We start from the raw sequence: 57,671 nt of genomic DNA, 5'->3' as shown, positions 1-57,671 counted from the left end.
TTCAGAAATACCGACCCGGCCCCGACGAAGGGTTCAATGAGACACTCACCCGGCGGTAAATGTTTTTTAATGTCGTCGAGCAGGGGGTACTTCCCCCCTGCCCATTTCAGAAAAGCGCGATTTTTTTTCATGCTGACTAACTAATGACACCCTTTGCAGCTGGGGCGGAAGCCCGACAGCATTTGCGCTTTACTCATTACTTGAGATCGGCCTGCACCTGATGCAGCGGCTTCGCCCACGGGTTTTTCGCCTGCACGTCGGCTGGCAGCGTAGAGACGGCGCGTTTCGCTTCATCTTTCGAAGCATAGACGCCGCTCACCAGCACATACCACGGCTGACCGTTACGCGAAGTCTGATAAACCACGAAGTTTTTCAGATTCTCTTTCTTCGCCCACGCGTTCAGGTTGTTGTAGTTCGACGAGCTGCTCAGCTGCAGCGTGTAGTGGCTGCCCGGCGCTGACTTCAGAGAACCCACGTTGCCGGTAGAGGCGTTGGCCGTGGCCGCAGGCGCTGCTGCTGCGGCGGCGGCTGGCGCAGGGGTCGTCGTAGCAGGCTTAGCCGACTGGGTCGGTGCCGTTGCCGTGACCGCTGCAGACGGTTTTGCCGCAGGCGCTGCGCTGGCCGTTGCTTTTGGCTGGGTAGCGCTGGCCGCCGGCGCGGTCGTGGCCGCCGTCTCGGTACGCTTCGGCTGGGTAGCCGCTTTCGGCGCACTCTGAGCTGGCTTCGGCTCAATGGTGGTCTGCTGGCGCTCGGTGCGCGGCGCAGCACGATGCTCGGTTGCGGATGCCTGACGCTCAGACGCGGCAGCCTGGCGCGATTCCGCTGCTTTAGCGTTATGCACCGGCGCGACGGTAGCAGGCTCGGTTGGCAGAGTGGAGTTCACCGCCACGCTGTTTATCTGGTTTTGATTCTGCGGCTGCGCCAGCGCGTTGTTTAGATCGCCCTGCACTTCTACGCGCTGCTGCCCTTCCGGCGCGGCAGCTGTCTGCCCCTCGGTTGGGGTGGAAGCGATTGGCGGCAGGGAGACATCCTGCGGATTACCCGCCGTCTGCTCAGCCGAGGTAGCGCCTGGCGCAGGCTGCGTGCCATTGGCCTGATCGGCGGCGTTATCTGACAGGTTGACGCTCTTCTCAGCCGATGCCTGTTCGCTGCCGGAATTATCGGCAGGCGATTTCAATGCGGAGCCAATGCCAACGATCAGCAGCAGCAGAACCAGGATCCCCAGCCCCATCATCAGGTACTGGCGGGAGGCGGGTTTGGCGGCAGGGGCTTTTTTACGCTTGCGGGGACGACGCTCTACGCGCTCCTCATCCACGGCGCTCTCTTCCAGCTCCTCCTCTTCCTCATAGCTTTCGTCTACCTCTTCACGTGCTTTGCGCGTCCGTGAAGGGCGACGATCGTCAGCGTCCAGATCGACATCATCGAAGTTGATCTGCGGATCGCTGTCGCGTTCAGAAGACTGGCGCGTGCGACCAGGGCGACGATCGCTGGGATCGGTTTTCAGCTCGTCTTCTGGTTTGAATTCATCCATTTAACACCCCACTCAAAGGCTAATGCCAACCACTAGTGCGCATTGCCCGAAGTTAAACACCACGACTGGCGTGGCCAGACCTTTCTAGTTTTCACGCCTGCTGGCAATCAGCAATAGCGCCAAGAACAACATCGTGTGGCACTCCGCCACGTACTTCACTCTTCCCTATCGCCAGCGGCAGGACTAAACGCATCTCGCCCGCCAGCACCTTTTTGTCACGCAGCATGTGAGGAATGTAGGCCTCTGCGGACATCTCCTGCGGACCGTTGACCGGTAGGCCAGCGCGCGTGAGTAAGGTAATAATTCGCTGCGTATCGTCCCGGCTAAACTGGCCGAGGCGTTCGGCTGCGCGTGCTGCCATAACCATTCCCGCCGCCACCGCTTCACCGTGCAGCCAGTTACCGTAGCCCATTTCGGCTTCGATAGCGTGACCAAACGTGTGGCCTAAGTTGAGTAAAGCACGTAAGCCTGTCTCACGCTCGTCCGCGGCGACAACTTCAGCTTTCAGTTCACAACAGCGGCGAATGCAGTAGGCCAGGGCCGGGCCGTCGAGACGCAGAAGCGCATCAAGATTCTCTTCGAGCCAGCTAAAGAACGCGGCGTCAAGAATGATGCCGTACTTGATGACTTCAGCCAGACCAGAGGAGAGTTCGCGCGCCGGAAGCGTCGCCAGGCAGTCGAGATCGACGACTACCGAGGCGGGCTGGTAGAACGCGCCGATCATATTTTTGCCGAGAGGGTGATTCACCGCCGTCTTGCCGCCAACGGAAGAATCGACCTGAGAAAGGAGCGTGGTGGGCACCTGAATAAAGCGTACGCCACGTTGATAGCTCGCTGCCGCGAAGCCGGTAAGATCGCCGACCACGCCGCCGCCAAGGGCGATCAGCGTCGTGTCGCGCCCGTGAGGTTTCTGCAACAGCGCGGTGAAGACCGTATCCAGAACCGCCAGGCTTTTGTACTGCTCGCCGTCCGGCAGCACAACGCTGTCTACCCGCACGCCCGCCAGTTCAAGAACATGGCGGATTTTTTCAAGATAGAGCGGAGCCAGCGTTTCGTTAGTGACCAGCATCACCTGGTCGCCTGACTTCAACGGCAAGAAGGAAGCTGGATCGTTAAACAAACCAGCCGCGATGGTGATTGGGTAACTACGTTCCCCAAGAGTGACGGTAATCCTCTCCATGACGCGACATCCACCTTAATTGCGTAAACCTGCAGGCGTTATAGTAAGCCAGAATCAGTTGCTTTCCAGCATATGAATAATCTGGTTTGCGACCACTTTTGCGCTCTGATCGTCGGTGCGGATGGTGACGTCGGCAATCTCTTCGTAGAGAGGGTTCCGTTCGTCAGCCAGCGCTTCGAGAACTTCCCGCGGCGGCGTCTCCACCTGTAACAGTGGGCGTTTTTTATCACGTTGAGTACGAGCCAGCTGCTTTTCAATAGTGGTTTCCAGATACACCACTACGCCACGGGCGGAGAGACGATTACGGGTTTCGCGGGATTTCACAGAGCCGCCGCCTGTCGCCAGCACAATGCCCTGCTTCTCGGTCAGTTCGTTAATGACCTTTTCTTCGCGATCGCGGAAACCTTCTTCACCTTCTACATCGAAGACCCAGCCCACATCAGCTCCGGTTCGTTTCTCAATCTCTTGATCAGAATCGTAAAATTCCATATTGAGTTGTTGAGCTAACTGACGCCCAATAGTGCTTTTGCCGGCACCCATAGGCCCAACCAGAAAGATATTGCGTTTCTCTGCCATTTTTTCGGTACTACTATAAGACTATTCGTTAATGGTAAACCCACTTCGCAGACACCTGGCGGAGCAGGACATGAACTGAAACCTCATATGCGTAAGTTCGAGAATCAGACTGAAAATTATCTCAATACTCGCGCTGTTTTGGCAACTGAATAAATCACCAACCTTGCGAAGAGGCCAATTGAGGTAAGACGGGAGTAGCTGACGCTCAAAATCGGTACTCCTTGTAAGCTAATTCATCCCTCACGTCAAACACCTGAGTTCAGTTCATGGCAAAAATCATCATATTTGAACGGCACCATTAGCGCGTTAATGCAGCGGCATGAGACGTGGTGTGATGAAAACCACCAGCTCGCGGCGCTCGTTATCGTTACCATCGTGGCGAAAAAGGCGACCAAACCAGGGCAGGCTGCCAAGCCCGGGCACGCTCTCGCTGCCGGATTTATTCTGTTGTTGAAAGATGCCGCCCAGCGCCAGCGTATCACCGCTGCCTACTTCCACCTGGGTTTCGATCTCCTGCTTATCGATAGCCAGTACCTCACCGTCCGCCTGCTGGAGCACCTGGCCGGGCATATTCTGGCTGATATGCAGCTTCAGGCGCACCCTGCCGCCCTGCAGCACCGTTGGCGTCACCTCCATCCCCAGTACCGCCTCCTTGAACTCCACCGAGGTCGCGCCGCTTTCGCCGCTGGAGACCTGATAGGGAATTTCACTGCCCTGCTTAATACTGGCAGGCTGCTGATGCGAGGCCAGCAGGCGCGGGCTGGCGATAATCTCCAGCTGCTGCGCCTGCTCAAGGGCCGACAGCTCGACGTCCAGCAGGCGGCCATCGATGCGTCCAATATTGAATCCCACGCGCGTTGTGGCCTCGCTCACCGAAAGATCGCTGCTCAGGGTGGTGATATCGCCGATCTTCCCTGCCGCCTGCGCTTCGGCCAGCGTCCATTTAATTCCCAGTTCGCGCAGGCTCTTTTCATTAATAGTTACAATATGGGCCGCCAGCTCGACCTGGGCGACGGGCAGATCCATCTGTGCGATCCAGTGCTCCATAGCCTGTAGCGCCGCTGCGTTGTCGCGCAGCAGCAGGCGGTTCAACCGTTTATCAACCATTATTGTACCCTGCGGGCTCAGCAGCTTCCCTCCCGCCTTGGCCAGCTCTTCCGCTTCGGCATAGCGTAGCGTAACGCTCTTCCCTACCAGCGGTAGCGTGCTCTGCCGCTGGGTTTTATCAGCCTCACGCCTCTCCTGCTGCTGTTGCCCCCACGCCTGGGTATGCACCTGAAGAATGCTGCCCTCTTTCTGCAGGATCAGCCCAGCGCTGGCGATCACCGTTTGCAGAGCCTGCTTCCACGGAACGTCCACCAGATGCAGGGAGAGCGTGCCGCTGACCTCTGGCGCAACGATAAGGTTGTACCGGCCCAGCTCAGCCAGGGTCTGCAATACTTGCCCCACGGGAACATCATCAACGACCAGCGTCACCGGTACGGGGCTTTTTGCCCACGTCGGCAACGCGCCGAGGATCAGCCCTGCTGCCGTTATCCATTTTTTCATCCTCAACTCCTTGTCGCTGCCACTGCCACTGCGCCGGTTCGCAGCCCGCGGCGGTGGCAATCTGCAACCTCTGCTCTGTGACCGAGACGACGCGCCAGCCGGTCGCCATACTCTCCCCCGCCGACGCTCTGTACCATCTCCCCTCTGGATTACGCAGCACGCCCCGGCGATGGCCGTTAACGTTAATAAAACCCTGGTAGCGCCACTGGGCCAGCGCTGCTGTCTGACAGCGGTCCGGCGGTGGCTGAAAAGGATCGCGCATGCCCAGCAGCAGCGGCAGCGTCAGCAGTAGTACCCGGCGCGTGTCAGGGATCATCAGCACTCTCCAGCTCAAGGCACAGATGCAGTACGCCCTCTTTTAACGTCAATGAAAAGGCGGTGGCCTGCATACGCTGTTCGGCGAGGCGGACAAAGGTCTGGGGTACATCCTGCCACCCGGTTTGCAGCACCAGCTCACCGCCACGCTCGTCTGGATGCCAGCTCAGCAGCCGGGCGCTGCCGGTCTGAAAAGCCAGTGCGGAGAAGGCGTGCTCGGGCTGGCGCGCCGTTATCGTCTGCTCCCCTGCCTGGCGCAGCGGCATGGCGCTTGCCCATAGCTGGCTGCGGCTCTGCTGCTGAGCGTGCAGCTCGACTAACCGCTGCGCCTGTTCGCGCACGCCTGGCCGCACCACCAGCAGCCAGGCCAGCGCGGCGCAGCCCAGGGTGATAATCAGCCAGATGATGCCCCGGCTACGGGCCGAGAACGAAATCCAGCGCTCAGGGTTAAAGGGCATGGGACACGTCCGGACGCAGAGCGTAATGAAATTGCCAGCGCCCCTGCGCATCCCGCGAGGTGGCGCCGGGTTTACCCATACGCAGGCCAGGAAGCGCATTGAGCGCTGTTTCAAGCTGGCCCAGGGCTGCAAAGCTTACCGCATAGCCTGCCAACGACAGCATGCCCTGCTGATAGCGCAGCTCGCTCAGCCACGCCTGCTCCGGCAGCGTTTCAGCAAGGCGAGTTAATATCCGCTGCCACTCTCGCGTGGCCTGTAATCGCAGGTGACGCTGCTGCTGTGCCTGCTGCATCACCTGCTGAGCAAGCAGACGCGCCTGGCGCTCCGCCAGCCCTGCGTGCAACGTGACGCCCGCCTGCTGCACCACGCTTAGCCGCTGGTTCTCCTGAAGGACGCGCATGCGCAGCATCACCGTCAGCAGCACAATCAGCAGCAGGGTGGCAGAGAAGATCGTCAGCCAGACGCGCAGAGTGCGCCGATGCCGCTGGGCGCGCCAGGGGAGAAAATTAACCGCCTGCGCCACTACGCATCTCCCAGCGCCAGGCCAATGGCCACCGCCCAGGCCGCGCCGTTTTTCGGCAGCGGCGCAGAAAGCCGTGCAATGGCGCTCCAGGGATCGAAACCAGCAGGCCCAGCATCACACAGCGCGGCTTCCTCCTGCGGCAGACCCAGCACCTGGGCCAGTTCATCCAGGGTCTTAGCATCTTCACGCGCGCGCCGTCCCCAGCCGTTGCGCGTTGCCCAGAGCCACTGGGCCGCATCGCGCCAGGCCAGCCAGCGCTGTGGTGGGGTGAGCAGCGGGATAAAGCGCTGTAGCGCACAGGCGTCAGGGGTAATGGCCGAGAGGTGGAGGCTAAGGTTATCCGCCAGCGTCAACAGCTCGGCAACGTCACTGCTCTGTGCCGCCGTCACGCTGTAAGCGCGCTGTACGCTGTCGTCGGTATAATCGAAGCGCAGGTCATCCGCGGGCATCCCTAGCTCGCGGGCAAGGCTATTTGCTACCCACTGCAGCTGGGCACTTTCGCCTAGCCTTACGGCGGGACGAGCCAACCTCTTTTGCAGCGTACGCCCGGCGGGAAAGGCGAGGCTAATCTGGTGCCTGCGCGGCAGCGTTTTACTCCACGCCTGCAGCGCCGTGCGGAGGTGTTCAGGTTGCCTAATCTGCCCATCAATAATCGTCCCCGCCTCCAGCGGCAGCAGCCACCAACGGCGCAGCGCTGAGTGTGATTTTTCCTGCGTTAGCGCGATGGCGTAGACGCCATCCTGCTGAATATGAAGGCCAATTTGCCAGCGACTGATTGCCATAAATCGCGATCTCCTTATCGTTCGTCAGGGTGACGGCTATATCAATGCATCTGGCTTGCCTTTATACTACCGCGCGATTGTTTATAAACTGCCCAAAGAAAACTAAATGGGAAATCTCCGGTGAAGTTCGTAAAGTATCTATTTATCCTTGCAGTCTGTTGCATTCTGCTGGGAGCAGGCTCGGTTTATGGCCTCTACAAATTTATTGAGCCACAGCTGCCTGACGTCGCCACGCTGAAAGATGTGCGGCTGCAAATTCCGATGCAGGTTTATACCGCCGACGGCGAGTTAATTGCGCAGTACGGCGAAAAGCGCCGCATTCCGCTGACCCTGGATCAGATCCCGCCTGTTATGGTCAAAGCCTTCATTGCCACCGAAGACAGCCGTTTTTATGAGCATCACGGCGTCGATCCGGTGGGTATTTTCCGCGCCGCCAGCGTCGCGCTCTTCTCCGGCCGCGCTTCCCAGGGGGCAAGTACCATTACGCAGCAGCTGGCGCGTAACTTCTTCCTGAGCCCGGAAAAGACCCTGATGCGTAAGCTGAAAGAGGTTTTCCTCGCCATCCGTATCGAACAGATGATGACCAAGGATGAGATCCTTGAGCTCTATCTGAACAAGATCTACCTCGGCTATCGCGCCTATGGCGTCGGCGCGGCGGCGCAGGTCTATTTTGGCAAGTCTGTCGATCAGCTTACCCTCAGCGAAATTGCGGTGATCGCCGGGCTGCCAAAGGCGCCGTCCACCTTCAACCCGCTCTACTCCCTCGACCGAGCCACCTCGCGGCGTAACGTGGTGCTGGCGCGGATGTTAAGCGAAGGCTATATCAGCCAGTCGCAGTACGACAGCGCCCGCAGTGAAGCCATTGATGCCAACTACCACGCGCCGAAGATCGCCTTCTCCTCCCCTTATCTCTCTGAAATGGTGCGCCAGGATATGGTGTCGCGCTACGGTGAGAAGGCCTATGAAGATGGCTATCGGGTCTACACCACCATCACACGCAAGACCCAGGAGGCGGCCCAGCAGGCGGTGCGCGACAACGTGATGGATTACGATATGCGCCACGGCTATCGCGGACCGGCAAACGTGCTGTGGAAGCTGGGCGAAAGCCCCTGGGATAGCAAAAAAATTACCGACTCTTTAAAAGCGTTGCCGACCTACGGGCCGCTGCTGCCTGCCGTGGTTATGCAGGCCAATGCCCAGGAGGCGACGGCAATGCTGGCCGACGGCACCTCGGTGTCGCTGCGTATGGACGGGGTGCGTTGGGCGCGTCCTTTCCGCTCTGATACTGCCCAGGGTGCGACGCCGCGTAGAGTGACCGATGCGGTGCAGGCTGGACAGCAGATCTGGGTCCGCCAGGTGAACGACGCCTGGTGGCTGGCGCAGGTCCCCGAGGTAAACTCTGCCCTGGTCTCCATCAATCCGCAGAACGGGGCGATCATCGCGCTGGTAGGCGGCTTCGATTTCAACCAGAGCAAGTTTAACCGCGCCACCCAGGCGCTGCGCCAGGTCGGCTCGAACATCAAACCGTTCCTCTATACCGCGGCGATGGACAAAGGGCTAACGCTGGCGAGCATTCTTAACGACGTGCCTATTTCACGCTGGGATGCGGGCGCAGGCTCTGACTGGCGACCGAAAAACTCGCCGCCGGAGTATGCTGGTCCTATCCGTCTACGCCAGGGGTTAGGCCAGTCGAAAAACGTGGTCATGGTGCGGGCCATGCGGGCGATGGGCGTTGACTACGCCGCTGAGTATCTGCAGCGCTTCGGCTTCCCGGCGCAGAACATTGTCCACACTGAATCGCTGGCGCTCGGCTCCGCCTCCTTCACCCCGCTGCAGGTCGCGCGCGGCTATTCGGTAATGGCGAACGGTGGCTTCCTGATCGACCCGTGGTTTATCAGCAAGATCGAAAACGACCAGGGTAAGGTGCTGTTTGAAGCGCAGCCGAAAGTAGCCTGCGCGGAGTGTGATATTCCGGTGATCTACGGTGAGACGCAGAAGTCTAATGTGCTGGAGAACAGCAACGTGGAAGATGTGGCCGTGTCGCAAGAGCAGCAGAACCTTACCGTGCCCATGCCGCAGCTCGAACAGGCCAACCAGGCGCTGGTGGCGCAGACCGGTGCGCCGCAGTATGCGCCGCATGTGATTAACACGCCGCTCTCCTTCCTGATTAAAAGCGCGCTGAACAGCAATATCTTTGGCGAGCCGGGCTGGCAGGGTACCGGCTGGCGTGCCGGTCGCGATCTGAAGCGTAACGATATCGGCGGCAAAACCGGCACCACCAACAGCTCGAAAGATGCCTGGTTCTCCGGCTATGGCCCTGGCGTCGTGACTTCGGTATGGATTGGCTTTGACGATCACCGCCGCGATCTTGGCCGCACCACTGCCTCCGGCGCGATTAAAGATCAGATCTCAGGCTATGAAGGGGGTGCGAAGAGCGCCCAGCCGGCATGGGATGCCTTTATGAAGAGCGTGCTGGACGGCGTACCGGAGGCACCGCTCACGCCGCCGCCGGGTATTGTGACGGTGAATATCGATCGCAGCACCGGGCAGCTGGCCAACGGCGGTAACAGCCGTCAGGAGTATTTCATTGAAGGCACGCAGCCAACCCAGCAGGCGGTGCATGAGGTGGGAACAACGCTTATTGATAATGGCGAGACGCACGAGCTCTTCTAGCGTGTAAAATGCCGGGTGGCGGCTTCGCCTGACCCGGCCTACATTTTGTCGCGGTAGGCCCGGCAAGCGTTAGCGCCGCCGGGCGTTACTGAATTTATAGTCGTCCCTGCCCTTTCAGCCATTCACGTACTAAAAACAGCGCGCTCACGTTGCGGGCCTCGTTAAAATCGGGGTCCTCCAGCAGATCCATCAGATGCGCCAGCGGCCAGCGCACCTGCGGCAGCGGCTCCGGCTCATCCCCCTCCAGCGACTCCGGATAGAGATCTTCCGCGACCACGATATTCATCTTGCTGGAGAAGTAGGAGGGCGCCATGCTGAGCTTCTTCAGGAAAGTCAGCTGGTTAGCACCAAAGCCAATCTCCTCTTTTAGCTCACGGTTCGCCGCCTCATAGACGTTCTCGCCAGCGTCTATGAGCCCTTTCGGGAACCCCAGCTCATAGGATTCAATGCCGACGGCATATTCGCGGATCAGCATCACGTGCTCATCGACAATGGCGACAATCATAACGGCTTCGCGGGTCGAAGGGCGCATACGCTCATATACGCGGCGAACGCCGTTGCTAAATTCCAGATCCACGCTTTCGACGTTAAACAGGCGAGATTTAGCCACCGTCTCTACGTTAAGAATGGTGGGTTTTTGCAATGATTTGCTCATTATGATGGGTCTTTAGAGTGAAAACTTTTGTCATTGTGCGGCAAACCGCACGGTTTCGGCAACGGCAATTGCCTTTTATTTACATTTATGCAACTTAGAGGTAAGGCATTAATCATTTCACTAAAAAAGTCAAGAGATTGAAATAAAACTAAGAATTTGCTGATATGGTCCACGACACGGCTTTGTTACCATCGCGCGCTGCTACTATTCGCTTCGCCAACAAGGTGCACCGACTACACCTCTGTAAGAAAAGTAAGATGGGAAAAGCATGAGCACCATTTTGATTTTTATCGCTGCTATGCTGGCCTGCGCACTCCTTGCAGGGTGGTTCTTCAGACGACGTTCACACCGTCGCTTCCGTCTGCCGTACCTGCCGGATTTTGCCGGCGCGGCGAACCGTAAGCTCACGCCGGAAGAGCGTAGCGCGGTAGAAGCCTATATCGAGACGCTATCCCGTACCCAGCAGGCGCCTGGCCTGACGGGCGCCACCGCGGCGCCGATCTCGCTCTCCCTGAATGCACAAAGCAATACGGTACTCTCCGTTACCCACTCGATCACCCGCTACGGCATTAACAGCGACGATCTGAATAAGTGGCGCTACTTCCTCGACTCGGTCGAAGTCCATTTGCCGCCGTTCTGGGAACAGTATATTACCGACGAGAACGTGGTTGAGCTTATCCGCACCGATACGCTGCCGCTGGTGATCTCTCTTAACGGCCATACGCTAAGCGACTCAATCCAGGAAGCGCGCGGCTATGCGCTGGAGCTGCCCTCGTCCACCCAGACCTCTATCCGTGGGGAAGAGAGCGAACAGATTGAGTTGCTGAATATTCGTCAGGAGACGCGAGAGGAGTATGCTCTCAGTCGCCCGGACGGCCTGCGCGAAGCGCTCTTGATCGTTACCTCATTCCTGCTGTTCTATTTCTGTCTCGCGACGCCGGACGTTTTTGTACCGTGGATGGCTGGCGGTGCGGTCATGCTGCTCGCCGCCGGACTGTGGGGGATCTTCGCCCCGCCGGCTAAAAATACCCTGCGGGAGATCCACTGTCTGCGCGGCACGCCCCGGCGCTGGGGGCTGTTTGGTGAAAACAACCAGGAGCAGATCAATAACATCTCGTTAGGAATTATCGATCTGATCTACCCCCGCCACTGGCAGCCCTATATCACCCAGGATCTGGGCCAGCAGACCGATATTGATATCTATCTCGACCGCCACGTGGTGCGCCAGGGACGGTTTTTATCCCTGCATGATGAAGCAATCAACTTCCCCTTACAGCACTGGCTGCGCAGCGCAATTATCTCTCTCGGCGCGCTGGTGGTGCTGGTGCTGCTGCTGATCTGGGTGCCGCTGGATATGCCGGTTAAATTTACCCTGTCGTGGATGAAAGGCGCACAGACCGTTGAGGCCACCAGCGTCAGCCAGCTGGAGCAGGCCGGGCTGCGGGTAGGCGATACCCTGAGTATCCAGGGGACCGGCATGTGCAATATCCATATGCAGGAGAACTGGCGCGGGCGGCAAAACTCCCCCTTCTCACCGTTCGACTGCTCGCAGATTATCTGGAACGACGCGCCGCCGCTGCCGCTGCCGGAATCCGATATCGTCAATAAAGCGAACGCGCTGATCCAGGCGGTTAACCGCCAGCTGCACCCCTCCAGCGAGGAGGATTCCCACGTCAGCGCCGCGCTGCGCTCGGCGATTCAGAAGTCGGGTATGGTGCTGCTGGATGATTTTGCCGAGATCGTGCTGAAAACCCAGGATCTCTGCTCTGCCGAAGATGAGTGCGTAAGGCTTAAAAATGCGCTGGTAAACCTCGGTAACACCAAAGATTGGGAGACGCTGACCAAACGCGCCAGCGCTGGCAGGCTCAGCGGCGTAAACGTCCTGCTGCGTCCGGTCAGCGCCGAATCCCTCGATAATCTGGTCACTACCTCAACCGCCCCCTTCCTGCTGCGCGAGACGTCCCGTGCCGCCCAGGCGCTGAATAGCCCGGCGCCGGGCGGGTTTGTGATTGCCAGCGATGAAGGCAGCGAGCTGGTGGATCAGCCCTGGCCACCCATCGCGCTCTATGACTATCCGCCACAGGAGCAGTGGAACGAGTTCCAGCGGCTGGCCCAAATGCTGATGCAGACCCCGTTTAGCGCCGAGGGTATCGTCACGAATATCTATACCGATGCCAACGGAACGAAGCATGTCAGCCTGCACCGGATGCCATCCAGCGCCGGGCTGTGGCGCTATATTGGTACCGCGCTGCTGCTGCTGGCGATGATCGTCTGCACCCTCTATAACGCCGTTCAGGCGATTCGCCGCTACCAGCGCCATCGCTCACGTCTTGCCGATATTCAGGAGTATTACGACAGCTGCCTGAACCCGCAGCTGCTGCAGGCCTCCGACAGCCTCATCTGATAGCCTGATCTGATAAAAGCGGTGCGCGTCGGGGTATGCTACCCTGTCGCGCTTAACCGTTCGCAGGAGTTCCTCATGCATATTGATATCAACTGGCAGGACGTGGAGACCGTGCTGCTGGATATGGACGGCACGCTGCTGGATCTGGCGTTCGATAACTACTTCTGGCAGACGCTGGTACCGGAAACCTTTGGTTCCACGCGCGGCCTGACGCCGTCACAAGCGCAGGCGCACATACAGGCGGAGTACCATGCCGTGCAGCATACGCTAAACTGGTACTGTCTGGATTACTGGAGCGAACGTCTCGGCCTCGATATCTGTGCCATGACCACCGCCCAAGGGCCGCGTGCCATCCTGCGTGAGGATACCGTGCCTTTTCTGGACGCGCTGAAAGCCTGCGGCAAGCGTCGGATCCTGCTCACCAATGCGCATCCGCACAACCTGGCGGTGAAGCTTGAGCATACCGGACTTGGCGCACACCTTGATTTATTGCTTTCTACCCACACATTTGGTTATCCGAAAGAGGATGAACGATTGTGGCAGGCCGTCGTTGAGGCTACCGGCCTGAATCCGGAGAAGACGCTGTTTATTGATGACAGCGAGCCGATTCTGGATGCAGCGGCGACATTCGGTATTCGTTACTGCCTCGGCGTCACCAATCCTGACTCCGGGCTGGCGGAGAAGCGTTATCAGCGCCATCCTGGACTCAACGACTATCGCCGCCTGATCCCCTCCCTCAAATGAAGGAGATGCGATGAAAGAGAAGCCCGCGCAAGAAGTCCGCTTAGACAAATGGCTCTGGGCGGCGCGTTTTTACAAAACCCGTGCTCTTGCCCGCGAGATGATTGAGGGCGGTAAAGTGCACTACAACGGGCAACGCAGCAAACCGGGGAAAGCCGTCGAGCTGAATGCCACGCTGACCCTGCGCCAGGGAAACGATGAACGTACGGTGGTGATAAAAGCCATCACCGATCAGCGCCGTCCGGCAAGCGAGGCGGTGGCGCTGTATGAAGAGACGGCGGAGAGTATTGAAAAACGCGAGAAGATGGCGCTAGCCCGCAAGATGAACGCGTTAACGATGCCGCATCCGGAGCGCCGCCCGGATAAAAAAGAGCGCCGCGACCTGATGAAATTTAAATACGGTGATGACGAATAGTCGTCGCCCTCCAGAGAGATAATTATGGCCCAACACGACCAATTACACCGCTATCTGTTTGAAAACTACGCTGTTCGTGGCGAACTGGTAACGGTATCCGAAAGCCTGCGGCAGATCCTTGAAAACCACAGCTACCCGCAGCCGGTGAAAAACATCCTCGCGGAGCTGCTGGTGGCCACCAGCCTGTTGACCGCCACGCTGAAGTTTGCCGGTGATATTACCGTCCAGCTGCAGGGCGATGGCCCGATGAGCCTGGCGGTGATCAACGGCAACAACCAGCAGCAGCTGCGCGGTGTGGCCCGTGTGCAGGGCGAGATCGCGGACGATGCCGATCTGAAAACCCTGGTCGGCAACGGCTATCTGGTGATCACCATTTCCCCGGAAGAGGGCGAACGCTATCAGGGCGTGGTGGGTCTGGAAGGCGATACGCTGGCGGCATGCCTGGAGGACTACTTCATGCGCTCAGAGCAGCTGCCGACGCGCCTCTATATCCGCACCGGCGAGGTCGATGGCCTGCCTGCCGCAGGCGGTATGCTGTTACAGGTGCTGCCAGCCCAGGATACCGACGCTAACGACTTTGAACATCTGGCGACGCTGACCGATACCATCAAAACGGAAGAGCTGCTGACCCTGCCGGCGAACGAAGTGCTGTGGCGTCTGTATCACGAAGAAGAGGTGACGCTCTACGATCCGCAGGACGTTGAGTTCAAGTGTACCTGCTCCCGTGAACGCTGTGCCGGGGCATTAAAAACCCTGCCGGATGAGGAGATCGACAGCATTCTGGAGGAAGATGGCGAAATCGATATGCATTGCGACTACTGTGGCAATCACTATCTGTTTAACGCGATGGATATTGCCGAGATCCGCAACAACGCTTCTCCTGCCGATCCACAAGTACACTGATTACTTGCTCCCCCAGCGCGTCGCCCGACGGCGCGCTGCTCCCCCCTTCCCTATCACTACCGCGCTGATCATCACTTTCCTGAAACCGTTACGTAATTTTATTACCGGAAAGCGATTACACTCACAATCTTACCGATAAAATGACCTGCGTTTTGCCTTTATGGAGCATTTTCACTATGCATCTGATGAATCCTGCCATAATTTGTCTCGCTTGCGGGTACATGTAATAGCGTTTTCACCAGCGAAGGCGTGTCTGGATGCGTAAATCTATGAGCCTCGTCGCGGTTACCCCCCTCAGAATAACCCTACAATCGCAGGCAATACATATTGGCTAAGGAGCAGTGACATGCGCGTTAAACGTTTAACCCCGCAGGATCTCAAGGCTTATGGTATCAATGATGTTCAGGATATCGTCTATAACCCCGACTACGATACGCTGTATCAGGAGGAACTCCGTCCAGACCTGGAAGGATTTGAGCGGGGCATACTGACGAATTCGGGCGCCGTCGCCGTCGATACCGGCGTGTTTACCGGGCGTTCGCCGAAAGATAAGTACATTGTCCGCGATGACACCACCCGCGATACCGTGTGGTGGGCCGATAAAGGCAAAGGCAAAAACGACAACAAACCGCTCTCTCCCGCGGTATGGCAGCAGCTGAAAGGGCTGGTGACCGAGCAGCTCTCCGGCAAGCGGCTGTTTATTATCGACGCTTTTTGCGGTGCGAATGCTGATACCCGCCTCGCCGTGCGCTTTATTACCGAAGTGGCCTGGCAGGCGCACTTTGTGAAAAACATGTTTATCCGCCCGACAGAGGAGGAGCTGGCTGACTTTACGCCGGACTTTATCGTCATGAACGGCGCAAAATGCACGAACCCGCAGTGGAAGACGCAGGGTCTCCACTCTGAGAATTTTGTCGCCTTTAATCTGACCGAGCGTATTCAGCTTATCGGCGGAACCTGGTACGGCGGCGAGATGAAAAAAGGGATGTTCTCGATTATGAACTACCTGCTGCCGCTTAAGGGCGTTGCCTCTATGCACTGCTCGGCGAACGTCGGCGAAGCGGGCGATGTCGCGGTGTTCTTTGGCCTCTCCGGCACCGGCAAAACCACGCTCTCCACCGATCCCAAGCGCCGCCTGATTGGCGATGACGAGCACGGCTGGGATGACGACGGCGTGTTTAACTTTGAGGGCGGCTGCTACGCCAAGACCATCAAACTCTCCCGCGAGGCGGAGCCGGACATCTATAACGCGATCCGCCGTGACGCGCTGCTGGAGAACGTGACCGTACGCGACGACGGCACTATCGATTTTGATGACGGCAGCAAGACCGAAAACACCCGCGTCTCTTATCCCATCTACCATATCGATAATATCGTCAAGCCGGTGTCAAAAGCGGGCCACGCGACAAAGGTTATTTTCCTCACCGCCGACGCCTTTGGCGTACTGCCGCCGGTTTCACGCCTGACCGCTAACCAGACGCAGTACCACTTTCTCTCCGGCTTTACCGCCAAGTTGGCCGGTACCGAGCGCGGCGTAACGGAGCCTACCCCCACCTTCTCTGCCTGCTTCGGCGCAGCGTTCCTCTCTCTGCATCCGACGCAGTATGCCGAGGTGCTGGTTAAACGGATGCAGGCCTCCGGCGCGCAGGCCTATCTGGTGAATACCGGCTGGAACGGCACGGGGAAACGGATCTCTATTAAGGATACGCGGGCCATTATTGATGCCATCCTCGACGGATCCATTGATGAGGCTGACACCTTTACGCTGCCAATATTTGATCTGGCGATCCCTACCAGCCTGCCGGGCGTCGATCCGCAGATCCTCGACCCGCGTAATACCTACGCCTCTCCCGAGCAGTGGCAGGAGAAGGCCACCGCGCTGGCGAAGCTGTTTATTGAGAACTTTGAGAAGTATACCGATACGCCAGCGGGTGCGGCGTTGGTTAGCGCGGGACCGAAGTTATAACCTCTCCCCGGCGGCGCTTTGCTTGCCGGGGCTACAAAACCACAGCCGTAGGCCCGGTAAGGCGAAGCCGCCACCGGGCATTTTTAATAGGCTTAACTTTGTACACGGGTGACCGGTACGGGGAACCAGGCGCGAATGGCAAGACCGCCGCGCTCGCTGGTGCTGAGCTCCAGCATACCGTTATGGTTATCAACGATACGCTGTACGATGGCCAGCCCTAGTCCGGTGCCGCTGGTACTGCGGGCGCTGTCGCCGCGCACAAAGGGCTGGAACAGGTGCTTGCGCTGCTCCGGCTTGATACCCGGACCGTCGTCCTCGACCTGGAACCAGGCGCGGTTCGCCTCGCTGCCGCTGCTGACCCGGATCCAGCCGTTACCGTAGCGGGCGGCGTTCACCACCATATTGGCGATGGCGCGCTTAATCGACAGTGGATGCATCCGCAGGTAGATCTCTTCCGGATAGAGCGCAGTGTCAATTTCACGCTCGTAGCCGCTCTCTGCCGCAATGACTTCCCCCAGCACCGCATTCAGCTCGGCTATCTCCATCGGCATCTCCTGCCCGGTACGCAGATAGTCGATAAACTGTTCGATGATGGCGTTGCACTCTTCGATATCTTTGTTGATCGACTCCGACAGGTAGCCATCCTGCTCGCCCATCATCTCCGTCGCCAGCCGAATGCGGGTCAGCGGCGTACGCAGATCGTGACTGACGCCAGCCATCAGCAGGGTACGATCGTCGGCAAGCTGCTTGACCCCTGCCGCCATCTGGTTGAAGGCCCGGGTCACGGAGCGCACCTCCGACGCGCCGTACTCGCGCAGCGGGGGTGGGATCTGCCCTTTCCCCACCTTCAGCGCCGCATGCTCAAGATCCACCAGCGGTCGGTTCTGAATACGTATAAAGAGCCACGCCCCGCCTATCGCCAGCAGCATAATCGCCAGGGTATAGCGGAACAGCGGTGAGAAGTCGCCCTGATGGATCTCAGTGAGCGGCACGCGCACCCAGATATTGGGCGACAGCCAGGTCTTCAGCCACACCACCGGCGAGCTTTTGTTTACCTCGACGCGCACTTCCGTCGGACCACCCAGCTGCTGGGCCATCTGCTGGCTTAAAAAACCATAGTGCTGCGCCCAGCGCAGACCGGCATCTTCCGCCGCCTCGTTCGAGTAGAGCGAAATCCCCAGCTCGCGATAGATCTCCCGGCGAAAAGCCGGGGGCACCACCAGCTGCGTGCCATCCTCCAGCTGCAGCTTATCGGTCATCAGCATACGGACTTCGTACGCCAGCACCTTATTAAACTGCTGCAGGCTGGGCAGGATCGCAAAGTTCAGCACCACCAGATAGGTTGTCACCAGGCTGACAAACAGCAGGGTGACAATCAGCAGCAGCGTGCGGGCAAATGAACTTCGCGGCGAGAAGCGCAGTCGCCTCATGCTTTAGAGCCGTCCGGCACAAAGACGTAGCCCAGACCCCAGACGGTCTGAATATAGCGCGGGTGCGCCGGATCCTCTTCCACCATGCGGCGCAGGCGGGAGATCTGCACGTCAATGGAGCGCTCCATCGCCGAGTATTCACGGCCGCGCGCCAGGTTCATCAGCTTATCGCGGGAGAGCGGCTCACGCGGATGGCTGACCAGCGCCTTCAGTACCGCAAACTCACCGCTGGTGAGCGGCATCGGCTCATCTTCGCGGAACATTTCACGGGTGCCGAGGTTGAGCTTGAACTTACCAAACTGAATAACGGCCTCATCCTGCGACGGCGCGCCGGGCAGTTCGTTGGCCTGGCGGCGCAGCACCGCACGGATGCGGGCCAGCAGTTCGCGAGGGTTAAACGGCTTCGGAATATAGTCGTCTGCGCCGATCTCCAGCCCTACGATACGGTCAACCTCTTCCCCTTTCGCCGTCACCATAATGATCGGCATAGGGTTGCTCTGGCTACGCAGGCGGCGGCAGATGGACAAACCATCCTCGCCGGGAAGCATCAGGTCGAGTACCATCAGGTGGAAAGATTCACGGGTAAGCAGGCGATCCATCTGTTCTGCGTTGGCCACGCTGCGAACCTGGAAGCCTTGCTCGGTGAGATAACGTTCCAGCAGTGCGCGCAGGCGCATATCGTCATCGACGACCAGAATCTTATAATTCTCTTGCATTGTTTGTACTCCCAAAGGTTCGGACAATATAAGTGCGTATTCTAAAAAAGTGTGCGCCGACCACCAGCTAAATCTGGTATACATTCTAGTCGAAATTGTTACAAAGCATATTTAACAGCAGCTTAAAGGCAGAAACCGGATGAAAACGCCACTTATCACCCGAGAAGGTTACGACAAGCTTAAACAGGAGCTGGACTATCTCTGGCGTCAGGAGCGCCCGGAGGTCACTAAAAAGGTGACCTGGGCCGCAAGCCTCGGTGACCGCAGTGAGAATGCTGACTATCAGTATAATAAAAAACGCCTGCGGGAAATTGACCGCCGTGTCAGATACCTGACGAAATGTCTGGAAAACCTGAAAATTGTCGATTACTCCCCGCAGCAGGAGGGCAAAGTCTTCTTTGGCGCGTGGGTGGAGATCGAGAACGATGACGGCGACACCAAACGGTTTCGCATCGTGGGCTACGACGAAATTTTTGGCCGCAAGGACTATATCTCTATCGACTCCCCGATGGCTCGCGCGCTGCTAAAGAAAGAGGTGGGTGACCTGGCGATTGTGCAGACGCCGGGCGGCGAAGCAAGCTGGTACGTCAACGAAATCGAGTACGTTAAATAGTCCTGGAGCATCCTCCCCGGCTGGCATTTTTGCCAGCCAGTCCGTATAACTATCCCCCTGATTTTCGATCCACCACCCGATCCACTAGATGAAATAGCCATGATGAATGATTCGCTCTGCCGCATTATTGCGGGTGAACTTCAGGCCAGAGCTGAACAGGTAGAAGCTGCCGTTCGCCTGCTTGATGAAGGGAACACCGTGCCGTTTATTGCACGTTATCGTAAGGAAGTGACTGGCGGTCTGGATGATACGCAGCTGCGTAACCTGGAGACCCGCCTTGGCTATCTGCGTGAACTGGAAGACAGACGTCAGGCGATCCTGAAATCCATCGGTGAACAGGGGAAGCTGACCGACGATCTGGCGAAGGCCATCAACGGCACCCTGAATAAAACCGAACTCGAAGACCTCTACCTGCCGTACAAACAAAAACGGCGCACCCGCGGGCAGATCGCCATCGAAGCGGGTCTCGAGCCGCTGGCGGAGCTGCTGTGGAACACGCCGTCGCACGATCCGCAAACCGAAGCAGAGAAGTTCATTGACGCCGATAAAGGCGTGGCCGACAGCAAAGCCGCGCTAGACGGCGCGCGCTACATCCTGATGGAGCGTTTTGCCGAGGATGCTGCCCTGCTGGCGAAGGTGCGCGACTACCTGTGGAAAAATGCCCATCTGACGTCGACCGTCGTCGCTGGCAAAGAGGAAGAGGGAGCGAAGTTCCGCGACTACTTCGATCACCATGAGCCAATCTCTGGCGTGCCGTCCCACCGTGCGCTGGCGATGTTCCGCGGCCGCAACGAGGGCGTGCTGCAGCTGGCGCTGAATGCCGATCCGCAGTTTGACGAGCCGCCGAAAGAGAGCCACGGCGAGCAGATTATTATCGACCATCTGGGCCTGCGCCTGAACAACGCCCCGGCGGACAGCTGGCGGAAAGGCGTAGTGAGCTGGACCTGGCGCATCAAGGTGCTGATGCATCTTGAGACCGAGCTGATGGGCACGGTGCGCGAGCGCGCCGAAGATGAAGCCATTAACGTATTTGCCCGCAACCTGCACGATCTGCTGATGGCGGCCCCCGCCGGGCTACGCGCGACGATGGGTCTCGATCCCGGCCTGCGTACCGGCGTGAAGGTGGCCGTTGTCGACGGCACCGGCAAGCTGGTGGCGACCGATACCATCTACCCCCACACCGGTCAGGCTGCGAAAGCCGCCGCCGTCGTGGCTGCGCTGTGCGAAAAACATAACGTGGAGCTGGTGGCGATCGGTAACGGTACCGCCTCTCGCGAAACCGAGCGTTTCTATCTCGACGTACAGAAGCAGTTCCCACACGTGAAAGGCCAGAAAGTGATCGTCAGCGAAGCGGGGGCGTCGGTCTACTCCGCCTCCGAACTGGCGGCGCAGGAGTTCCCCGGTCTCGACGTTTCGCTGCGCGGCGCGGTCTCCATCGCCCGTCGCCTGCAGGATCCGCTGGCGGAGCTGGTGAAGATCGATCCGAAATCCATCGGGGTTGGCCAGTATCAGCACGATGTGAGCCAGACCCAGCTGGCCCGTAAGCTGGATGCGGTAGTGGAAGACTGCGTGAACGCCGTGGGTGTCGATCTCAACACCGCCTCCGTACCGCTGCTGACGCGCGTGGCGGGCCTGACGCGGATGATGGCGCAGAACATCGTGGCGTGGCGCGACGAGAACGGCCAGTTCCACAACCGTCAGCAGCTGCTGAAGGTGAGCCGTCTTGGGCCAAAAGCCTTTGAGCAGTGCGCAGGCTTCCTGCGTATCAACCACGGCGATAACCCGCTGGATGCCTCCACCGTTCACCCGGAAGCCTACCCGGTGGTCGAGCGTATCCTGGCCGCGACCGAGCACTCGCTGCGCGACCTGATGGGCAACAGCAGTAATCTACGCGGCCTGAAAGCGTCCGACTTTACCGACGAGCGCTTTGGCGTGCCGACGGTGACCGACATCATCAAAGAGCTGGAGAAACCCGGCCGCGACCCACGCCCCGAGTTTAAAACCGCCACCTTTGCCGATGGCGTTGAGACCATGAACGACCTGCAGCCGGGGATGATCCTCGAAGGCGCGGTCACCAACGTGACCAACTTCGGTGCGTTTGTGGATATCGGCGTCCATCAGGACGGCCTGGTCCACATCTCTTCTCTGGCTAATAAGTTCGTTGAGGATCCCCATACGGTGGTGAAGGCGGGCGATATTGTCAAAGTGAAGGTGCTGGAGGTTGATCTGCCCCGCAAGCGTATCGCCCTGACCATGCGTCTGGACCAGCAGCCTGGCGAAGGCAACGCCCGTCGCGGCGGCGGCAACGGTAACGGCGCGCAGCGTGAACCCGCATCACGCCCGGCGAAGCCGCGTGGTCGCGAGGCACAGCCAGCTGGCAACAGCGCGATGATGGATGCGCTGGCAGCGGCGATGGGTAAAAAACGGTAACGCTTTTCCTGCTCACGATGTAGGCCCGGTAAGCGTAGCGCCACCGGGCATTATCATACTGACCTTGTAATGCCGGGCGGCACTGCGTTTGCCCGGCCTACGCCATTTCCAAAGTGAATAAATATAATTTTATATGTTGCTACAACGTATATTAATTAATTCTCGCTGTTAAAAGAGTAGCGGCGAATATTGCGCTAAATCAAAACTAATAGTCATTCTTACCCAATTCAACACTCCCACACATTTTAATGATTGCTGATAAAAACTATTATCATTACCATTGTCCTGTTGATTATTTAACCATTAATCCAGTAGGTCCTATGTCCTTCTCGCCAGCCAGCGCGTGGAAAATCGTGGGGTTTTCCCGTGAAATTAGCCCGGCCTATCGGCAAAAATTGCTCTCTCTGGGCATGCTCCCCGGGTCATCCTTTAACGTGGTGCGTGTCGCCCCCTTAGGCGATCCCATTCATATTGAAACCCGGCGCGTCAGCCTGGTATTACGTAAAAAAGATCTCGCGTTATTAGAGGTGGAAGCCCTGCCGCAATAACGGCGCTCCACGCAATGAGTCTGCTATTATGAAAAAATTAACCCTTGGCCTTATTGGTAATCCTAATTCCGGCAAGACGACCCTTTTTAACCAGCTCACGGGCGCACGCCAGCGCGTGGGCAACTGGGCGGGGGTCACCGTCGAGCGCAAAGAGGGCTCCTTTACCACTACCGATGCCCAGGTAACGCTGGTCGATCTGCCTGGCACCTACTCGCTGACCACCATTTCGTCGCAAACCTCCCTCGATGAGCAGATCGCCTGTCACTATATTCTCAGCGGCGATGCCGATATGCTGATCAACGTCGTCGATGCCTCGAACCTGGAGCGTAACCTCTACCTGACGCTGCAACTGCTCGAGCTGGGCATTCCCTGCATCGTCGCGCTGAACATGCTGGATATAGCCGAGAAGCAGCAGATTCGTATCGATATCGATGCCCTCGCCGCACGCCTTGGCTGTCCGGTGGTGCCGCTGGTCTCGACGCGTGGGCGCGGCATTGAGGCGCTGAAGATGGCCATCGATCGCCATCAGCGCAACAGCGATATCGAGCGGGTTCACTACGCCCAGCCTCTGTTACACGAAGCCGAAACGCTGGCGCAGGCGATGACCGCCGATATGCCCCTTCAGCAGCGCCGCTGGCTGGGCCTGCAGATGCTGGAAGGCGATATCTATAGCCGCGCCTATGCCGGGGATGCCGCCCACCAGCTGGAGGCATCGCTGGCGCGCCTCGGCGAGGAGATGGACGATCCGGCCTTGCACATTGCCGACGCCCGCTACCAGACCATCGCCGCCATTTGCGACACGGTCAGCAACACCCTTACCGCCGAACCGAGCCGCTTTACCGCCGCGATGGACCGGATCATCATCAACCGCGTGCTGGGCCTGCCCATCTTCCTGCTGGTGATGTACGTTATGTTCGTGCTCGCCATCAACATCGGCGGCGCGCTGTCGCCTGTTTTCGACGCCGGCTCGGTGGCCATCTTTATTCATGGTACGCAGTGGCTGGGCTATACCCTGCACTTCCCGCAGTGGCTGACCATCTTCCTGGCCCAGGGGATCGGGGGCGGCATCAACACCGTCCTGCCGCTGGTACCGCAGATCGGCATGATGTACCTGTTCCTCTCCTTCCTTGAGGACTCAGGCTACATGGCGCGGGCGGCCTTTGTAATGGATCGCCTGATGCAGTCCCTTGGCCTGCCCGGAAAATCCTTTGTTCCGCTGATCGTCGGCTTCGGCTGTAACGTACCTTCAGTGATGGGGGCGCGTACCCTTGACGCACCGCGCGAGCGCCTGATGACCATTATGATGGCGCCGTTTATGTCCTGCGGGGCACGGCTGGCTATCTTCGCCGTATTTGCCGCCGCCTTTTTCGGCCAGGAGGGGGCGCTGGCGGTCTTCTCCCTCTACCTGCTCGGCATCGTGATGGCGATCCTTACCGGGCTGATGCTCAAGCACACCATCATGCGCGGGGAAGCATCGCCCTTTGTGATGGAGCTACCGGTCTACCATGTTCCCCATCTGAAGAGCCTGGCGATCCAGACCTGGCAGCGGCTGAAGGGCTTTGTGCTGCGCGCCGGGAAGGTGATTGTGGTGGTCAGCATCTTCCTGAGCGCCCTGAACAGCTTTACGCTGAGCGGGACGGCGGCGACCAGCATCAACGACTCGGCGCTGGCCGCCGTCAGCCGGGTCTTTACTCCGCTGCTTAAGCCCATCGGCGTCCACGAGGATAACTGGCAGGCCACCGTCGGCCTCTTCACCGGCGCAATGGCGAAAGAGGTGGTCGTCGGCACGCTGAACACCCTCTATACCGCCGAGAACATTGAGCAGGAGGCATTTGACCCCGCCACCTTCAGCCTGACGGATGAGCTTACCGGCGCACTGCAGGAGACCTGGCAGAGCCTGGCCGATACCTTTAGCCTGAGCGTGCTGGCTAACCCCATTGAGGCGAGCAAAGGCGATGGCGAGATGGCGACCGGCACGATGGGCGTGATGGGCGATAAATTTGGCAGCCCCGCCGCCGCGTACAGCTACCTGATCTTCGTCCTGCTCTATATCCCCTGCATCTCGGTGATGGGGGCGATCGCCCGTGAAGCCAGCCGTGGCTGGATGGGCTTCTCGATCCTCTGGGGGCTGAATATCGCTTATTCGCTGGCTACGCTCTTCTACCAGACCGCCAGCTTTAGCGCCCACCCACGATACAGCCTGACCTGCATACTGGCGGTGGTGCTGTTTAACGTTCTGCTGCTGGGTGGCCTGCGCCGCGCCAGAAGCCGGGTCGACGTCAACCTGCTGGCGGCGCGTAAAACGGCGGCCAGTGTCATACACGTTGAATATGTTGAAGAGGAGGCGGAGGGATATCTGAAGGGAAAATGTAAAACCTGCTCGCAGAGCAAGGCATGTCAGCACTAACAGTAGATGCTGCGCTAAAGAACGGAGGCGGGCGCACTGCCCGCCTGGCTGCAATTACTTGTAGACGTCCGCCGTGGCGCGAATATCTTTACTGATTTTGTCGCCGCTGGTGATCACATAGTACTTGCCGCCCAGCTCATCGGCTTTCTTCTCCAGCTCTGCCCGGGCATCCATCGGTGCTGACGTATCCGAGGTGCTGATGGTGCCCACTTTGGTCAGATTCATCTCTTTAATCTTATCTTTCTGTACCTCTTCCGCCGCCATCACGCTAAACGAGAGTGCGCCAATAACCAGAGATACAACGATACCTGCTGTACGTTTCATAGCCTTTACTCCATACGGTAGTGGATGCCATTACGCTTTTTGTTGGAACGCCAAATCGATAAATACGTTTAAATTTTAGTCTGTTCCAGCCGTTTCGCCAGCTGCTGCGTAAACTCCACCAGGATCTGGCAAAACGCCTCAGGATGCGAAATGAAGGGTGCGTGTGCCGCCTTAGCAAACACCTGTGACTCGCTCTGTGGCCACTGCGCGTCCAGCCACGGCACGATATTGCGCGGCACAAGCCCGTCAAGACGCCCATAGAGACGCAGGAACGGCTGCGTCAGCTGCGCGAGCGGTTCGCGCAGATCGGCGGTTTTCAGGATCTCCAGCCCGCCGTTGAGCACCTCTACCGACGGCATCGGTAGCGCCAGCACGGCGTGCTTCAGCTTGCGGGCATCGTCCCGGGCGGTCTCCGTGCCCAGGGTTTGCAGGGCCAGAAAACGTTCCACGGTGCGTTGAAAGTTATCGCTCAGCTGCTGCTGGAAGCCGGACAGCACCTCGGGTTTGATGCCCGGCCAGTCATCTTCGGCGCTGAAGCAGGGGGAGGAGGCGACCGTCACCAGGGCGCTAACGCGATCGGGCGCGCTTAATGCCGCCTGGCTTGCCACCAGTCCGCCAAGGCTCCAGCCAAGCCAGACCGCCTCCTTTGGCGCATGGGCCAGCACAATCTCCGTCATCTCGGACAGGGTCAGCGCGCCGAAGCCGGTGCTGCGACCATAGCCCGGCAGATCCACCAGATGCAGCGTAAAATGCGGGGCCAGATCCGCCGTAATGCAATCCCACACCTCTGCATTCAGTCCCCATCCGTGCAGCAGCACAAGATGACAATTTCCTTCGCCTTTGGTTTGCCACCAGATGTCGTTCATCCGCTATTGTTCTCTTCTCATGTCCAGGAGGGTACGTATGCTAACAGCGCCAGGCTTGTGCTGGCTATGCCGAATGCCGCTCGCCCTGCCCCGCTCAGGGATCTGCTCCGTCTGCCAGCGGACGATTCGCCTTCCGGATAGGGTCTGCCCGCGGTGCGGCCTGCCCGCCGCCAGCACGACGCTACTCTGCGGACGCTGCCTGCAAAAGCCGCCTCCCTGGCAGAGGCTGGTGGCGGTCAGCGCCTACGCGCCGCCGCTTAGCGCGCTGATCCACCAGCTGAAATTTTCCCGTCGGCCGGAGCTGGCCGCGGCGCTGGCTCGACTGCAATTGCTCGCCATTCTTGATGCCCGGCGTACCACGCGGCTTGCGCTGCCGGACCGCATCGTCAGCGTGCCGCTCTACTCGCGCCGTCAGTGGCTGCGGGGCTTTAACCAGAGCGAGCTTCTCAGCCGCCCGCTGGCACGCTGGCTGAGCTGCCGCTACGCCAGCCATACCCTGACCCGTGTCCGCCCGGCCCTGACCCAGCACTTTCTCAGCGCTCGACAGCGAAAAAGCAATCTGAAAAATGCCTTTCGCCTTGAATTGCCTCTCGACGGCCTCCATATCGCTATCGTGGATGATGTCGTCACTACCGGCAGCACCGTTGCGGAGATCACCCGTCTGCTGTTGCAGGGCGGCGCGGCGACTGTTCAGGTATGGTGCCTGTGTCGCACCTTGTAGAGGCGCGATGATGGGCGTATTATAACCAAGTAAAACAGTCAACTATTTAGGCCATTGCTATGATCCATATTTCCGACGCAGCTCAGGCGCACTTTGCCAAACTGCTGGCAAATCAGGAAGAAGGAACACAAATCCGCGTATTTGTGATCAATCCAGGCACGCCAAATGCCGAGTGCGGCGTCTCTTACTGCCCGCCGGATGCAGTGGAAGCAACTGATACCGCGTTAACCTTTTCGCTGCTGACCGCCTATGTCGACGAGCTGAGCGCCCCGTATCTGGAAGATGCGGAGATCGACTTCGTGACTGACCAGCTGGGTTCGCAGCTGACGCTGAAGGCCCCTAACGCCAAGATGCGTAAGGTGAATGACGATGCCCCGCTGATGGAGCGCGTTGAGTATCTGCTGCAGTCGCAGATTAACCCGCAGCTGGCTGGCCACGGTGGCCGCGTCACGCTGATGGAGATCACCGATGAAGGCTACGCCATTCTGCAGTTTGGCGGCGGCTGTAACGGCTGCTCAATGGTCGACGTCACGCTGAAAGAGGGGATCGAGAAGCAGCTGCTGAACGAGTTCCCTGAGCTGAAAGGCGTGCGCGATCTCACCGAGCACCAGCGCGGCGAACACTCCTACTACTGATCGACCTGCCTTCTGCTGTTCTGCCCGGCGGCGCTCCGCTGGCCGGGCTTCTCCACCCCGCTTTATAATATGACCCACGTCGCACTTCTAAAATTTACCGGCCTGAAGTGATTCTATTCGCCTGTATGTTACCCGTATCATCCCTTTGTGCAGTTAAAACTACTTAACAAGCCAGTTACTTTGTAGATAAGCGTTACCCATAACATCATAAAGGCCAGGTAAACCATGCCACTTATCATCGTTGCTCTCGGTGTTGTTCTATTACTTCTGTTAATGATCCGCTTTAAATTAAACGGCTTCATTGCATTGATCCTGGTGGCGCTTGCCGTCGGGCTGATGCAGGGAATGCCCGTGGATAAAGTTGTTGCCTCCATTAAGGCAGGCGTCGGCGGTACCCTCGGCAGCCTCGCCCTGATCATGGGCTTCGGTGCGATGCTGGGTAAGATGCTGGCGGACTGCGGCGGTGCCCAGCGGATCGCTACCACCTTGATTGCCAAATTTGGTCAGAAATATATCCAGTGGGCGGTGGTATTAACCGGCTTTACCGTCGGCTTTGCCCTGTTCTATGAGGTGGGCTTTGTCCTGCTGCTGCCGCTGGTGTTCACTATCGCTGCGAAAGCGCGCGTGCCGCTGCTCTACGTAGGTGTCCCGATGGCCGCCTCGCTCTCCGTGACCCACGGCTTCCTGCCGCCGCACCCAGGCCCAACCGCTATCGCCACCATCTTCCACGCGGATATGGGCAAAACCCTGCTCTACGGTACGCTGCTGGCTATCCCAACCGTGATCCTGGCCGGCCCGGTCTATGCGCGCTTCCTGAAGAAAATTGATAAGCCGATCCCGGAAGGCCTCTATAACGCAAAAACCTTTACCGAAGCGGAGATGCCGAGCTTTGCCGTCAGCGTCTGGACCTCGCTGGTGCCGGTGATCCTGATGGCCGGTCGCGCCGTGGCGGAGATGGTGCTGCCAAAAGGCCACCCGGTACTCTCTTATGCCGAGTTCTTTGGCGATCCGGTGATGGCGACGCTGATTGCTGTGCTGATCGCGATCTTCACCTTTGGCCTTAACCGTGGCCGCTCGATGGATCAGATCACCGATACCATCACCTCCTCAATTAAAATTATCGCCATGATGCTGCTGATTATCGGCGGCGGCGGCGCGTTCAAGCAGGTGCTGGTGGACAGCGGCGTAGATAAATACATCGCGGCGATGATGCACTCCACCAACCTGTCGCCGCTCTTTATGGCGTGGTCCATTGCCGCCGTGCTGCGTATCGCCCTCGGCTCTGCTACCGTGGCAGCCATCACCGCTGGCGGTATCGCGGCTCCGCTGATTGCCACTACCGGCGTCAGCCCTGAGCTGATGGTTATCGCCGTCGGCTCCGGCAGCGTGATCTTCTCCCACGTAAACGATCCAGGCTTCTGGCTGTTCAAGGAGTACTTCAACCTGAGCATCGGTGAGACCATGAAATCATGGTCGGCGCTGGAGACCATTATCGCGGTGTGCGGCCTGATCGGCTGTCTGCTGCTGGGAATGGTGATTTAGTTGATGTGCCCGGCGGCGCTGCGCCGCCGGGTGATTATTTACTTCTTCACTGTCGCTCTACGACGCTTATCCAGATCCTTCACCAGCCTGTTCACCTTCTCATCGGCAAACATCTCCTCCAGCGACGTCGACAGCTTGCGCCGCCAGTTTTTGTACTGGTAGCTGGTGCCCGGCACGTTGACCGGATCCGCCATATCCAGCCAGTCTTCCGGCTGTAGCCCAAGCAGCGCGCTGCTGCTGTCGGCAATATAGCGTTGCAGGCCTCGGTTGAGGGTGGCGTTCATCGCCATGCGAGCCGCTTTGCGTCCGGTACTCTTCGGCAGACAGCCGTGCTGGTGCAAGGCGTCCAGCAGGCCCTGTTTCGCCCGCTCGCGATCCGCGTACAGGCCACGCAATACCTCTTCATCCGGATAGAGCCCAAGCGTCTTGCCAAGGGTCAGATCGTCCGCCTCCCAGTAGCCGCGCAGAGTCGGCAGGTCGTGGGTGGTGGCAACTGCCATCGACTGAGCAGGCCATGCCTCTGGCGCGCGCACCCGCTTTTTATCGTCGCTTTCGAAATAGAGCACCTTGTAGGAGTAGACCCCGCTGTCGCGCAGCTTGCTGACGATCTCCTTCGGCACGGTGCCAAGATCTTCGCCGATGACCATGCAGCGGTGGCGTTGGCTCTCCAGGGCAAGGATCGCCAGCATGTCATCCACCGGGTAGTGAACATACGCGCCCTGATCCGCCGTCTCGCCGTAGGGGATCCACCACAGACGCAGGAGCGACATCACGTGGTCAATACGCAGCGCGCCGCAGCTCTTCATGTTGGCCCGCAGCAGCTGAACAAAGGGCTCATAGCCGCGGGCGGTGATGATATGCGGATCCATCGGCGGCAGGCCCCAGTTTTGCCCCAGCGGCCCGAGAATATCCGGCGGCGCCCCCACGGAGGCTTCCAGGCAGTAAAGCTCCCGGTCGCACCAGGTCTCCGACCCGCCCTCGGCAACGCCTACCGCCAGATCGCGGTAGAGGCCAATCGGCATCGCAAACCCCTGGCTGGTCTCCCAGCACTCCGCCAGCTGAACGGCGGCCAGCCACTGGAGCCAGAGGTAGAAATCCACCTCGTCGGCGTGCTCCTGACAGAAGGCTTTTACCTGCGGGCTGTCGGTGCGCCGATAGGCTTCCGGCCATACCGGCCAGCCCCAGCGCATCTCATCCTCTTTCACCTGGTATTCATGCAGAGCGTCAAACGCCGCCTGCCAGTAGAGGCCCTCGCCCTGCTGCTGCACAAAACCGCGAAACGCCGCCATTTGCGCGTCGTCGTCCGCCCGATCGGCAAAGAGACGCCACGCCATTTTGAGCGCCGCCAGCTTCAGGGCGGTGACGCTGGCATAATCGACCCACTCGCTGTCGCGCGCCGCATTGAGCGCTTTCTGGGTGGAGTCCATCTTCCACCACGCCTGCGCCTCGTCGCTGCGCTGGTAATCCTCTATGGCGTTGACGTCGATATAGAGCACGTTAAGCCAGCGCCGTGAGGAGGGGCTATAGGGGCTGGCGCTCTCCGGCATCGCCGGGTAGAGCGCATGAACCGGATTGAGGCCGATAAACGCCCCGCCCCGCTTCCCGACCTCGACCAGCATGGCCTTCAGATCGCCAAAGTCGCCGATACCCCAGTTTTTCTCCGAGCGCAGGGTGTAGAGCTGCACGGTGGCACCCCACAGCTTTTTGCCCGCCAGCAGCGCCTCGGGCTCATAGCAGCGCGGCGGGGCGACAATCACCCGGCACTGCCACTGCTTTTTACCCTGACGCAGAGTTAACGTGTGATAACCCTCTGCCAGCGAGGCGGGCAGCGTCATCCGCTTCTTGTCGCGGAACGTCCCCTGGTGCTGCTCGCCGGTTTCGGTCGTGAGCGTCCAGCTAAATTCGCCGCTGCCCTCAACGGGCAACGACAGCCTTTTACCGTGAATAAGCACCTTAACCTGAGGTATGGGAGCCGCTGCCGCCTTTTTGGCCGCAGCGGGGTGCATCGCGTTAAGCAAACGCCGCTTGGTGTCGGCACCAATTGACTGGGGTTTGCCGTGGGCGTTGATATAGTTAGGGCTAATGCCCGCCGCCAGCGCGGCGTCAGCCAGACGTTTACTTTCCATGGCGCTCCTTAGCGTTTGGCCTGCCAGATCAGGTTTTGATAGTCACGAATTGAGCGATCGGAGCTGAACATGCCGCAGCGGGCGGTATTGAGGATCGCCGCGCGGGTCCACGCCTCCTGGTCACGATAGAGCACGTCGACCTGTTTTTGCGCCTCAACGTAGGCGGCAAAGTCAGCGGCAACCAGATAGGGATCGCCCCCCTCTTTGCCAATGCTGTGCAGCATCAGGTCGAAAGCATGCTTGTCGCCGTCGCTGTATTTACCGCTCTCCAGCTCTTTGAGGATCGCATTCAACAGCTTGTCTTTCTTGCGCCATTTAACAGGATCGTAGCCCTTCGCCTTCAGGGCCTTCACCTCTTCCACAGTATGGCCGAAGATGAAGATATTCTCTTCGCCGACCTTCTCGGCAATCTCGACGTTTGCCCCATCCAGCGTGCCCACGGTGAGCGCGCCGTTTAGCGCCAGCTTCATGTTGCCGGTACCGGAGGCCTCCTTCCCGGCGGTAGAGATCTGCTCGGAGACATCCGCCGCCGGGATCAGCTTCTCGGCCGCCGAGACGCAGTAGTCCGGCAGGAAGACCACCTTCAGCTTGTCGCCCACGCGTGGGTCGTTGTTGATCGCCTCCGCCACCTTATTGATAGCAAAGATAATGTTTTTCGCCAGGTAGTAGCCCGGCGCGGCTTTGGCCCCGAACAGGAAGACGCGCGGCACGCGATCCGCCTCCGGGTTCTCGCGGATCTCTTTGTAGAGAGCGAGGATGTGCAGCAGGTTCAGATGCTGACGCTTGTACTCATGCAGGCGCTTGATCTGGATATCAAAAATAGCGTCAGGATTAATGACGATACCGGTACGCGCTTTCACAAACTCCACCAGCCGCGTCTTGTTCTCCTGCTTGATAGCGCGATACTGCTGACGGAAGCTCGCGTCGTCGGCGTACTTCTCCAGGGCCAGCAGCTGGTCAAGATCGTTGACCCACTCTTTCTTCAGGGTGCTGTCGATGAGGGAAGCCAGCGCCGGGTTGCACTGCTTGATCCAGCGGCGCGGGGTGATGCCGTTAGTGACGTTATGGAACTTGTTCGGCCACAGCTGGTGATACTCCGGGAAGAGATCCTTCACCACCAGGTCCGAGTGTAGCGCCGCCACGCCGTTAACCGCGAAACCGCTCACTACACAGAGGTTAGCCATGCGCACCTGGCCGTCATACACCACCGCCAGCTTCGCCCATACCGCTTCGTTGCTCGGCCAGGTTTTCACCACCTGCTTTTTAAAGCGATCGTTGATCTCTTTGATGATCTGCATATGGCGCGGCAGCAGCGGCTTCAGCAGCCGCTCATGCCAGTTCTCCAGCGCCTCCGGCATCAGCGTATGGTTGGTATAGGCAAACAGGCGGCTGGTAATCGACCACGCCTCGTCCCAGCTCAGCTGATGCTCGTCGATCAGCACGCGCAGCATCTCCGGAATGGCGATGGTCGGGTGGGTATCGTTGAGCTGGATGACTTCGTAGTCGGGCAGCTCCGCCAGCTTGCGCCCGGCCAGATGGTGACGGCGCAGAATATCCGCTACCGAGCAGGCGCACTGGAAGTACTGCTGCATCAGGCGCAGCTTTTTACCCGCGGTGTGGTTGTCGTTAGGATAGAGAACCTTAGTCAGCTTTTCGGCGTCGATACCCTGCTGTTCGGCACGCAGGAAATCGCCGTCGTTAAATTTAGTCAGATCGAACGGGTGAGCGTGCTTAGCCTGCCACAGTCGCAGAGGCTGCGCTACGCCGTTACGATAGCCCAGCACCGGCAGATCCCACGCCTCGCCGACCAGGGAAAATGCGGGCTCCCAGCGTCCGTCCCGGCTCACCTTGCCGCCAAGGTTGACCTTAACGTCCAGCGCGGCGTTGTGCTGGAACCAGGGGTAGCTGCCGCGATGCCAGTCGTCCGGGGCCTCCTGCTGCTGCCCGTCGACAAAGGACTGGCGGAACAGACCGTACTGATAGTTCAGGCCGTAGCCGATAGCGGGCTGGCCTACCGTCGCCATCGAGTCAAGGAAGCAGGCCGCCAGCCGTCCTAACCCACCGTTGCCCAGCGCCGGATCGATCTCCTCCTCCAGCAGGTCGGTCAGGTTGACGTTATGCGTTTCCAGCAGATCGCTCACCTCCTGATACCAGCCCATGTTAAGCAGGTTGTTGCCAGTCAGGCGGCCAATCAGAAACTCCATTGAGATGTAGTTTACGTGGCGCTGATCCTCTGCGGGTTTGGCTACCGCCTGGGCAGCAAGCTGCTCCGCCAGCGCGCCGCTCACCGCGTGCCACCACTGGTGGGGGGTCATCTCTTCGGCGGAACGGAGACCAAAACGCTGCCACTGACGCGTCAGGGCAGCGGCAAACTGAGCTTTATTAAAGGTTGGCTGTGACATAGCAAACGGGGATCCTGTAAGTAAAAACAACGTTAACGCTAGTTTGCCTGGCCCATACGGCGACTTCCTCATCCTGCCAGGGAAAAGCCCAGGAGGAGCCGCAGGGATGAGCCAAAAGTGTGATCGCTGCCACTTAAAGTTAGCTGCAAAAAGGCGAATTACTCAAAAATTCAACGGCCAGACGGCACAAAAACACATGCAAAAGTATGAGGAAATTATCGACAGTTAACCGGGAGGGCGCTCAAGAAAATGAAATGCCGTTTCATATATACATACATGAATTTAAGTTTACCGCTGCGAAACGTGGATACAAATATTAACAACCCCTCCCTCTTCCCCTATTAATTACCACTTTCGACCTATGGATTCTGAATATCAACGGCCTAACCTTACTCTGCCAAAAGTGAATATTACATTCTGCTCCATTTGCCCGCAGGCTAGTTACCACGTGCCCTCGCTGCCTGTCGGGCGTTTTATTCAGCCAGGTTATAGAAATGTGACACGGTGCAAATTCAGCGTCGTAAAATTCGGACATAACTTGCAATAGAATCCATTCTGACCGACCTTATTAGTCATTAATTACGAAGCTCAAAAAAATTCCTTTTTCTTCGTTCCCTCACAGTGAAGTGATAACTATGTTGATTCCGTCTAAATTAAGTCGCCCGGTTCGTCTTGACCATACTGTGGTCCGCGAACGCCTGCTGGCTAAACTTTCCGGCGCGAACAATTTTCGTTTAGCTCTGGTTACCAGCCCGGCTGGCTACGGCAAAACGACGCTTATTTCACAGTGGGCCGCCAGTCAAGCCGATCTGGGCTGGTTCTCGCTCGATGAGGGGGACAACCAGCCGGAGCGATTCGCCAGCTATCTTGTCGCCGCCGTGCAGCAGGCGACCGGTGGGCACTGTGTCTCCAGCGAAGCGATGGCGCAAAAGCGTCAGTACGCTAGCCTCCCCTCGCTCTTCTCCCAGCTCTTTATTGAGCTGGCTGAGTGGCAGCGCCCGCTCTATATCGTTATCGACGACTACCACCTGGTGACCAACCCGGTGATCCACGATGCGATGCGTTTCTTTCTGCGTCATCAGCCGGAAAATCTGACGCTGGTGGTGCTGTCGCGCAACCTGCCGCAGCTGGGCATTGCCAACCTGCGCGTGCGCGATCAGCTGCTGGAAGTCAGCAGCCAGCAGCTGGCCTTTACCCATCAGGAGGCCAAGCAGTTTTTTGATTGCCGCCTGAACGCCCCGATTGAAGCGGCAGAGAGCAGCCGTCTGTGCGACGACGTGGCCGGATGGGCCACCGCCCTGCAGCTGATTGCCCTCTCGGCCCGGCAGAATAACAGCTCAACCCAGCACTCCGCCCGGCGCCTGGCGGGGATCAACGCCAGCCATCTGTCGGACTATCTGGTCGATGAGGTGCTGGACAATATTGATGTCACTACCCGCCAGTTCCTGCTGAAAAGCTCCCTGCTGCGCTCGATGAACGATGCGCTGATCGTCCGGGTGACCGGTGAAGAGAACGGCCAGATGCGGCTGGAAGAGATCGAGCGGCAGGGGCTATTTTTACAGCGTATGGATGACTCCGGCGAGTGGTTTAGCTATCACCCGCTGTTCGGCAGCTTTTTACGCCAGCGCTGTCAGTGGGAGCTGGCCACCGAGCTGCCGGATATCCACCGCGCGGCGGCAGAGAGCTGGATGGCGCAGGGCTTCCCGAGCGAAGCTATCCACCATGCGTTAGCGGCGGGCGACGGCACGATGCTGCGCGATATTCTGCTGCACCATGCGTGGGGGCTGTTTAACCACAGCGAGCTGACCCTGCTGGAGGCGTCGTTAAAGGCGCTGCCGTGGGAGAGCCTGCTGGAGAACCCGCGTCTGGTGCTGCTGCAAGCCTGGCTGATGCAGAGCCAGCACCGCTATAGCGAAGTGAACACCCTGCTGGCCCGCGCCGAGCAGGAGATGGATATGACGGCGGATCACGCCCTGCAAGGTGACTTTAACGCGCTGCGCGCCCAGGTAGCGATTAACGATGGCGATCCGGTGGAGGCCGAGCGGCTGGCGATGATCGCGCTTGAGGAGCTGCCGCTGGCTAACTTCTATAGCCGCATCGTAGCCACCTCGGTGCACGGCGAGGTGCTGCACTGCAAGGGGCTGCTCAGCCACTCCCTCACCGTGATGCAGCAAACCGAGCAGATGGCACGCCGCCACGACGTCTGGCACTACGCGCTGTGGAGCCTGATCCAGCAGTGCGAGATCCTGTTTGCTCAGGGCTTCCTGCAGGCCGCCTGGGAGTGCCAGGAGAAGGCGTTTACGCTTATCCGCGAGCAGCATCTTGAGCAGCTGCCGCTGCACGAGTTTTTGCTGCGCATCCGCGCTCAGCTGCTGTGGGCCTGGGGACGTCTTGATGAGTCCGAAGCGGCGGCCCGAGAAGGTATGACCGTGCTCTCTGCTTATCAGCCTCAGCAGCAGCTGCAGTGTCTGGCCCTGGTGGTGCAAAACTCGCTGGCGCGTGGCGATCTGGATAACGCTCGCAGCCACCTTAACCGACTGGAGAACCTGCTCGGCAACGGGCAGTACCATAGCGACTGGGTGTCCAATGCCGACAAGGTGCGGGTGATCTACTGGCAGATGACCGGCGATAAGCAGGCCGCCGCCCAGTGGCTGCGCCAGACGCCGAAATCAGAGTTTGCCAATAACCACTTCCACCAGAGCCAGTGGCGTAACGTTGCCCGGGCGCAGATCCTGCTGGGAGACGTTGAGTCCGCAGAGATGGTGCTGGAGGAGCTGAACGAGAACGCGCGCAGCCTGCGGCTGATGAGCGATCTGAACCGTAACCTGCTGCTGCTGAACCAGCTTTACTGGCAGGCTGGACGCAAGAATGATGCCCAGCGGGTGCTGATGGAGGCCCTGACGCTGGCAAATCGCACCGGCTTCGTTAGCCATTTCGTGATTGAAGGCGAGGCGATGGCGCAGCAGCTGCGGCAGCTGATCCAGCTTAACGCTCTGCCGGAGCTGGAGGGCCACCGCGCCCAGCGCATTCTGCGCGACATTAACCAGCATCATCGCCACAAATATGCCCATTTTGATGAGCGCTTTGTTGAGCGCCTGCTGACCCACCCGGAGGTGCCGGAGCTGATCCGCACCAGCCCGCTGACCCAGCGGGAGTGGCAGGTGCTGGGGCTGATCTACTCTGGCTACAGCAACGAGCAGATCGCCGGCGAGCTGGCGGTGGCGGCGACCACCATCAAAACCCACATCCGTAACCTCTACCAGAAGCTGGGCGTTGCCCACCGCCAGGATGCGGTGCAGCACGCGCAGCAGCTATTACAGATGATGGGCTACGGGGTCTAAATTGTAGTGACTGCATCAGCAGAGTAACGCCCGGTGGCGCTGCGCTTACGCGGGCCTACAAACCCGCAGCGTGCTACCGTAGGCCGGGCAAACGCAGTGCCGCCCGGCGTGATGTTTAGCACAGCTCCAGCTGAATATTGTGGCTTTTAATCACGTCCAGCACGCCTGCTGGCGGCATCACGTCGGTATAGACCGCATCCACCATGCTGATGCTGCCCATGTTAACCATCGCGTTACGGCCATACTTAGAGTGATCCACCACCAGCATCACGTGGCGTGAGTTGTCGATGATTGCCCGCTTGGTGCGCACCTCGTGGTAGTCAAACTCCAGCAGCGAGCCGTCGGCGTCGATGCCGCTGATGCCGAGAATGCCGAAGTCGAGGCGGAACTGAGAGATAAAGTCGAGCGTCGCCTCGCCGATAATCCCGCCGTCGCGGCTGCGCAGCTCGCCCCCGGCCAGAATGATGCGGAAATCCTCTTTCACCATCAGCGTGTTAGCGACGTTAAGGTTGTTGGTCACGATGCGCAGGTGATTGTGATCCAGCAGCGCATGCGCTACCGCTTCCGGCGTGGTGCCGATATCGATAAACAGCGTTGCCCCGTCAGGGATCTGGCTGGCGACCTTGCGGGCAATCCGCTCCTTCTCCGCCGTCTGGGTGGCTTTACGATCGTGCCACGAGGTGTTTACCGAGCTTGAGGGAAGCGCTGCGCCGCCGTGGTGGCGCAGGATCATGTTCTGATCGGCCAGATCGTTCAAATCGCGGCGAATGGTTTGCGGACTGACGGCAAACTGCTCCACCAGCTCCTCGGTACTGACGTAGCCCTGCTTTTTTACCAGCTCGATAATGGCATCGTGGCGCTGTGTCTGTTTCATTGCAATGTTCCTGAGCTTTTATGTTCGTTTTCGCGTATCAACAAACGCCATTGCCAGCCCCACGGCCAGGCCGGTGACGTGCGCGCCGTTGGCGATAGACATGCCAAACAGATTAAACCAGCCGGCAATTAACCATATTAATGAGAAGGCTATCAGGCCTCGCGGCAAATAGACACCGCTTTGCGGATCGCGCTCGCCCCGCAGCCAGGCGTAGCCCATCAGCGCATAGACCACGCCGGAGAGGCCACCAAACCACGGGCCGCTAAATTTGTGCTGCACATAACCGCTGAGCAGCGCGCTGATAAGCGTGATGACAATGAGCTTGCCGCTACCGAGGCGCTTCTCCACCGCCCCGCCGATGTACCACCACCAGAGCAGGTTGAAGAGGATATGCATCACGGAGAAATGCATCAACGCATGGCTGAAGTAGCGCCAGAGATCGAACTGCAGCGAAGGATCAAAAGGCCACGCCAGCCAGACCATAACCATCTGGTCACCGAGCGTGCTCATCAGGATAAACACCAGCACGCAGAGCAGCGCCACGATCAGCGTTACCGGCCCGGCCCGCTCGCGCAGGGTGGCGAAGAAGGGGTAACGGCGGTAGTGCAGGCCGCTATTAACCTGCCCTGACTGCCAGCTGGCGGCCAGGTAGCGCGGATCTTCCGGATTCTGCTGGAAGCGCGCCAGCTCTTCGCGTACGCGTCCGGCCTGGCTCTCGTCCGCCAGCCAGACGTCGCTGGTCTCGTGGTGTTGAATAGTCAAAACAACGCCCTGGGTCTGCATATAGTCAACAAACGCCTGGGCGACGCGCGGGTTAGCAAAGGAGGTGATCATCAACATGCTGGCGGTCGCTTTTTCCACACAAAAGAGGGCAGTATAGCGGGTTATTGCTCCGCTGACTAAAGCGTCCCGTGAGCCACTTCCGCTGGGAAATGGCGATGCCAGGCGTCAAAGCCGCCGTCGACGCTGTAGACCTGGTCAAAACCCTGCTGCAACAGGTACTGAGCCGCGCCTTTGCTACTGTTGCCGTGGTAGCACATCACCATCACCGGCGTATCAAAGTCGTTCTGCTGCATAAAGGTACCCAGCGTATCGTTGGTCAGATGAAATGCGCCGGGGGTATGGCCCATCGCATAGCTTTGCGGATCGCGAATATCGACCAGCACCGCCAGCTTCTGATGCATCTTCTGATGGGCCTCTTCTACATTAATACACTCAAACTGATCCATTATTTTCCCATTTGCAGGCCCTGGGGCGTGCTTACCAATGCTCTGCCCGGCGGCGCTAGCTTGCCGGGCCTACAACTACACTCATCCTCTAATTTTACGTCGTTCCGCCAGCTAAACGCCATTATGTTATGCATATCACTTTAAATTGTTTTTTTGATGTTACCAAAAGCGCGTTCGTTTGCTATTATGAGCGATATCGAACATTTTTGAGCTTTTACGAAAGTGCATGAGGTGAGCATGGAAACCAAAGATCTGATTGTGATAGGCGGGGGCATCAACGGTGCCGGTATCGCGGCAGACGCCGCCGGGCGTGGCCTCTCCGTGCTCATGCTGGAGGCAAACGATCTGGCCTGTGCCACCTCTTCGGCCAGCTCCAAGCTGATCCACGGCGGTCTGCGCTACCTTGAGCACTATGAGTTTCGTCTGGTGAGCGAGGCGCTGGCGGAGCGTGAGGTGCTGCTGCAGATGGCGCCGCATATCGCCTTCCCAATGCGTTTTCGCCTGCCGCACCGTCCGCATCTTCGTCCGGCGTGGATGATCCGCATCGGCCTGTTTATGTACGATCACCTGGGCAAACGCACCAGCCTGCCCGGCTCTACCGGCTTGCGTTTTGGCTCAGAGTCGGTGCTGAAGCCGGAGATCGTGCGCGGATTCGAATATTCTGACTGCTGGGTAGACGATGCGCGGCTGGTCGTGGCGAATGCGCAGATGGTGGTGCGTAAAGGCGGCGAAGTGTTAACGCGTACCCGGGCGACCGCGGCACGTCGGGAGAACGGTCTGTGGATCGTCGAAGCCGAAGACGTCGATACCGGCGAGAAGTACCGCTGGCAGGCGCGCGGCCTGGTGAATGCTACCGGTCCGTGGGTAAAACAGTTCTTTGACGAGGGGATGCAGCTGCCGTCTCCGTATGGTATCCGCCTGATCAAAGGCAGCCATATCGTGGTGCCGCGCGTCCACTCGCAGAAGCAGGCCTATATTCTACAGAACGAAGATAAGCGGATCGTGTTTGTGATCCCGTGGATGGACGAGTTCTCCATTATTGGCACTACCGATGTGGAGTATAAGGGCGATGCGAAGCACGTTGAGATCGACGAGAGTGAGATTAACTACCTGCTGAAGGTCTATAACGCGCACTTTAAAAAGCCGCTAACCCGGAACGATATCGTCTGGACCTACTCCGGCGTACGTCCGCTCTGCGACGACGAGTCCGACTCACCGCAGGCGATCACCCGCGACTATACCCTGGATATTCGCGATGATGAGGGCAAAGCGCCCCTGCTCTCCGTCTTCGGCGGCAAGCTGACCACCTATCGCAAGCTGGCCGAGCACGCGCTGGAGAAGCTGACGCCGTACTATAGCGGCATCGGCCCGGCGTGGACCAGGGAGTGCGTGCTGCCCGGGGGCGATATTGCCGGTGACCGGGACGACTACGCGGCGAAGCTGCGTCGTCGCTATCCGTTTATCAGCGAGCCGCTGGCGCGCCACTACGCCCGTACCTACGGCAGCAACAGCGAGCTGATCCTTGCCGGTATGACGTCGATTGAAGCGCTGGGGGAGAACTTCGGCCATGAGTTCTACGAGGCCGAGCTGCGCTATCTTGCAGAGCATGAGTGGGTACGCCGCCTCGATGATGCTATCTGGCGTCGGACGAAAGCAGGCATGTGGCTGAACGCGGAGCAGCAGTCGCGGGTGGCCCAGTGGCTGGCCAGCTGGGCTAAGCGTGAATTGTCATTGGCATCGTGATTGATATAGAAACGCCGGGCGGCACTGCGTTTGCCCGGCCTACGTCCAGGCCCGGTAAGCATAGCGCCACCGGGCGTTTTTTACAGGCGTATCGGCTTAATATTCCAGATTTTATCCGCGTACTCCTTGATCGTCCTGTCGGATGAGAAGTAGCCCATATTGGCGATGTTGTGCATCGCTTTAATGGTCCACTCTTCCGGCTGGCGATAAAGCTCATCCACCCGATCCTGGCAGTCAACGTAGCTGCGGAAATCTGCCAGCACCTGGTAGTGGTCGCCGAAGTTAAGCAGGGAATCCACCAGATCGCGGTAGCGCCCCGGCTCGTCACGATTAAACACGCCGGTAGCGATCTGCGTCAGGACAGTGTGCAGCTCCTCGTCTTTATCGTAGTAGTCGCGCGGCTTATAGCCCTGACGACGCAGCGTCTCAACCTCATCCGCCGTATTACCAAAGATAAAGATATTGTCGTCGCCCACATGCTCCAGCATCTCGACGTTTGCACCATCCAGCGTGCCGATAGTCAGCGCGCCGTTGAGGGCAAACTTCATGTTACTGGTGCCGGAGGCCTCCGTTCCCGCCAGCGAAATCTGCTCAGAGAGATCGGCTGCCGGAATGATCAGCTGCGCCAGGCTGACGCTGTAGTTCGGAATAAACACAACCTTCAGCTTGTCGCCAATCTGTGGATCGTTATTGATGACCTTCGCCACGTCGTTGATCAGGTGAATAATATGCTTCGCCATGTAGTAGGCCGAGGCCGCCTTACCGGCAAAGATATTGACGCGTGGCACCCAGTTCGCTTCCGGATCGGCCTTGATGCGGTTATAGCGGGCGATCACGTGCAGAACATTCATCAGCTGACGCTTGTACTCATGGATACGCTTGATCTGCACGTCGAACAGCGCCTTCGGGTTCACCACTACGTTAAGCTGCTGACCAATATAGAGCGCCAGGCGCTTTTTATTATCCAGCTTCGCCTGGCGCACGGCCTGGTTCACTATCGGGAAGTCGATATGCTGCTCCAGCTCGCTAAGCTGGCTGAGATCGGTTCGCCACGTACGCCCGATATGCTCGTCGAGCACATCTGACAGCGAGGGGTTAGCTAACGCCAGCCAGCGCCGCGGCGTCACGCCGTTGGTGACGTTGGTAAAGCGCGTCGGGAAGATTTTGGCAAAGTCAGCGAATAGCGACTGCACCATCAGGTTTGAGTGCAGCTCGGAGACACCATTGACCTTATGGCTGGCTACTACTGCCAGCCAGGCCATGCGCACCCGGCGGCCGTTAGACTCGTCGATGATCGAGACACGGCTCAGCAGCCCGGTATCGTTCGGATACTGCTCCTGCACGGTCTTCAGGAAGTAGTCGTTGATCTCAAAAATAATTTGCAGATGACGCGGCAGAATTTTACCCAGCATGTCTACCGGCCAGGTCTCCAGCGCTTCGCTCATCAGCGTATGGTTGGTATAGGAGAAGATCTGGCAGGTCGCCTCAAAGGCGTCATCCCACGAAAACTTATGCTCGTCGATCAAAAGACGCATCAGCTCAGGAATACCGAGTACCGGATGGGTATCGTTGAGGTGGATGGCGACCTTATCGGCGAGGTTAGCGTAGGTCTTATGCAGCAGGAAGTGGCGGTTCAGGATATCCTGCACCGTCGCGGAGACGAGGAAATACTCCTGGCGCAGGCGCAGCTCGCGACCGGAGTAGGTCGAGTCGTCCGGGTAGAGCACGCGGGAGACGTTTTCCGAGTGGTTTTTATCTTCCACCGCGGCAAAATAGTCGCCCTGATTAAATTTACCGAGGTTAATCGCGCTACTGGCCTGGGCATTCCACAGCCGCAGCGTATTGGTGGCGTCGGTATCAAAGCCGGGGATAATCTGATCGTAGGCCACCGCCAGAATCTCTTCGGTCTCCAGCCAGCGGGTCTTCTTCCCCTCCTGCTGGATACGGCCGCCGAACCGTACCTTGTAGCGGGTGTTGTGACGCTTGAACTCCCACGGGTTACCGTATTCCAGCCAGTAGTCCGGGGACTCTTTCTGGCGGCCCTCAACGATGTTCTGTTTGAACATGCCGTAGTCATAGCGGATGCCATAGCCGCGTCCCGGCAGGCCAAGCGTGGCCAGCGAGTCGAGGAAGCAGGCAGCCAGACGACCCAAACCGCCGTTGCCGAGGCCAGGGTCGTTCTCTTCGTCGATCAGCTCTTCGAGATCCAGCCCCATCTCTTCCAGCGCGTTTTTAACATCGCCATAGATGCCCAGCGCAAGCAGGGCATTAGAGAGGGTGCGGCCAATCAGAAATTCCATCGACAAATAATAGACCTGGCGCGTCTCCTGCGAGAGCTGCGCACGATTTGAGCGCAGCCAACGCTCAACCAGGCGGTCACGTACGGCGAACAGCGTGGCGTTCAACCACTCGTGTTTATTGGCGATAGCCGGATCTTTACCAATGGTAAACATCAGTTTATAGGCAATGGAGTGCTTTAACGCCTCGACGCTGAGCGTCGGTGATGTATAGGTAAAGGGTGCATTCATAAACGTGATTCCTGGTGCTCTACTTCAACCGATAATAGAGATCCCGGTAGGACTGAGCGGCAACCTGCCAGCTAAAATCCATATTCATCGCCTGACGCTGAACAAAGCGCCACAGCGAAGGCCGGGACCACAGCACAAACGCACGCCTTATCGCCCTCAGCAGCGACCAGGCATTACTGTCTTCAAAGACAAAACCGCTGGCGATACCGTCCGCCAGGTTCTCTAATGAGCTGTCTGATACGGTGTCAGCCAGCCCGCCGGTACGCCGCACCAGCGGCAGCGTGCCGTACTTCAATCCGTAGAGCTGCGTCAGCCCGCACGGTTCAAATCGGCTTGGCACCAAAATCACATCCGCGCCGCCCATGATGCGGTGCGAGAAGGCTTCGTGATAGCCAATCTGGACCCCAACCTGCCCCGGATGCTCGGCGGCAGCGGCCAGGAAGCCCTCCTGCAGAACCGGATCGCCCGCGCCCAGCAGGGCCAGCTGTCCGCCCTGCTCCAGCAGGCCCGGCAGCGCCTCCAGCACCAGATCCAGCCCTTTCTGGCTAGTCAGGCGGCTGACCACGGCGAAGAGCGGGATCTTTTCATCCACCTTCAGCCCCATCGCGATTTGCAGCTGGCGCTTGTTCTCCGCCTTATCCTCCAGCGAGTCACGGGTAAAGCGCGACGCCAGCAGCAGGTCGGTTTCCGGATCCCAGATCTGTTCATCAACGCCGTTGAGGATCCCAGAGAGACGACCCTCTGCATGGCGCTGGCGCAGCAGCCCTTCCATGCCATACGCAAACTGCGGCTCGGTGATCTCCCGCGCGTAGGTCGGGCTAACCGCCGTAATATGGTCGGCAAAGTAGAGCCCGGCCTTCAGGAACGAGATCTGACCGTTGAACTCTACGCCATTAACATTAAAGAATGACCACGGCAGTTCAATTTCATCCATATGATGAGCATAAAACATACCCTGGTAGGCTAAATTATGCACGGTAAATACCGACTTCGCCGGATGGCCACGGGCGGCGAGGTAGGCAGGCGCCAGCCCGGCATGCCAGTCGTGGGCATGGACAATGTCCGGACGCCAGAACGGATCGAGACCGCAGGCCATCTCGCTGCCCACCCAGCCGAGCAAGGCGAAGCGCAGCACGTTATCGGTGTAGGCAAACAGGTTAGTGTCGTGATACGGGCTGCCGGGACGATCGTAAAGGTGTGGGGCATCAATCAGATAGATGCCAACGCCGTTATAGTGACCGTAGAGCAGTGTGATGTGGCCAGCAAAGGTCTCTCGCCGGGACACCACTTTCGCATCGGTAATACCGCGCCGAATATCAGGAAAAGCCGGCAGCAGTACGCGAGTATCAACACCACCGGCTATTTGCGCCGCAGGGAGTGCACCAAGTACATCTGCCAGACCACCGGTCTTGAGCAACGGGAACATCTCAGAACATACATGTAAAACCTGCATTCTCGCTCCTGTTAAAAACCGCTACCGCATGCAAGCGGTAGCGGTAAACCAGCACGCGGACCCCTTCCGCGCAAGGTTATGATTTGATGCCGTCACTCTTTTAATTTGCTTAACATCTCACGCGTGACCAGCACAATGCCTTCCTCTGAACGGTAGAACCGACGGGCATCCTCTTCTGCATTTTCACCGATCACCATGCCCTCAGGAATTTTACAGGCGCGGTCGATGACGCAGCGGCGCAGGCGGCACGAACGTCCTACCCAGACATCCGGCAGCAGAACCGACGAGTCGATATTGCAGAATGAGTTAACGCGCACGCGCGGGAACAGCACCGACTGCACCACCACCGAACCGGAGATAATGCAGCCCCCCGACACCAGCGAATTAAGCGTCATGCCGTGACTACCGGATCTATCCTGTACAAATTTAGCAGGCGGTAGCGATTCCATGTGGGTTCGGATAGGCCAATTTTGATCGTACATATCCAGTTCAGGGGTGACGGAGGCAAGATCGAGGTTAGCCTTCCAGTATGCCTCCAGGGTTCCTACGTCGCGCCAGTAGGGCTCTGCGTCCGGATCCGACTGCACGCAGGAGTGCGGGAACGCATGGGCAAAGGCCTCACCCGCTCTCGTCACTTTCGGGATAATATCTTTACCGAAATCGTGATTAGAGGTTTCATCCTTGTCATCCTCCTCAAGCAGCTCATAGAGATAGTCTGCATCGAAAATGTAGATCCCCATGCTGGCGAGCGATTTAGTGTCATCCCCCGGCATGGTAGGCGGATTGGCTGGCTTCTCAACGAAATCGATTACTTTTTCGTTTTCATCTACTGCCATGACGCCGAACGCCGTTGCTTCTGCTTTAGGCACCGGCAGGCAGGCGACGGTGCAGCGTGCGCCCTTCTCAACGTGGTCGATCAGCATGCGCGAGTAGTCCTGCTTATAGATGTGATCGCCCGCGAGGATCACGACATACTCCGCGTTATAGCGGCGAATGATGTCGAGGTTCTGGGTGACCGCATCCGCCGTGCCGCGATACCAGTTTTCACCGTGCACGCGCTGCTGGGCGGGGAGAAGATCGACAAACTCGTTCATCTCTTCGCTAAAGAAGGACCAGCCGCGCTGGATATGCTGCACCAGGGTGTGTGACTGATACTGAGTGATTACGCCGATACGACGGATACCGGAGTTAAGACAGTTGGAGAGCGCAAAATCAATGATACGGAACTTGCCGCCAAAGTGTACCGCAGGCTTGGCGCGTGTGGTGGTCAAGTCTTTGAGACGCGTGCCGCGCCCTCCCGCCAGGATCAGGGCTACAGATTTTAATGGGAGCTGGCGCGCTAACATTAGCGGATCGTTTTTATCAAATCTAACCATGATGAACTCCTTTTTTATGACCTTCGAAAAACGCATACTCCATGCGCGGGCCCATGCCAGACAGCCACTACCACCGGATTATCCTCACCGGCAAATGGAGGAACGGCGCGCCATTCCCCGTCGGGTAATACAATTTCTGTAACCTTATCCGTATTGTTCAGCGTAATCAGGAAACGGTCTGAAAGCAGGATTTGCAGACGGCCTACCCCATGCTCCCACTCCCGCACGCTTAAAGGCTGGGCATCCTTGTTCAGCCAGCTGACGTTGCCGTCACCCTCTTCCCACCAGGCATTATTGGTTAACGCCGGTACCTGCTGGCGAAGATGGATTAAGGTGGCCACAAAGGTGGTCAGCCCGTCATTTGCCTTTTCCCAATCAAGCCAGGTCAGCGCGTTGTCCTGGCAATAGGCATTATTGTTACCATGCTGGCTGTGTCCCTGTTCATCACCCGCCAGCAGCATCGGCGTACCTTGTGACAGCAGCAGCGTGACCAGTAGGGCATGGACACTGTCTCGTCGCCGCTCAATCACATACAACGAACCGCCTAGTCCTTCTGTACCATGATTATTGCTGTGATTATTGTTAGAGCCATCGCGATTCTCTTCGCCGTTGGCCTCGTTGTGTTTATGGTTAAAACAGACGCAGTCGCGTAGCGTAAACCCGTCGTGCGCCGTCACCAGGTTGATCGACGCGGCGGGAAGACGCCCGCTGCGCCTGAACACATCCCCCGAGCCGGCAAAGCGCGTGGCAAAGCGGCCCAAAGAGATATCCTTCGCCAGCCAGAAGCGGCGCGAGGCATCGCGAAACTGATCGTTCCACTCGGCAAACAGCGGCGGAAAATTGCCGACCTGGTAACCGCCTTCGCCCACGTCCCACGGCTCGGCAATCAGCTTGACCGCTGAGAGCACCGGATCGTTTTTTATCGCCTCAAACAGCGGCGCACAGGGGTCAAAATGCGGCGTGCGCCCCATCACCGTCGCTAAATCGAAGCGGAAGCCGTCGATGTGGTAGGTGTCTACCCAATGCCGTAGGCACTGGTGGGCATACTCCACCACGCCAGGATGACTCAGGTTCAGCGTGTTGCCGCAGCCGGTCCAGTTAACGTAGTCGCCGTTCTCCCTGATCCAATAATAGCTACGGTTATCGATTCCGCGCAGGGAGAAGGTGGGGCCTTCAATATCGACCTCGGCGCTGTGGTTCAAGACGATATCGAGGATCACCTCAATACCGGCTTTGTGCAGCGCTTTGACCGCCTCGCAAAACTCCTGCAGGGCGCGGTCAGGATCGCTGGCGTAGCGCGGATCGAGGGCAAACATCGCCAGCGGGTTGTAGCCCCAGTAGTTGCTTAAGCCCAGCCGCTGCAGGCGCGGCTCGCTGGCAAAATGCGCCACCGGCAGCAGCTCCAGAGCGGTGATCCCCAGCCGTTTAAAGTAAGCAATCATCACCGGATGACCGAGGGCTCTGTAGGTGCCGCGTATCTTTTCCGGAATAGCCGGATGCAAATACGTTAGCCCTTTGACATGCGCCTCATAGATCACCGTCTTGCCCCAGGGCGTACGCGGTGGCGCGTCGTCTTCCCAGTCAAACGCCTCATTAACGACCACGCTTTTGGGCGCAATAGCCGCGTTATTATGAGGGTCGGCAATATCAAAACCGCCGTGGAAGAGATCATGATCGATAGCATCGCCGTCGACACGGCGGGCGCAGGGGTCGATCAGCAGTTTGGTCGGATTGAAGCGGTGGCCCGCAGCCGGATCCCACGGGCCGTGCACCCGGAAGCCATAGCGTATGCCGGGACGCGCCTTCTCCAGAAAACCGTGCCAGACGTCGCCAGTGCGGGCAGGCAGGTCGTAACGCTGTTCATTCTCCTCATCGTCAAAGATGCAGAGCTCAACCCGCTCTGCGTTTGCCGAGAAGAGCGTGAAATTCACGCCGTTGCCTTCATAATGCGCGCCAAGTGGCGCAGGCTTGCCTGCCGCCAGCTTCGTCATTCACCCTCCCTGACCAGCCAGATGGTGGAGAGCGGTGGCAGCGTCAGACAGAGCGAGTTATCGCGACCGTGGCTTGGGATCGCATCACTGTGCACGGTGCCGTAATTCCCCATATTGCTGCCGTGATAGTGTACTGAATCGGTGTTCAGCGCCTCACGCCAGCGGCCCGGCTGATTAACGCCAAAGCGGTATTCATGGCGCGGCTCCGGCGTAAAGTTGCTGGCCACGATAATTTCATTGCCGGCTTTATCCCGACGTACAAAGATAAACACCGAGCGTTGGTTATCGTCGACCACCAGCCACTCGAAACCATAGCGATCGAAATCCAGCTCGTGCAGCGCTTTATGGTGACGGTAGGTGGAATTGAGATCGCGTACCAGCCGCTGGACGCCGTGGTGCCAGTTATCGCCGCCCTCCAGCAGATGCCAGTCAAGGCTGCTGTCATGGTTCCACTCGCGCCCCTGGGCAAACTCATTGCCCATAAAGAGCAGCTTTTTACCCGGGAAGCCCCACATCCAGCCGTAGTAAGCGCGCAGGTTGGCAAACTTCTGCCATGCATCACCCGGCATCCGGTCAAGAATGGACTTTTTACCGTGCACAACTTCATCGTGCGACAGCGGCAGAACGAAGTTCTCGGTGTAGTTGTAGAGCATCCCGAACGTCAGCTTATCGTGATGGTACTGACGGTAGATGGGATCGAGCTTAAAGTAGTCGAGGGTGTCATGCATCCAGCCCAGGTTCCACTTGTACCAGAAGCCCAGCCCACCGTTAGCCGGTGGCCGCGATACGCCCGGAAAATCGGTAGACTCTTCGGCCATGCTCACCGCCCCTGGCACCTGCTCTCCTAGCTTACGGTTGGTGCTGCGCAGGAACTCGATAGCTTCCAGGTTCTCGCGACCGCCAAACTCGTTGGGGATCCACTCCCCCTCTTTGCGGCTGTAGTCACGGTAGATCATGGAAGCCACCGCATCGACGCGCAGGGCGTCAATACCAAAGCGCTCAACCCAGTAAAGGGCGTTGCCCACCAGATAGTTGCTAACCTCACGGCGACCGTAGTTGTAGATCAGCGTGTTCCAGTCCTGATGGTAGCCCTCGCGCGGATCGCTATGCTCATAGAGATCGGTGCCGTCGAACTCGGCGAGGCCAAACTCGTCGGAGGGGAAGTGGCCGGGGACCCAGTCGAGGATCACATTCAGGCCCGCCGCGTGGGCAGCCTTAATAAAGTAGCGGAAATCATCCCGTGTGCCGAAGCGGCGGGTCGGCGCATAGAGGCCCGTGGGCTGGTAGCCCCAGCTACCGTCAAACGGATGCTCGTTGACCGGCATCAGCTCTAAGTGGGTGAAGCCCATCCACTTCGCATAGGGAACCAGCTGCTCTGCCAGCTCGCGGTAGCTCAGCCAGAAGTTATTGTCGGTATGGCGACGCCAGGAGCCGAGGTGCACCTCATAGATAGAGATGGGCTGATCAAACTCATTGGCGCGCCTGCGCTCTTCGGTCTGCTCAACCTTCTCCGGCAGGCCGCAGATCATGGAGGCGGTCTCCGGACGCATCTGCGCCTCGAAGGCATAGGGGTCGGCTTTGATGCGTAAGTTGCCGTGGGCATCAATCATCTCAAATTTGTAGATCTGCCCATGCTGCGCGCCGGGGATAAACAGCTCCCAGATGCCGGACTCTTTACGCAGGCGCATCGGATGGCGACGACCATCCCAGTAGTTAAATTCGCCTACTACCGAGACGCGTCGGGCGTTGGGCGCCCAGACGGAGAATTTGGTACCGGTGACCCCATCCATTGTATCGGCATGTGCACCTAAGGTTTCATACGGACGCAGGTGCGTCCCCTCTGACAGTAGCCAGGCATCTAAGTCCTGCAGCAGAGGGCCGAAGCGGTAAGGATCGTCTATCAGGTTAGCGTGATCGTGCCAGTGAACGGCAAGCTGATAGCGGAAAGGATTTTTACGGCGTTGAATGATACCGGCAAAGAAGCCGCGTGAATCAAGGCACTCTAGTCTGGCCAGTTTACGTCCGGTTTTCGTTTCGATAACCCACACTTCGGTGGCGTCAGGTAGCAACGCGCGGACTTCCAGTCCGGCATTGGTGCGATGCATACCGAGTACGGAAAAGGGATCCGCAAAATGGCCTGCTATTAGCGCGTTGATCACGTCTCTATCGACAAGACTGGACATGGTTTTTTTATCCTGTTTTATATGTGCCACATTTTTTCGCCAGCCACATCCAGCTGGCCTGAAGCTGCTCCAACCTAAAGCATAGACAAGGGTTCCCCGGTCTCCTGATAAATTTGGCTGAATTGCGACTACATTATGTATTTAGCAAAATTATCGTTGTGTTTGTTCACAAAAAATGTGCAAAAAAAAGGGGGTGACATTGCACCCCCTCTTAAACAGTTATCGTTACGCCAGCTGACGCAGCATCCGCCGCAGCGGCTCGGCGGCACCCCACAGCAGCTGGTCGCCAACGGTGAAGGCGGAGAGGTATTCCGGCCCCATGTTGAGCTTGCGCAGACGGCCAACCGGGGTGGTCAGGGTGCCGGTTACCGCTGCCGGCGTCAGCTCCCGCATGGTGATCTCACGGTCGTTGGGCACCACTTTCGCCCACTGATTGTGGGCCGCCAGCAGAGACTCAACGGTCGGGATAGAGACATCTTTCTTCAGCTTGATGGTGAAGGCCTGGCTATGGCAGCGCAGCGCGCCCACGCGCACGCAGAGGCCATCCACCGGGATCACCAGGTCGGTATTGAGGATCTTGTTGGTCTCCGCCTGACCCTTCCACTCTTCACGGCTCTGGCCGTTATCGAGCTGTTTATCAATCCACGGGATCAGGCTGCCCGCCAGCGGTACACCGAAGTTGTCTACCGGCAGCTCGCCGCTGCGGGAGAGGGTGGTGACCTTACGCTCGATATCGAGGATAGCCGAGGCCGGATCCGCCAGCTCGCCTGCAACGTGGCTGTGAAGCTGGCCCATCTGCGCCAGCAGTTCACGCATGTGGCGCGCGCCGCCGCCGGAGGCTGCCTGGTAAGTAGCAACCGAAACCCAATCCACCAGATTCTCGGCAAACAGGCCGCCCAGCGACATCAGCATCAGGCTGACGGTACAGTTGCCGCCGACAAAGGTTTTCACGCCGCTGTTCAGGCCCTGGGTAATGACGTCCTGGTTGACCGGATCGAGAATGATGATGGCGTCATCTTTCATACGCAGCGAAGAGGCTGCGTCGATCCAGTAACCCTGCCAGCCGCTTTCACGAAGCTTTGGATAGATTTCATTGGTATAATCGCCGCCCTGGCAGGTGACAATAATGTCGAGTGCCTTCAGCGCCTCCAGATCAAATGCGTCCTGCAGCGTGCCCGCTGTGCCTGTACCGAAGGTCGGTGCCGGCTGGCCAAGCTGGGAGGTAGAGAAGAAGACAGGGCGAATGGCATCGAAATCGCGCTCTTCTACCATGCGTTGCATGAGTACAGAGCCGACCATTCCGCGCCAGCCGATAAAACCAACATTTTTCATAGCGTATTTCCTGCAGAGGTGTGTGCTGTTTGAGCAATCCAGATCTTTTTACTGGTATACCTCACACATTACAAAATGCAGCTAAAGTCGCAAGTGAAATTAATCAATGATAGTGTCGCCGTCAGAAATAGCGCTTATCAGCGGCCGTTTAGGGCGTGCCTCAGGGAAACGAAGCAATGAATGATATCCTCTCCATCGCGGTGCTGTTGATCCTGATTATGGATCCGCTTGGCAACCTGCCTATCTTTATGTCGGTGCTGAAGCATACCGAGCCGAAGCGCCGCCGGGCGATTATGATCCGCGAGCTGCTGATCGCTCTGCTGCTGATGCTCATTTTCCTTTTTGCTGGCGAGAAGATCCTTTCATTCCTTAACCTGCGCGCCGAGACCGTCTCTATTTCCGGTGGCATCATCCTGTTTTTAATCGCCATTAAGATGATCTTCCCCAGCCCCGAGGGTGGTAGCTATGGCATGCCCGCCGGTGAAGAGCCGTTTATTGTACCGCTGGCGATCCCGCTGGTGGCGGGCCCCACCCTGCTCGCCACGCTCATGCTGCTGTCGCACCAGTACCCTAACCAGATGGGCCATCTGGTGATCGCCCTGATGCTGGCGTGGGGCGGCACGGTGGCGATCCTTCTGCAGTCGACGCTGTTTTTACGCCTGCTCGGCGCGAAAGGGGTTAACGCGCTGGAGCGCCTGATGGGGCTAGTGCTGGTAATGCTGGCAACCCAGATGTTCCTGGACGGTATTCGGGTGTGGATGAAGGGGTAGTCATTTAAGCGTGCATTCAAGCTGTAGGCCCGGTCAGCGCAGCGCCACCGGGCCTATCAACCATTAGCTCAGCAGCGAGAAGGCAATCATTCCGACAATGGCGCCCGTGGTGCCGAGGATGGTCTCCATCATCGTCCACGTCTTCAGCGTCTGTGCTTCGGTTGCACCGGTGAACTTACCAAACAGCCAGAAGCCCGCGTCGTTGACGTGGCTGACCACGATAGAGCCGCCCGCGATGCAGATCGACAGCGCAGCCATCTGTGCGCCGGAGAAGTGCAGCTGCTCAATGACCGGCATCACCAGACCCACCGCGGTCAGACAGGCCACCGTTGCCGATCCCTGAATAATACGCACCGCCGCAGCCAGCACGAAGCAGGTGATCGCGATGGGCAGGCCCATGCCGGTCAACGCTTCGCCCAGTGCCGGACCCACGCCGGAATCCACTAACACCTGCTTAAAGACGCCGCCCGCACCGATCACCAGCAGGATAATGCCTGCCGGCTGCAACGCCGTGCCGCAGATCGCCATCACTTTGTCTTTCGCCATCCCCTGACGGTACGCCAGACCGTAGATGGCCACCAGGCACGCCACCAGGATGGCGGTAAACGGATGGCCGATAAACTCCAGCCACTCGTAGAGCGTGGAGCCCTGCTCAACGAAGCGGGCGGCGATGGTTTTCAGGCCGACCAGCACCAGCGGCAGCAGGATCAGCGCTAGGCTGAAGCCAAACGACGGCATCTTACCCTCGCCGAGATGCGGCTCGCTGATGTCATCCGGAATATGCAACTCAACGTAGCGGCTGATAAAGTTGCCCCATAGCGGACCGGCAACCAGCATGCCAGGGATCGCCGCGCAGAGGCCGATGAGGATCATCCAGCCAAAGTCGGCATGCATCTGGGACGCCAGCAGCATCGGCGCGGGTCCCGGCAACAGGAAGGCCGCCGCCGCCGCAACCCCGGCGAAGAGCGGAATCACCAGCTTCACCAGGTTCGTGCCGGTGTGGCGCGCCATCGAGAACGCGACGCTGATCAGCAGCACAATCGCGACCTCAAAGAAGAGTGGCAGCGCGCAGATCAGCCCGGCAAGGCCGATGGCATAGTGCGCCCGGCTGTGGCCGAAGGATTTCAGCATCTTGACCGCGATCTGATCCACCGCGCCGGTCTCATGCAGAATCTTGCCGAACATCGCCCCCAGCGCGACCACTATCGCGAGGAAGCCCAGCGTGCCGCCCATGCCTTTTTCCATCGTTTTGGCAATCGCATCGAGCGGCATCCCAGAAAACAACCCAGCGCCAATAGAAACCACCATCAAAGCAATGAAGGCGTGAAGACGTGCCTTCATCACTAAAAACAGCAGCAGCAAAACCGAGCCGACCGCTGTCAAAACAAGCGTTAAAGTACCCACTGTACTGCCTTAGTCTTTTATTTATTAATCACATCAATAGTGCTGGCCACCACGCCGTTGAGCGGCTGGTCGATATCCACAATTAATACGTCAGCCTCGTCCGCGCCCGGCTCTTCCAGCGCTTCAAACTGGGTCACCAGCATCTGCGTTTTAAAGAAGTGGCCTTTACGCGCCTTCAGACGGGCTTCGATCACGTCGAAATCACCCTTCAGGTAGATAAAGGAGAGGTTTGGGTTGCCGTCGCGCAGCAGATCGCGGTAGCGTTTTTTCAGTGCGGAGCAGACGATCAGCGACACTTTGTTGGTGCGCTGCATAGCGAAAGCGGCATCGTTCAGCGCCTGCAACCAAGGCTTGCGGTCGTCATCGTTCAGCGGCTCGCCAGCGGCCATTTTGGTGATGTTGCTGCGCGGATGCAGGAAGTCGCCATCCAGGAAGGCGGCGTGAAGCTGATAGGCTACTTCGCTGGCAACGGCGGATTTACCACTGCCGGATACGCCCATCAGGACATAGACGTGGTGATCGTGATTAGTCGTGCTCAAAGGTCGCTCCCACAGAGACAAAAGGTAGATTGTTACGGGTAACAGTTATCGGTAACATTTTCCTGCCGGGGCTAGTGAGAAGCAATAACCGGTGGCCTCAGAAGTGAATAAGTGTGAGCTACTTCAAATTTGTCAGACTAAATAGATCCACCTGGTGACAAAGTGAAACCTAAATCTAACATTTTCGGCGTCACGACTTCACCACGAATGCGCGCCAGCAGGCGCTCGGCACCAATACGCCCCATGCGTTCACGCGGCGTCAGCACACTTGCCAGCTGAGGCTCCATCACCTGGCCGATATCATGGCCGTGAAAACCGGCAATCGCCATATCATCCGGGATCTTCAGCCCTAAGCGCTGGCACTCAAAGGCCGCGCCCACCGCAAGGTCATCGTTGGTACAAAAAATACCGTTGAGCTGCGGATACTCGCGGCGCGCCTGGCGCATCAGTTCAATACCGGATGAGTACGAGGAGGACTGCTCCATCATGACGCTGTACGGCGTCAGGCCTGCATCACGCATCGCCTGCTCATACCCCTGCTGTTTGATAATAGTACGTTCGTCGAGACGTGCACCGAGATAGGCGACGTGGTGATGGCCGCGCGCCACGATGGCCGCGGTCATCTGGCGGGCAGCCTCAAAGTTATCAAAGCCCACGGCGATGTCGAGGCACGGCGAGCGGCTGTCCATCAGCTCCACCACCGGGATCCCCGCCACCTCGATCATCTTTAGCGTGCGCGGAGTGTGGCTGCGCTCGGTGAGGATCAGGCCATCAATGTTCCACGACAGCATCGACTCCAGCCGCTCCTCCTCCATCTCCGGCTTGTAGCCGTAGTGGGCCAGCATGGTCTGGTAGCCATAAGCATCGGTGACGCTTTCAATTCCGCGCAGCACTTCGGCGAATACCTGGTTGGTCAGAGAGGGCAGCAGCACGCCGATAGCGCGACTGGTGGCGTTAGAGAGAATGTCAGGTGCGCGATTAGGAATGTAGCCCAGCTCGTCCAGCACCGCTGCGATTTTGCCACGCAGCGCTACGGAGACTTGCTCCGGGTTGCGTAAAAAACGGCTGACGGTCATTTTGGTTACGCCAACGCGATCTGCAACGTCCTGAAGTACGGGTCTTTTCTTTTTCATCGTCCTGAGCGGGGTAAACGGGAAAACATTTTTTTAGTTTACCACGACGCAGGCGCAACCTCGCCGCTGATAAGGAGAGGTTGCGCACTTTATTTAACACATCATACCGGCGGCAGGTCGAACAGCAGGATTTCACTGTCGCTGTCAGCGTGAATCGACAGCGCCTGCTCGTCCCAGATAGCCAGCCCGTCGGCGGTGACGGCGGTGGTTCCGTTGATAGAGACGCTACCCTTCACGACCTGGACCCAGACTTTGCGCCCGGCGGCAATCTGATAATCCCCCTGCTCATCTTTCAGCAGCGCCCAGCGGGAGAGCTCCATATCCTGGTTCACCTTCAGCGAACCGTCGCGGGCATCCGGAGAGAGCACCAGCTGGCGGCCCTGAGCGGCGTCAAAGCGGCGCTGCTCGTAGCGCGGCGTGATACCGGTTTTTTCTGGAATGATCCAGATTTGATACAGGTGCAGACGTTCGGTTTCGCTCGGGTTGTACTCCGAGTGGCGAACCCCGGTCCCGGCGCTCATGATCTGGAACTCACCGGCAGGCACCTGCTCTTTGTTGCCCATGCTGTCCTGGTGCTCAACCGTCCCTTCCAGCACGTAGGTCAGGATCTCCATATCTTTATGGGGATGGGTACCGAAGCCCTGGCCTGCGTCGATCACGTCGTCGTTAATGACGCGCAGCGCAGAGAAACCCATAAAGTTCGCATCGTAGTAGTTGGCAAAAGAGAAGGTATGCCATGAGTCCAGCCAACCATGATTTGCATGACCACGTTCATTTGCTTTGCGTAAGAAAATCATTTTTTCACCCCCGTCTGTTTTCGATGGAGTAAGTGTGTACCCGATCGACCCAGGATGATAGAGGGTGAAAATTGACTCCTCTGTTCAAAAATTATGAACAACTTATTAACCAGCAAAAATCCTTATTTTGCGAGGGTTACCGTGGCAGGTGCGGCCTGCTCAAACCCGCGTTCGAGGATCTCAAGATTGGTTAACACCTCAGATTCCTTGACGTAGTTTTCTGCCCCTTCTGTCAGGGTGGCATAGAGGGCATCGTAGACGCGGCCATAGTCGCCTGGCTCCGGCTGCCACTCTTCGCGCACCGTCTCTCCGGCGTCGTTAAGGTACGCCAGCGTCGCCAGCGTGTCGTCGGCAGCAAACCCTGGCTCACCCGGCATGATATTGGCCTTCAGGCTGGTCTCCTGCTGGTCAATCCCGTACTTGATAAACGAGCCGCGGGTACCGTGGATAATAAATTTCGGATAGTCGATTTTGACATAGTGGCTGGTCTTCACAATCGCCTTCAGGTCGCCGTAGAAGAGCTGCGCTTCAAAGGTGTCGTCCGGGTTGGCCTTGTTGCGCAGGCTGCGGATGTCATAGGAGACATGGTCCGGGCGGCCAAACAGAGAGATGATCTGATCCAGGGTATGTACGCCGAGGCCAAAGAACATGCCGTCCTGCGGCAGGCCCGGTTTGGTCTCCGCTACCGGGCGGAAGTAGTCGATGTGGCTCTCAATTTCGACAATCTCACCCAGCTTGCCGCTCTCAATGGCTTTTTTCGCCGTCAGGAAACAGCTGTCAAAGCGGCGATTCTGGTATGGGGTAACGGTGAGACCTTTGCTTTTCGCCAGCTCGAACAGAGTAATGGCCTCAGCCATCGAAGGAGTAAAGGGTTTCTCTACCAGTACGTTTTTACCCGCTTCCAGGGCACGTTTAGCGTACTCAAAGTGGCTGTCGGCGTGGGTACAGACGATCACCAGCTTCACCTGCGGATCGTTGAGCACCTCATCGAGATCGCTGGTGAAATGGATGTGCTGATACTGAGGATACTGCTCTTCCGGCTTGGGATGGCGGCGGAAGATATGCGCCACGTGCCAGCTCGCTTTGCGGTTGAGAACGTAGGGAAGATGGTAGCGGGTGGTGCTTTTACCAAAGCCAATAAATGCGCAGTGCAGAGTCATGGATCAGTCCTTTTGTTAAATCACTGTCCATAACCATAGCGCAAAGTTGCGTGCGGCAACACGCCCGATGGCGCTGCGCTTATCGGGCCTACAAAGCGGTGTTCCCTTTGGCCGTCGGTGGCGCAGGCAGTTTATTCACGGCAAGCGCGCAGGGACCGGAGCGTACTTAATGTACGTGAGGACCCGAGCACTTCCCGGGTATAAAATGCCAAGTGAACCAGGCCAAAGATAAAAAAAAAGCCAGCATAGGCTGGCTAAGATAATACTGGAAGCAATGTGAGCAATGTCGTGCTTTCAGGTTCACCGTAGCATCCCCTGAACGCATAGCAATAATAATCATTATCATTCGCACTTGTCTAATACTTTTTGCAAAAAATGGCAGTTGACG

The 57,671-nt window shown here is 58.3% G+C and carries 46 protein-coding genes (1 of these 46 running past the window's edge); 16 read left to right on the top strand and 30 right to left on the bottom strand.

Annotation, left to right across the window (positions count from 1 at the left end; translation table 11 throughout):
• From dam to RTX96_RS06575, 9 genes are all read right to left on the bottom strand, one after another.
• A protein-coding gene (dam, locus tag RTX96_RS06615) for an adenine-specific DNA-methyltransferase (RefSeq protein ID WP_103820309.1) crosses the window boundary here: on the bottom strand, nt 1–131 show its 5' portion. It extends 694 nt beyond the left edge of the window; the window shows 131 of its 825 coding nt (coding positions 1–131); the start codon lies at nt 129–131; its stop codon lies beyond the left edge, outside the window.
• Nucleotides 132–196: 65 nt separating this feature from the next.
• The gene (damX, locus tag RTX96_RS06610; RefSeq protein ID WP_312670602.1) at nt 197–1,531 is read right to left on the bottom strand and encodes a cell division protein DamX; all 1,335 of its coding nucleotides are present in this window, start codon (nt 1,529–1,531) and stop codon (nt 197–199) included.
• 91 nt (nt 1,532–1,622) lie between these two features.
• Nucleotides 1,623–2,711 carry a 3-dehydroquinate synthase gene (aroB, locus tag RTX96_RS06605; RefSeq protein WP_312268525.1) on the bottom strand — a complete coding sequence of 363 codons (1,089 nt, stop codon included), beginning with the start codon at nt 2,709–2,711 and terminating at the stop codon, nt 1,623–1,625.
• 54 nt (nt 2,712–2,765) lie between these two features.
• Nucleotides 2,766–3,287 (bottom strand): shikimate kinase AroK, encoded by a 522-nt coding sequence (gene aroK, locus RTX96_RS06600; protein ID WP_003861630.1) that lies wholly within the window; start codon nt 3,285–3,287, stop codon nt 2,766–2,768.
• A 306-nt stretch (nt 3,288–3,593) separates the two neighbouring features.
• The gene (hofQ, locus tag RTX96_RS06595; protein ID WP_312670601.1) at nt 3,594–4,835 is read right to left on the bottom strand and encodes a DNA uptake porin HofQ; all 1,242 of its coding nucleotides are present in this window, start codon (nt 4,833–4,835) and stop codon (nt 3,594–3,596) included.
• Entirely contained in the window at nt 4,747–5,151 is a 405-nt protein-coding gene (locus RTX96_RS06590) for a HofP DNA utilization family protein (RefSeq protein WP_312670600.1), read from the bottom strand. The genes hofQ and RTX96_RS06590 overlap by 89 nt, the downstream gene beginning before the upstream one ends.
• Nucleotides 5,141–5,608 (bottom strand): hypothetical protein, encoded by a 468-nt coding sequence (locus RTX96_RS06585; protein ID WP_312670599.1) that lies wholly within the window; start codon nt 5,606–5,608, stop codon nt 5,141–5,143. The genes RTX96_RS06590 and RTX96_RS06585 overlap by 11 nt, the downstream gene beginning before the upstream one ends.
• Nucleotides 5,598–6,131: a PilN domain-containing protein gene (locus RTX96_RS06580; protein WP_103820315.1), complete on the bottom strand. Its 534-nt coding sequence runs from the start codon at nt 6,129–6,131 to the stop codon at nt 5,598–5,600. The genes RTX96_RS06585 and RTX96_RS06580 overlap by 11 nt, the downstream gene beginning before the upstream one ends.
• A complete protein-coding gene (locus RTX96_RS06575) occupies nt 6,131–6,913 on the bottom strand; it encodes a pilus assembly protein PilM (protein ID WP_103820316.1) in 783 nt (260 codons plus the stop codon). The genes RTX96_RS06580 and RTX96_RS06575 overlap by 1 nt, the downstream gene beginning before the upstream one ends.
• Nucleotides 6,914–7,033: 120 nt before the next feature.
• Here RTX96_RS06575 and mrcA point away from each other — a divergent pair, with 120 nt between their 5' ends.
• Nucleotides 7,034–9,586: a peptidoglycan glycosyltransferase/peptidoglycan DD-transpeptidase MrcA gene (gene mrcA / locus RTX96_RS06570; protein WP_312670598.1), complete on the top strand. Its 2,553-nt coding sequence runs from the start codon at nt 7,034–7,036 to the stop codon at nt 9,584–9,586.
• A 94-nt stretch (nt 9,587–9,680) separates the two neighbouring features.
• Here the strand turns inward: mrcA and nudE are convergent, their stop codons facing one another.
• Nucleotides 9,681–10,241 (bottom strand): ADP compounds hydrolase NudE, encoded by a 561-nt coding sequence (nudE, locus tag RTX96_RS06565; RefSeq protein ID WP_103820318.1) that lies wholly within the window; start codon nt 10,239–10,241, stop codon nt 9,681–9,683.
• A 268-nt stretch (nt 10,242–10,509) separates the two neighbouring features.
• Between nudE and RTX96_RS06560 the strand changes: the two genes are divergently transcribed.
• From RTX96_RS06560 to pckA, 5 genes are all read left to right on the top strand, one after another.
• Nucleotides 10,510–12,645, top strand: a complete 2,136-nt coding sequence (locus RTX96_RS06560) for an intracellular growth attenuator family protein (protein WP_312670597.1) — start codon at nt 10,510–10,512, stop codon at nt 12,643–12,645.
• Between the two features lie 75 nt (nt 12,646–12,720).
• The gene (gene yrfG, locus RTX96_RS06555) at nt 12,721–13,389 is read left to right on the top strand and encodes a GMP/IMP nucleotidase (RefSeq protein ID WP_312670596.1); all 669 of its coding nucleotides are present in this window, start codon (nt 12,721–12,723) and stop codon (nt 13,387–13,389) included.
• 10 nt (nt 13,390–13,399) lie between these two features.
• Nucleotides 13,400–13,801 (top strand): ribosome-associated heat shock protein Hsp15, encoded by a 402-nt coding sequence (hslR, locus tag RTX96_RS06550; RefSeq protein WP_103820321.1) that lies wholly within the window; start codon nt 13,400–13,402, stop codon nt 13,799–13,801.
• A gap of 24 nt (nt 13,802–13,825) precedes the next feature.
• The gene (hslO, locus tag RTX96_RS06545; RefSeq protein ID WP_312268515.1) at nt 13,826–14,704 is read left to right on the top strand and encodes an Hsp33 family molecular chaperone HslO; all 879 of its coding nucleotides are present in this window, start codon (nt 13,826–13,828) and stop codon (nt 14,702–14,704) included.
• A 346-nt stretch (nt 14,705–15,050) separates the two neighbouring features.
• Entirely contained in the window at nt 15,051–16,670 is a 1,620-nt protein-coding gene (gene pckA / locus RTX96_RS06540; protein WP_312670595.1) for a phosphoenolpyruvate carboxykinase (ATP), read from the top strand.
• A gap of 92 nt (nt 16,671–16,762) precedes the next feature.
• Here pckA and envZ read toward each other — a convergent pair whose 3' ends face one another.
• Both envZ and ompR read right to left on the bottom strand, forming a co-directional pair.
• Nucleotides 16,763–18,100, bottom strand: a complete 1,338-nt coding sequence (envZ, locus tag RTX96_RS06535) for a two-component system sensor histidine kinase EnvZ (RefSeq protein WP_103820324.1) — start codon at nt 18,098–18,100, stop codon at nt 16,763–16,765.
• Complete coding sequence (ompR, locus tag RTX96_RS06530; RefSeq protein WP_042393138.1) at nt 18,097–18,816, bottom strand: two-component system response regulator OmpR; 720 nt, start codon at nt 18,814–18,816, stop codon at nt 18,097–18,099. Before ompR ends, envZ begins: the two co-directional genes overlap by 4 nt.
• 139 nt (nt 18,817–18,955) lie before the next feature.
• Here ompR and greB point away from each other — a divergent pair, with 139 nt between their 5' ends.
• From greB to feoB, 4 genes are all read left to right on the top strand, one after another.
• Entirely contained in the window at nt 18,956–19,429 is a 474-nt protein-coding gene (gene greB, locus RTX96_RS06525) for a transcription elongation factor GreB (RefSeq protein WP_103820325.1), read from the top strand.
• 99 nt (nt 19,430–19,528) lie between these two features.
• The gene (locus RTX96_RS06520) at nt 19,529–21,859 is read left to right on the top strand and encodes a Tex family protein (RefSeq protein ID WP_312670594.1); all 2,331 of its coding nucleotides are present in this window, start codon (nt 19,529–19,531) and stop codon (nt 21,857–21,859) included.
• Between the two features lie 320 nt (nt 21,860–22,179).
• The gene (feoA, locus tag RTX96_RS06515; RefSeq protein ID WP_103820327.1) at nt 22,180–22,407 is read left to right on the top strand and encodes a ferrous iron transporter A; all 228 of its coding nucleotides are present in this window, start codon (nt 22,180–22,182) and stop codon (nt 22,405–22,407) included.
• A 28-nt stretch (nt 22,408–22,435) separates the two neighbouring features.
• Complete coding sequence (feoB, locus tag RTX96_RS06510; protein WP_312670593.1) at nt 22,436–24,814, top strand: Fe(2+) transporter permease subunit FeoB; 2,379 nt, start codon at nt 22,436–22,438, stop codon at nt 24,812–24,814.
• Between the two features lie 54 nt (nt 24,815–24,868).
• Here feoB and RTX96_RS06505 read toward each other — a convergent pair whose 3' ends face one another.
• Nucleotides 24,869–25,138 (bottom strand): YdgH/BhsA/McbA-like domain containing protein, encoded by a 270-nt coding sequence (locus tag RTX96_RS06505; protein ID WP_103820330.1) that lies wholly within the window; start codon nt 25,136–25,138, stop codon nt 24,869–24,871.
• 68 nt (nt 25,139–25,206) lie between these two features.
• Entirely contained in the window at nt 25,207–26,004 is a 798-nt protein-coding gene (gene bioH, locus RTX96_RS06500; protein WP_312670592.1) for a pimeloyl-ACP methyl ester esterase BioH, read from the bottom strand.
• A 37-nt stretch (nt 26,005–26,041) separates the two neighbouring features.
• Here bioH and gntX point away from each other — a divergent pair, with 37 nt between their 5' ends.
• The 3 genes from gntX (at nt 26,042) to gntT (ending at nt 28,902) form a co-directional block, all read left to right on the top strand.
• Nucleotides 26,042–26,725, top strand: a complete 684-nt coding sequence (gntX, locus tag RTX96_RS06495) for a DNA utilization protein GntX (protein WP_103820332.1) — start codon at nt 26,042–26,044, stop codon at nt 26,723–26,725.
• Between the two features lie 59 nt (nt 26,726–26,784).
• Nucleotides 26,785–27,360, top strand: a complete 576-nt coding sequence (nfuA, locus tag RTX96_RS06490) for a Fe-S biogenesis protein NfuA (protein WP_103820333.1) — start codon at nt 26,785–26,787, stop codon at nt 27,358–27,360.
• 225 nt (nt 27,361–27,585) lie between these two features.
• The gene (gene gntT, locus RTX96_RS06485) at nt 27,586–28,902 is read left to right on the top strand and encodes a gluconate transporter (protein WP_103820334.1); all 1,317 of its coding nucleotides are present in this window, start codon (nt 27,586–27,588) and stop codon (nt 28,900–28,902) included.
• Nucleotides 28,903–28,940: 38 nt separating this feature from the next.
• Here the strand turns inward: gntT and malQ are convergent, their stop codons facing one another.
• Together malQ and malP are read right to left on the bottom strand one after the other, a co-directional pair.
• On the bottom strand, nt 28,941–31,028 hold the full coding sequence (gene malQ, locus RTX96_RS06480; protein ID WP_312670591.1) for a 4-alpha-glucanotransferase: 2,088 nt from the start codon (nt 31,026–31,028) through the stop codon (nt 28,941–28,943).
• Between the two features lie 8 nt (nt 31,029–31,036).
• Nucleotides 31,037–33,430: a maltodextrin phosphorylase gene (gene malP / locus RTX96_RS06475; RefSeq protein WP_312670590.1), complete on the bottom strand. Its 2,394-nt coding sequence runs from the start codon at nt 33,428–33,430 to the stop codon at nt 31,037–31,039.
• 635 nt (nt 33,431–34,065) lie between these two features.
• Between malP and malT the strand changes: the two genes are divergently transcribed.
• Nucleotides 34,066–36,771 carry an HTH-type transcriptional regulator MalT gene (gene malT, locus RTX96_RS06470; protein ID WP_103820337.1) on the top strand — a complete coding sequence of 902 codons (2,706 nt, stop codon included), beginning with the start codon at nt 34,066–34,068 and terminating at the stop codon, nt 36,769–36,771.
• Between the two features lie 115 nt (nt 36,772–36,886).
• Here malT and RTX96_RS06465 read toward each other — a convergent pair whose 3' ends face one another.
• Genes RTX96_RS06465 through glpE form a run of 3 tightly spaced genes read right to left on the bottom strand, consistent with a single transcriptional unit; the run spans nt 36,887 to nt 38,874 of the window.
• Nucleotides 36,887–37,645 (bottom strand): DeoR/GlpR family transcriptional regulator, encoded by a 759-nt coding sequence (locus RTX96_RS06465; protein ID WP_103820338.1) that lies wholly within the window; start codon nt 37,643–37,645, stop codon nt 36,887–36,889.
• Between the two features lie 18 nt (nt 37,646–37,663).
• Complete coding sequence (gene glpG / locus RTX96_RS06460) at nt 37,664–38,485, bottom strand: rhomboid family intramembrane serine protease GlpG (protein ID WP_312670589.1); 822 nt, start codon at nt 38,483–38,485, stop codon at nt 37,664–37,666.
• 59 nt (nt 38,486–38,544) lie between these two features.
• A complete protein-coding gene (gene glpE / locus RTX96_RS06455) occupies nt 38,545–38,874 on the bottom strand; it encodes a thiosulfate sulfurtransferase GlpE (protein WP_103820339.1) in 330 nt (109 codons plus the stop codon).
• A gap of 237 nt (nt 38,875–39,111) precedes the next feature.
• On the opposite strand from glpE, the gene glpD reads away from it, so the two are divergent.
• The gene (gene glpD, locus RTX96_RS06450; RefSeq protein ID WP_103820340.1) at nt 39,112–40,617 is read left to right on the top strand and encodes a glycerol-3-phosphate dehydrogenase; all 1,506 of its coding nucleotides are present in this window, start codon (nt 39,112–39,114) and stop codon (nt 40,615–40,617) included.
• An 80-nt stretch (nt 40,618–40,697) separates the two neighbouring features.
• Here glpD and glgP read toward each other — a convergent pair whose 3' ends face one another.
• From glgP to asd, 6 genes are all read right to left on the bottom strand, one after another.
• Nucleotides 40,698–43,145, bottom strand: a complete 2,448-nt coding sequence (gene glgP, locus RTX96_RS06445; protein ID WP_103820341.1) for a glycogen phosphorylase — start codon at nt 43,143–43,145, stop codon at nt 40,698–40,700.
• Nucleotides 43,146–43,164: 19 nt separating this feature from the next.
• Nucleotides 43,165–44,598: a glycogen synthase GlgA gene (gene glgA / locus RTX96_RS06440; RefSeq protein ID WP_103820342.1), complete on the bottom strand. Its 1,434-nt coding sequence runs from the start codon at nt 44,596–44,598 to the stop codon at nt 43,165–43,167.
• Between the two features lie 92 nt (nt 44,599–44,690).
• On the bottom strand, nt 44,691–45,974 hold the full coding sequence (gene glgC / locus RTX96_RS06435) for a glucose-1-phosphate adenylyltransferase (protein ID WP_103820343.1): 1,284 nt from the start codon (nt 45,972–45,974) through the stop codon (nt 44,691–44,693).
• Nucleotides 45,975–45,988: 14 nt separating this feature from the next.
• Nucleotides 45,989–47,965, bottom strand: a complete 1,977-nt coding sequence (glgX, locus tag RTX96_RS06430; RefSeq protein WP_312670588.1) for a glycogen debranching protein GlgX — start codon at nt 47,963–47,965, stop codon at nt 45,989–45,991.
• Nucleotides 47,962–50,148: a 1,4-alpha-glucan branching enzyme gene (glgB, locus tag RTX96_RS06425; RefSeq protein WP_103820345.1), complete on the bottom strand. Its 2,187-nt coding sequence runs from the start codon at nt 50,146–50,148 to the stop codon at nt 47,962–47,964. Before glgB ends, glgX begins: the two co-directional genes overlap by 4 nt.
• A 225-nt stretch (nt 50,149–50,373) precedes the next feature.
• Nucleotides 50,374–51,480 (bottom strand): aspartate-semialdehyde dehydrogenase, encoded by a 1,107-nt coding sequence (gene asd / locus RTX96_RS06420; protein WP_103820346.1) that lies wholly within the window; start codon nt 51,478–51,480, stop codon nt 50,374–50,376.
• A gap of 176 nt (nt 51,481–51,656) precedes the next feature.
• Here asd and RTX96_RS06415 point away from each other — a divergent pair, with 176 nt between their 5' ends.
• Nucleotides 51,657–52,250 carry a YhgN family NAAT transporter gene (locus RTX96_RS06415; protein WP_103820347.1) on the top strand — a complete coding sequence of 198 codons (594 nt, stop codon included), beginning with the start codon at nt 51,657–51,659 and terminating at the stop codon, nt 52,248–52,250.
• A 63-nt stretch (nt 52,251–52,313) separates the two neighbouring features.
• Here RTX96_RS06415 and gntU read toward each other — a convergent pair whose 3' ends face one another.
• The 5 genes from gntU to RTX96_RS06390 form a co-directional block, all read right to left on the bottom strand.
• The gene (gene gntU, locus RTX96_RS06410; protein WP_103820348.1) at nt 52,314–53,654 is read right to left on the bottom strand and encodes a gluconate transporter; all 1,341 of its coding nucleotides are present in this window, start codon (nt 53,652–53,654) and stop codon (nt 52,314–52,316) included.
• A gap of 17 nt (nt 53,655–53,671) precedes the next feature.
• On the bottom strand, nt 53,672–54,193 hold the full coding sequence (gene gntK / locus RTX96_RS06405) for a gluconokinase (RefSeq protein ID WP_103820349.1): 522 nt from the start codon (nt 54,191–54,193) through the stop codon (nt 53,672–53,674).
• Nucleotides 54,194–54,330: 137 nt separating this feature from the next.
• Complete coding sequence (gene gntR, locus RTX96_RS06400) at nt 54,331–55,326, bottom strand: gluconate operon transcriptional repressor GntR (protein ID WP_312670587.1); 996 nt, start codon at nt 55,324–55,326, stop codon at nt 54,331–54,333.
• Between the two features lie 101 nt (nt 55,327–55,427).
• Nucleotides 55,428–56,123 (bottom strand): pirin family protein, encoded by a 696-nt coding sequence (locus RTX96_RS06395; RefSeq protein WP_312670586.1) that lies wholly within the window; start codon nt 56,121–56,123, stop codon nt 55,428–55,430.
• A gap of 122 nt (nt 56,124–56,245) precedes the next feature.
• Complete coding sequence (locus RTX96_RS06390; protein ID WP_312670585.1) at nt 56,246–57,283, bottom strand: oxidoreductase; 1,038 nt, start codon at nt 57,281–57,283, stop codon at nt 56,246–56,248.
• Between the last annotated feature and the right edge of the window lie 388 nt (nt 57,284–57,671).

The organism is Pseudescherichia sp. (assembly GCF_032052675.1).
Classification (GTDB): Bacteria; Pseudomonadota; Gammaproteobacteria; order Enterobacterales; family Enterobacteriaceae; genus Pseudescherichia.
This window is presented reverse-complemented; position numbering and strand designations above follow the sequence as displayed.

Coding starts and splice junctions, on each gene's coding strand:
- gntT (WP_103820334.1), top strand. CDS start 27,586: ATGCCACTTATCATCGTTGCTCTCGGTGTTGTTCTATTACTTCTGTTA.
- feoA (WP_103820327.1), top strand. CDS start 22,180: ATGTCCTTCTCGCCAGCCAGCGCGTGGAAAATCGTGGGGTTTTCCCGT.
- envZ (WP_103820324.1), bottom strand. CDS start 18,100: ATGAGGCGACTGCGCTTCTCGCCGCGAAGTTCATTTGCCCGCACGCTG.
- RTX96_RS06575 (WP_103820316.1), bottom strand. CDS start 6,913: ATGGCAATCAGTCGCTGGCAAATTGGCCTTCATATTCAGCAGGATGGC.
- damX (WP_312670602.1), bottom strand. CDS start 1,531: ATGGATGAATTCAAACCAGAAGACGAGCTGAAAACCGATCCCAGCGAT.
- RTX96_RS06560 (WP_312670597.1), top strand. CDS start 10,510: ATGAGCACCATTTTGATTTTTATCGCTGCTATGCTGGCCTGCGCACTC.
- pckA (WP_312670595.1), top strand. CDS start 15,051: ATGCGCGTTAAACGTTTAACCCCGCAGGATCTCAAGGCTTATGGTATC.
- nfuA (WP_103820333.1), top strand. CDS start 26,785: ATGATCCATATTTCCGACGCAGCTCAGGCGCACTTTGCCAAACTGCTG.
- aroK (WP_003861630.1), bottom strand. CDS start 3,287: ATGGCAGAGAAACGCAATATCTTTCTGGTTGGGCCTATGGGTGCCGGC.
- feoB (WP_312670593.1), top strand. CDS start 22,436: ATGAAAAAATTAACCCTTGGCCTTATTGGTAATCCTAATTCCGGCAAG.
- RTX96_RS06415 (WP_103820347.1), top strand. CDS start 51,657: ATGAATGATATCCTCTCCATCGCGGTGCTGTTGATCCTGATTATGGAT.
- RTX96_RS06505 (WP_103820330.1), bottom strand. CDS start 25,138: ATGAAACGTACAGCAGGTATCGTTGTATCTCTGGTTATTGGCGCACTC.
- greB (WP_103820325.1), top strand. CDS start 18,956: ATGAAAACGCCACTTATCACCCGAGAAGGTTACGACAAGCTTAAACAG.
- gntR (WP_312670587.1), bottom strand. CDS start 55,326: ATGAAAAAGAAAAGACCCGTACTTCAGGACGTTGCAGATCGCGTTGGC.
- nudE (WP_103820318.1), bottom strand. CDS start 10,241: ATGAGCAAATCATTGCAAAAACCCACCATTCTTAACGTAGAGACGGTG.
- hslR (WP_103820321.1), top strand. CDS start 13,400: ATGAAAGAGAAGCCCGCGCAAGAAGTCCGCTTAGACAAATGGCTCTGG.
- RTX96_RS06390 (WP_312670585.1), bottom strand. CDS start 57,283: ATGACTCTGCACTGCGCATTTATTGGCTTTGGTAAAAGCACCACCCGC.
- hofQ (WP_312670601.1), bottom strand. CDS start 4,835: ATGAAAAAATGGATAACGGCAGCAGGGCTGATCCTCGGCGCGTTGCCG.
- RTX96_RS06395 (WP_312670586.1), bottom strand. CDS start 56,123: ATGATTTTCTTACGCAAAGCAAATGAACGTGGTCATGCAAATCATGGT.
- ompR (WP_042393138.1), bottom strand. CDS start 18,816: ATGCAAGAGAATTATAAGATTCTGGTCGTCGATGACGATATGCGCCTG.
- malT (WP_103820337.1), top strand. CDS start 34,066: ATGTTGATTCCGTCTAAATTAAGTCGCCCGGTTCGTCTTGACCATACT.
- glpE (WP_103820339.1), bottom strand. CDS start 38,874: ATGGATCAGTTTGAGTGTATTAATGTAGAAGAGGCCCATCAGAAGATG.
- glgP (WP_103820341.1), bottom strand. CDS start 43,145: ATGAATGCACCCTTTACCTATACATCACCGACGCTCAGCGTCGAGGCG.
- glgA (WP_103820342.1), bottom strand. CDS start 44,598: ATGCAGGTTTTACATGTATGTTCTGAGATGTTCCCGTTGCTCAAGACC.
- glgC (WP_103820343.1), bottom strand. CDS start 45,974: ATGGTTAGATTTGATAAAAACGATCCGCTAATGTTAGCGCGCCAGCTC.
- yrfG (WP_312670596.1), top strand. CDS start 12,721: ATGCATATTGATATCAACTGGCAGGACGTGGAGACCGTGCTGCTGGAT.
- glgB (WP_103820345.1), bottom strand. CDS start 50,148: ATGTCCAGTCTTGTCGATAGAGACGTGATCAACGCGCTAATAGCAGGC.
- RTX96_RS06590 (WP_312670600.1), bottom strand. CDS start 5,151: ATGATCCCTGACACGCGCCGGGTACTACTGCTGACGCTGCCGCTGCTG.
- RTX96_RS06465 (WP_103820338.1), bottom strand. CDS start 37,645: ATGAAACAGACACAGCGCCACGATGCCATTATCGAGCTGGTAAAAAAG.
- gntX (WP_103820332.1), top strand. CDS start 26,042: ATGCTAACAGCGCCAGGCTTGTGCTGGCTATGCCGAATGCCGCTCGCC.
- RTX96_RS06585 (WP_312670599.1), bottom strand. CDS start 5,608: ATGCCCTTTAACCCTGAGCGCTGGATTTCGTTCTCGGCCCGTAGCCGG.
- asd (WP_103820346.1), bottom strand. CDS start 51,480: ATGAAAAATGTTGGTTTTATCGGCTGGCGCGGAATGGTCGGCTCTGTA.
- malP (WP_312670590.1), bottom strand. CDS start 33,430: ATGTCACAGCCAACCTTTAATAAAGCTCAGTTTGCCGCTGCCCTGACG.
- hslO (WP_312268515.1), top strand. CDS start 13,826: ATGGCCCAACACGACCAATTACACCGCTATCTGTTTGAAAACTACGCT.
- glpG (WP_312670589.1), bottom strand. CDS start 38,485: ATGTTGATGATCACCTCCTTTGCTAACCCGCGCGTCGCCCAGGCGTTT.
- RTX96_RS06520 (WP_312670594.1), top strand. CDS start 19,529: ATGATGAATGATTCGCTCTGCCGCATTATTGCGGGTGAACTTCAGGCC.
- glpD (WP_103820340.1), top strand. CDS start 39,112: ATGGAAACCAAAGATCTGATTGTGATAGGCGGGGGCATCAACGGTGCC.
- aroB (WP_312268525.1), bottom strand. CDS start 2,711: ATGGAGAGGATTACCGTCACTCTTGGGGAACGTAGTTACCCAATCACC.
- glgX (WP_312670588.1), bottom strand. CDS start 47,965: ATGACGAAGCTGGCGGCAGGCAAGCCTGCGCCACTTGGCGCGCATTAT.
- malQ (WP_312670591.1), bottom strand. CDS start 31,028: ATGGAAAGTAAACGTCTGGCTGACGCCGCGCTGGCGGCGGGCATTAGC.
- bioH (WP_312670592.1), bottom strand. CDS start 26,004: ATGAACGACATCTGGTGGCAAACCAAAGGCGAAGGAAATTGTCATCTT.